Origin of the sequence: Variovorax palleresanus (genome assembly GCF_051144945.1) — a bacterium.
Taxonomy (GTDB): Bacteria; Pseudomonadota; Gammaproteobacteria; order Burkholderiales; family Burkholderiaceae_C; genus Variovorax; species Variovorax paradoxus_S.
The window spans coordinates 3,009,934-3,067,604 of record NZ_JBJNVP010000002.1 but is presented as its reverse complement, the minus strand read 5'-3'; the positions used below and the strand labels follow the sequence as shown (position 1 = coordinate 3,067,604).

Genomic DNA, 57,671 nt, shown 5'->3' with positions numbered 1-57,671 from the left:
GCGCGCTGCTCGTCGTTGAGCGTAGAGAGCGCCGCGGCCAGGCGCTCGGCCTGGGTGGCACCGGCGGCGGAAAAAACAGGGAGCGCAGCGGTCTGCATGGCCGCAACTTTACTGTATGTCCATCCAGATCGGCAGCCTCCCGTCACATGGCCGATGACATAATCGCGCCTCGCTGCAACTGGAGACCGCACCTTGGAAACCGCCCCGTCTCGGCAGCTTTCAACTCCCCTCTGACGCCTTGCCTGCGCGGGACCGGGAATTGAAAGCGCCCCTTCCCTCGCCCCATCGCCTCAGCCATTTCACGGGAGTGAGCCCATGCTCAATATCTTTACGCTCGCCAACGGCCGCCTCGTCCAGGAAGAGATCGAAGCGCTCGAGGAGCTTTCCAAGTTCCAGCCGATCTGGGTCGACCTCGAATCGCCCACCCTCGAAGAGAAGCGCTGGATCAAGCAGTACTACGGCCTTTCGATTCCCGAGGACGCGATGGACGAGGACATCGAGGAGTCGGCGCGCTTCTATGAAGAAGACAACGGCGAACTGCACATCCGCTCCGACTTCCTGATCGACGACGACGAAGACCCGCGGTCGGTGCGCGTGGCGTTCATCCTGAACCAGCACAACACCGAACTGCGCAGCCGCGGCGTGCTGTTCTCGATCCACGACGAAGACGTGCCCGTGTTCCGCCTGCTGCGCATGCGCGCACGCCGCGCGCCGGGACTCATCGAGGACGCGAAGGAAGTGCTGCTCAAGCTGTTCGACGCCGACGCCGAATACTCGGCCGACACGCTCGAGAACATCTACGACGAACTCGAAGTGGCCGGCAAGAAGGTGCTCGAAGGCAACGTCAGCGACGAGCTGGCCGGCGAAGTTCTGGCGGCGATCGCGCGCCAGGAAGACTTGAACGGCCGCATCCGCCGCAACGTGATGGACACGCGCCGCGCGGTGAGCTTCATGATGCGCAGCCGCATGCTCAACGCCGAGCAGTTCGAGGAGGCGCGGCAGATCCTGCGCGACATCGAATCGCTCGACAACCACACGGCCTTCCTGTTCGACAAGATCAACTTCCTGATGGATGCGACCGTCGGTTTCATCAACATCAACCAGAACAAGACCATCAAGATCTTCTCGGTGGCCAGCGTGGCGCTGCTGCCGCCCACGCTGATCGCGAGCATCTACGGCATGAACTTCAAGTTCATGCCCGAGCTCGACTGGTCGCTGGGCTATCCGTATGCGCTGGCATTGATGGCGGCCAGCGCGCTGGTGCCGATGTGGTACTTCCGCCGGCGCGGCTGGCTCAAGTAGCAGCGGGCGTTACCGAGGAAGAAGGCAGCGTGGCCAGCCACGCATCGACCAGCGCAAGGCTGTAGCGGCTCGCCACCTCGACAACGAAGCGCGCGAAGTCGCCATGCGCGGCGTCGTCGGCGCGGTCCGAAATCGTCCGCATTGCTGCGAACGGCACGCCATAGTCGTGGCACGCCTGCGCCATGGCGGCTCCTTCCATCTCGACCGCGAGCGCGTCGGGCAGGTCGCGCCGCAGCGCCTCGCTCTCGGCGCTGGTCGACACGAAGCGGTCGCCGCTCACCAGCAGGCCGCGGTGCACCTTGGGCGCTTGAATGCCGAACTCGTCGACGGCCTGCTGGCCGATCAACGCCACCGGGTCGCGCAGCACACCGGCCGCCACCTCCGCCAGCGCATTGCCAATGGCCGCGTCGGCCGCGAAGCGCGCCATGCCCGAGAGCGGCACCTCGTACTTCGGAAAGATCGGCGAGGCGTCGAGGTCGTGCTGCAGCAGTTCCGACGCGACCACCACGTCGCCCACGTTCACGCCCGGCGCAAGCCCGCCGGCAACGCCCGTGAACACGATGGCCCGCACGCCGAAGCGCTCGAGCAGCACCGTGGCCGTGACCGCAGCGGCCACCTTGCCAATGCGCGACAGCACCGCGACCACCGGCTGGCCGTGCAGATGGCCGACCCAGAAGTCGCGGCCCGCGACGCGCACGCGCTGCTCGTCCGGCATCTGCGCGAGGAGCGCGCTGAGCTCCTCGTGCATTGCAGCGACGATGGCAAACGGTGCATCGCTCATCGGCTACTTGATGTCGACGCCATAGAAGGTGTGGCGGCCGAAGGGACTGAGCTTGAAGTCGACGACTTCCTTGCGCACCGGCTTCAGCTGCACCGCATGCGCGATGGTGAACCACGGCGCCTGTTCCTTGAAGATGACCTGCGCCTTCTTGTAGAGCGCATCGCGGTCGGCCTGCTTGGTTGCGCTCTTGGCCTTCAGCACCAGGTCTTCATACGGCTGGTAGCAGAACTTGGAGATGTTGCTGCCGCTCGCCGACTTGGCCGAGGCGCAGCCCAGCAGCGTGTAGAGGAAATTGTCCGGGTCGCCGTTGTCGCCGGTCCAGCCCAGCATGCCCATCTGGTGCTCGCCGGCCTGCAGGCGCTTGCGGTATTCGCCCCACTCGAAGCTCTTGATCTCGGCCTTGACGTTGATCTTGGCGAGATCGGCCTGCATCAATTCGGCAATGCGCTTGGCGTTCGGGTTGTAGGGCCGCTGCACCGGCATGGCCCACAGGTCGGTCGAGAAGCCATCGGGAAAACCGGCCTGCGCCAGCAGCTTCTTCGCGGCCTCGGGATCGTAGGGGTCGTCCTTGACCGCGTCGTTGTAGGACCACAGCGTGGGCGGGATCGGGTTCTTCGCGGCCACGCCGGTCGACAGGTACACGCCGTCGATGATCGCCTTCTTGTTGATCGCCATGTTGATGGCCTTGCGCACGCGCACGTCGTCAAAGGGCTTCTTGGTGGTGTTGTACGAGAGGTAGCCCACGTTGAGGCCGGGCTGCTCGAGCACCTGCACGTTCGGGTCCTTGCGGATCGCATCGAGGTCGGCCGGGTTCGGGTACGGCATGACGTGGCATTCGCCCTTCTGCAGCTTGGCCCAGCGCACCGAGGCATCGGGCGTGATCGCGAACACGAGGTCGTCGATCTTCGCCTTGCCGCCCCAGTACTGCGGGAAGGCCTTGAAGCGGATGACCGCATCCTTCTGGTATTGCACGAGGTAGAACGGTCCGGTGCCGACCGGGTCCTGGTCGACCTTCTCCGGCGTGCCGGCCTTCAGCATGGCGATGGCGTATTCCTTCGACTGGATGCCGGCGTACTGCATCGCGAGGTTGGCCAGGAACGGCGCCTCGGCCTGGTTGAGCACGATCTTCACCGTGTACTCGTCGACGCGGTCGACCGACTTCAAGAGCTTGGGCATGCCCATGTCGTTGAAGTAGGAGTGGTTCTGGCTCGTGACCTTGAAGAAGGGGTCGCTCTCCTTCCACTGCCGTTCGAGCATGAAGATGAAGTCGTCGGCGTTGAAGTCGCGCGTGGGCTTGAAAGTCTTGCTGGTGCTGTGCCACTTGACGCCCTTGCGCAGGTGGAAGGTGTACTGCGTGCCATCGGCCGAGATGTCCCATTTTTCTGCCAGGCCGGGCACGACCTTGGTGCCGCCGCGCTCGAACTCGACGATGGTGTTGTAGACCTGCGTGGTCACGTCGAACGAGGTGCCGGTGGTGTTCACGCCCGGATAGAAGTTCTCGGGGCTGCCCTCCGAACAGTAGACCAGCGTCTTGGCGGACACGGCGCCGGAGGCGAGGGTGAGCACGGCAAGTGCCGTCGGCGCGAGCAGCGCGGCAAGCTTTGGCAAGCGGCGCGAAATGGATGGCTGGGTCTTCATGGCAACTCCTTGGGACACGGGTTGAAGTGAACTAGGTTTTCATCGCCAGAGGCGCGACGAACGGCGGAGACAACGGCAAGTCGGCGCGCACCGGCGCAGCGCCTTCGAGAAACTTCTCGGCGTAGTGGCAGGCCACCAGCCGCTCGTCGAGCGCGCGCAGCAAGGGCCGCTCTTCGCGGCAGCGCTCTGTCACGTGCGGGCAGCGCGTGCTGAAGACGCAGCCGGGCGGCGGATTCAGCGGCGATGGCAGCTCGCCCTTGAGCACGATGCGCTGGCTGCTGAGCCCGGGCGTGGACGCCAGCAGCGCCTGCGTGTAGGGATGCAGCGGCCGCGCGAAGATGCGCGCCTTCGGGCCCTGCTCCACCGCATGGCCGAGGTACATCACCAGCACGTCGTGCGCGATGTGCCGCACCACGCCCAGGTCGTGCGAAATGAAGAGGTAGGCCAGGCCGAGTTCGGCCTGCAGGTCGGCCAGCAGGTTCAGCACCTGCGCCTGGATCGACACGTCGAGCGCCGACACCGGCTCGTCGGCTACCAGGAGGCGCGGCTCCAGCATGAGCGCGCGCGCAATGGCAATGCGCTGGCGCTGCCCGCCCGAGAACATGTGCGGATAGCGGTTGGCGTACTCGGGCCGCAGGCCCACGCGCGCGAGCATCTCGCGCGCCTTGGCAGCGCGCTCGGTCTTGCCGAGCGTGGTGTTGATGGCCAGCGGATCTTCGAGCACGGTGGAGATCTTCTTGCGCGGATTGAGCGAGCCATAGGGGTTCTGGAACACCAGCTGAACGGCCTGACGCAGCTCGCGCCGGCGCTCGGCGGGCGGGTCCACCGCATCGTGGCCGACCAGCGTGAGCTGCCCGGCCGTCGGCTTCTCGATCAGCGCGACCATGCGCGCGAGCGTGGACTTGCCGCAACCCGATTCGCCGACCACCGCCAGCGTGCGGCCGCGCTCGATGCGAAACGAGATATCGCCCACCGCGCGCAGCTGCGCAGGCGCGCGGAACATGCCGCGCCGTACGGCGTAGGTGCGCTGCAGGTTGCGCGCATCGACGACCACATCGCCCAGTGCGGCGCTCACGGCAGCACCTCCATGGCTTGCGACCGCGGCCGGTCTGCCTCGATGGCGGCCAGCCGCCCCGGCTCGCCGAGCGGAAAATGGCAGCGCACTTCGGCGCCCGGTTGAGACGCGACCGCACGCAGCGCCGGCCGCACGTTGCAGGCCTTCGTCGTCACGTAGCTGCAGCGCGGCGCGAACAGGCAACCGGTGGGCCGGTCGTGCACGCCGGGCACCACGCCCGCGATGGTGGCAAGCCGCCCCTCGGGCGCCGCGCGCTCGGGCAACGCGGCCAGCAGGGCCTCGGTATAGGGGTGTTGCGGATTCGCGAAGAGCCGGTCGACGCGCTGCTGCTCCATCACCTGGCCCGCATACATGACGGCAATGCGCTGCGCCATTTCGCTCACCACGCCCATGTTGTGCGTGATGAGCACCAGCGCCATGCCGCGCTCTTTCTGCAGGTCGCGCAGCAGGTCGAGGATCTGTGCCTGGATCGTCACGTCGAGCGCGGTGGTCGGCTCGTCGGCGATCAAGAGGCGCGGATTGCAGGCAATGGCCATCGCGATCATCACGCGCTGGTTCATGCCGCCCGAAAGCTGGTGCGGGTAGCTGCCAAGGCGCGACGACGCGGCGGGTATGCCGACCTGTTCGAGCAGTTCGGTCGCGCGCTTCTTTGCCGTGCGCCGGTCCAGGTGCAGATGCAGCCGCAGCGTTTCCATCAGCTGGAAGCCGATGGTGAAGCAGGGGTTGAGGCTGGTGGTCGGCTCCTGGAAGATCATCGCGACCTCCTTGCCGACCAGCGCGCGGCGGGCCTTGTCGGAAATGCCGAGCAGCTCCTTGCCCGCAAAGCGCATGTGGTCCGCGCGCACCCGGCCCGGAAAGCCGACGAGGCCCATCAGCGCCATCATGGTCACGCTCTTGCCCGAGCCCGATTCGCCGACGATGCCAAGGACCTCGCCCTCCTCGAGCGTGAGGCTCACGCCGTCGACGGCATGCAGCACGCCGCCTTGCGTGGGGAACTCCACATGCAGGTCCTTGATGTCCAGCAGCATGTTCATCTCTTGAGCTTCGGGTCGAGCGCGTCGCGCAGGCCGTCGCCCAGCAGGTTGAAGGCCAGCACGGCCGCGAGGATGGCCAGGCCCGGGAAGGTGACGACCCACCAGGCGCGCAGCACGAACTCGCGCGCATCGGCCAGCATCGTTCCCCATTCGGGTGACGGCGGCTGCGCGCCGAGGCCCAGGAAGCCGAGCGCGGCCGCATCGAGAATGGCCGTGGAGATGCCGAGCGAGGCCTGCACGATGAGCGGTGCCGCGCAGTTGGGCAGCACCTCGCTGAACATCAGGCGCAGCGTGCCGGCGCCGCTCACGCGTGCCGCCGTGACGTAGTCGCGCGACACTTCGGCGATAACGGCCGCGCGGGTGATGCGCACGTAGTGCGGCAGCACCACGATCGCCACGGCGAGCATCGCGTTGACCAGCCCCGGCCCGAGGATGGCCACGATCACGATGGCCAGCAGCAGGCTCGGCAGCGTGAGCACGATGTCCATCAGCCGCATGATCGCGATCTCCAGCACGCCGCGAAAGAACCCCGCAATCAGGCCGAGCACGATGCCCGTCACCACCGAGAGCGCCACCACGGCAACGCCGATCGACAGCGAGAGCCGCGCGCCGTGCATGAGGCGCGAAAGAATGTCGCGCCCGATGGCGTCGGTGCCCAGCAGGTAGCTCATTGAGCCGCCCTGCTGCCAGGCCGGCGGCTGCAGGAAGACGGCGCTGTTGGTTTCGTTCGGCGCATGCGGCGCAATCCACGGCGCGAACAGCGCCACGAGCAGCAGCACCACGATGGTGGCGAGTCCGATGACCGCGCCGCGGTTGGCGGAGAAGGAGGTCCAGAACTCGCGCCAGGGCCCGGGCGGCGCCTTGCTCGCACCGGACGGGGACATGATGTCGGTCGAGGCCATGTTCAGCGCCGGATCCTGGGGTTGATGACGCCGTAGGTCACATCGACCAGCAGGTTGACCAGCATCACGATGCCGCCCAGCAGCAGCATGCCGCCCTGCAGCACAGGGTAGTCGCGCCGGCCGATCGCTTCGATGAGCCACTTGCCGACGCCGGGCCAGGAGAAGATGGTTTCGGTGAGGATGGCGCCCGTGAAGAGCACGCCCACCTGGAGGCCGATCACCGTGACCACGGGGATCAGCGCGTTGCGCAATGCATGCAGCGCCACCACGCGAAAGCGCGAGAGGCCCTTGGCGCGCGCGGTGCGAATGTAGTCTTCGCCCAGGACCTCGAGCATGGCCGAACGCGTCATGCGTGCGATGACCGCCAGCGGCACGGTGCCGAGCACGATGGCCGGAAGAATCAGGTGGTGCAGGGCCGACCAGAAGGCATCGGTGTCGCCCGCGCGCAGTGCGTCGATCAGCAGGAAGCCGGTCTCGGGCTCGACGAAATATTGCACCGCAATGCGGCCCGACACCGGCGTCCAGCCCAGCTGCACCGAGAAGAACAGGATCAGCAGCAGCCCCCACCAGAAGATCGGCATCGAATAGCCGGTGAGCGAGGTGGCCATCACGCCATGGTCGAAGATGGAATTGCGCCGCACCGCCGCAAGAATGCCGGCCGGAAGCCCCAGCACCAGCGCAAAGACAATCGCGCACACGCCGAGCTCGACGGTGGCGGGAAACAGCGCGAGAAACTCGCTTGCGACCGATTCCTGCGTGATGATCGATTTGCCCAGATCGCCATGCAGCACACGGCCGATGTAGATGCCGTATTGCACGATCACCGGCTTGTCGAAGCCATAGGCCGTGCGCAGCTGGGCGTGGCGCGCGGGGTCGATCCCGCGCTCGCCGGCCATGGTTTCAATCGGGTCGCCCGGCACCAGCCGGATGAGAAAGAAGGCGAGCAGCGTCATGCCGATGAAGGTCGGCACCAGCAAGCTCACCCGAGTGAGTAGGAAGCGAAGCATCGACCCGCAATATGCAAGATCGATGCCGCGGCCCTACCCGGGCCGAACCCTTACTTTCTGGCTTCCCGCAGTTCGCGCCGCAGGATCTTGCCGACCGGCGTCTTCGGCAGCTCGGTGCGGAACTCGACGGTTCGGGGCTGCTTGTAACCCGTAAGGTTCGCTCTGCAGTATTCGCGCACCTGCGCTTCGGTCAGCGACTCGTCCTTCTTGACGAGCACGAGCTTGACGGCTTCGCCCGTCTTGTCGTCGCTCACGCCCACGGCCGCGCATTCGAGCACGCCCGGAATCTGCGCCACCACGTCTTCGATCTCGTTCGGGTACACGTTGAAGCCCGAGACCAGGATCATGTCCTTCTTGCGGTCGACCACCTTGAAGTAGCCGCGTTCGTCGACCACGCCGATGTCGCCGCTCTTGAAGTACCCGTCCGGCGTCATGACCTTGGCGGTTTCGTCGGGGCGCTGCCAGTAGCCGGCCATCACCTGCGGGCCCTTGATCGCGATTTCGCCGGGCTGGCCCGGCGGCACTTCGCGGCCATCGTCGTCGAGCAGCTTGAGCCAGGTGCTCGGCAGCGGCAGGCCGATGGTGGCGGTGTAGGCCTTGCTGTTGGTCGGGTTGCAGGTGGCCGAGGGCGAGGTCTCGGAAAGGCCGTAGCCCTCGCAGATCGGGCAGCCGGTTTTCTCGAGCCAGAGCTTGGCGACCGCGGCCTGCACGGCCATGCCGCCGCCGACCGAGACCTTGAGGTTCTTCCAGTTGACGGTGTTGAAGTCAGGATGGTTGGCCAGGCCGTTGAACAGCGTGTTGACCGCGGGAAAGCTGTGGATCGTGTGCTTGGAGAGCTCCTTGAGCACACCCGCCAGGTCGCGCGGATTCGGGATCAGGATCAGCTTGCCGCCCGTGCGCATGCTCAGCATCATGCCCACCGTGAAGGCGAAGATGTGATAAAGCGGCAGCGCGCAAACGCCCGTGGGCTGCTCGCCGGCCGGCACCTGCGCCATGACGGGCTCGTTCCAGGCTTCGGACTGCAGCACGTTGGCGATCACGTTGCGGTGCAGCAGCACCGCGCCCTTCGAAACGCCGGTGGTGCCGCCGGTGTACTGCAGCACGGCCACGTCGTCAGGGCCGATGACCGGCACCTGCAGGGTGCGGCCCGCGCCCTGGTCGAGCGCATCGTTGAAGCGCACCGCACCCGGCAGGCTGAAGTGCGGCACCAGCTTCTTCACGTTGCGAACCACGTAGTTGACGAGCGCGCCTTTCAGGAAACCGAGCCGGTCGCCCATGGCCGCGAGCACGATGTGCTTGATGGGCGTGGCTGCGATGCACTGCTGCAGCGTGGTGCCGAAGTTCTCCATGATGACGATGGCCTTCGCCCCCGAGTCCTTGAGCTGGTGCTCGAGTTCGCGCGGCGTGTACAGCGGGTTCACGTTCACCAGGATCAGGCCGGCGCGCAGGATGGCCGCCACCGCGATCGGGTACTGCGGGCAGTTGGGCATCATCACGGCCACGCGATCGCCCTTGACCAGGCCCAGCCCTTGCAGGTAGGCCCCGAAAGCCTTGCTCAGCTTGTCGGTTTCCCTGTAGCTCATGTCCTTGCCCATGAAGCTGTAGGCGGTGCGGTCGGCGTACTTGGTAAAGCTCTCTTCCATGAGTGCCACCAGCGACGGGTATTGCGAAGGGTCGATATCGGCAGGCATGCCTTGCGGGTAGCTGCTGAGCCAGGGACGATCGGTCATGGATGTGTCTCCTCCAAATCGAGTTATCTGAAAACGAAAACGGCGCACTTGATGGCGCCGCGATGATCTGGCCCGCACTGCGCGGGCGCGGACCTTCTGCCTATTCGATGGCCTTGCCCATATCTTCCACTACTTTTTTCGCATCGCCAAAGACCATCATGGTCTTGTCCATGTAGAAGAGCTCGTTGTCCAGGCCGGCATAGCCCGCCGCCATGGAGCGTTTGTTCACGATCACCGTCTTGGCCTTGTAGGCTTCCAGGATCGGCATGCCGTAGATCGGCGTGCCCTTTTGCAGCGCGGCCGGGTTCACCACGTCGTTGGCGCCCAGGATGATCGCCACGTCCGCCTGCGCGAACTCGCCGTTGATGTCTTCCATCTCGAACACCTGGTCGTAGGGCACCTCGGCCTCGGCCAGCAGCACGTTCATGTGGCCCGGCATGCGGCCCGCCACCGGGTGGATCGCGTACTTCACCGTCACCCCCTTGTGGGTGAGCTTCTCGGCCAGTTCGTTCACCGCATGTTGCGCACGCGCCACCGCCAGGCCGTAGCCCGGCACGATGATCACGGTCTCGGCGTTGGACAGCATGTAGGCCGCATCGTCGGCGCTGCCGCTCTTGACCGGCCGCTGCTCCTTGGCGCCGCCGGCCGCGCTGACCGCCTCGCCGCCGAAGCCGCCCAGGATCACGTTGAAGAACGAGCGGTTCATGGCCTTGCACATGATGTAGCTCAGGATCGCGCCCGAAGAGCCCACCAGCGAACCGGCCACGATCAGCATCGCGTTGTTCAGGCTGAAACCGATGCCCGCGGCCGCCCAGCCGGAGTAGCTGTTGAGCATCGACACCACCACCGGCATGTCGGCGCCGCCGATCGGGATGATGATGAGCACGCCCATCACGAAGGCCAGCGCCAGCATCGCGAAGAAGGCCGGCCAGCTTTCGGTGAACATGAACACCAGCCCGAGGCCGACCATGGCCAGGCCGAGCACGAGGTTCAGCATGTGCTGGCCCGCGAACTGCACCGGCGCCCCCTGGAACAGCCGGAACTTGTAGGTGCCCGAGAGCTTGCCGAAGGCGATCACCGAGCCGCTGAAGGTGATGGCGCCGATGGCCGCGCCCAGGAACAGCTCGAGCCGGTTGCCGGTGGGAATGGGCGCGCCCTTGGCGATGCCTTCGAGCATGGCCGCGGGTTCGACCACGGCCGCGACCGCGATGAACACCGCCGCCAGGCCGATCATGCTGTGGAAGAAGGCCACCAGCTCGGGCATCTTGGTCATCTCGACCGTCTTGGCGCGGTAGGCGCCATAGCCGCCGCCCACCACCAGCCCCAGCAGCACCCAGGCCAGGCCCATGAGGTGGCCGCCGGCCAGGTTGTAGATCAGCGCGCCGGTGGTCACCACCGCGATGGCCATGCCGGCCATGCCGAACATGTTGCCGCGGATGGACGTGGTGGGATGGGACAGGCCCTTCAAGGCCTGGATGAAGCAGACGCTGGCAACCAGGTAGAGCAGCGTGACGACGTTCATGCTCATTGGGCGGCTCCCGCTTCAGCCTTGGGTGCGGCCTTTTTCTCTTTTTTCTTGAACATCTCGAGCATGCGCCGCGTGACGAGGAAGCCGCCGAAGATGTTCACCGCCGCGAGCGCAACCGCGAGCACGCCCATGGTCTTGCCCAGAGCGGTTTCGGTGAGCGCGGCCGCCAGCATGGCGCCCACGATCACGATGGCCGAGATGGCGTTGGTCACGGCCATCAGCGGCGTGTGCAGCGCGGGCGTGACGGTCCACACCACGTGGTAGCCCACGTAGATGGCCAGCACGAAGATGATCAGGTTGATGACGGTGTGGGAAACGGGATCCATGGGTTCTTCTCCTCGCGTGAGTGCCGGGGGGTGGCGGCTTATTTCTTCGTGACCTGGCCGTCGTGCGCGACGCGGCAGGCGGCGACGATGTCGTCCTCGAGGTCGATCTTGAGCCCGCCCTCCTTGGTGACGATGAGCTTGAGGAAGTCGAGCACGTTGCGCGCATAGAGCGCCGACGCGTCGGCCGCCACCAGCGCCGCAAGATTGGTCTCGCCCACGATGGTCACGCCGTGCTTCACCACGGTCTTGTCGGCTTCCGACAAGGGGCAGTTGCCGCCCTTCATCTCTCCGTTCACGTCGGGCCCCTTGCCGGCCGCGATGTCGACGATCACCGAACCGGGCTTCATCGACTTGACCATGTCCTCGGTGATGAGGGTGGGTGCGGCGCGCCCCGGGATGAGTGCGGTGCTGATGACGATGTCGGCCAGCGCCACGCGCTTGGCCACCTCGACCTGCTGGCGCGCGAGCCAGCTGGCGGGCATGGGCTTGGCGTAGCCGCCGACGCCGACCGCGGCTTCTTTTTCTTCGTCGGTGTCGTAGGACACCTCGATGAACTTGCCGCCGAGCGATTCGATCTGCTCCTTCACGCTCGGGCGCACGTCGGAAGCTTCGATGACGGCGCCCAGGCGCTTGGCGGTGGCAATGGCCTGCAGGCCCGCCACGCCGACGCCCAGGATGACGACGCGCGCCGCCTTCACGGTGCCGGCGGCGGTCATCAGCATGGGGAAGAAGCGCTGGTACTTGTCGGCCGCGATCATCACGGCCTTGTAACCGGCGATGTTGGCCTGCGATGAGAGCACATCCATGCTCTGGGCGCGGGTGGTGCGCGGCGCGGCTTCGAGCGCGAAGGCCGTGAGGCCGGCACCGGCCAGGCGCTGCAGGCCGGCCGCATCGAACGGGTTGAGCATGCCGATGACCACGGTGCCCGGCTTCATGAGCGCGGTTTCCGCCTCGCCGGGCGTGCGCACCTTGAGCACCATGTCGGCCCCGAAGGCGCCTGCCCCGTCGACGATCTCGGCACCGGCGGCCTGGTAGGCGGCATCGGTGACGCTGGCCGCAATCCCCGCCCCCGACTGCACGCGAACCGCGTGCCCCGTGGCGACAAGTTTCTTCACCGTCTCGGGCGTAACGGCCACACGGGTTTCGCCGGCCGTCGTCTCGGCAGGCACGCCTATCAGCATAGAGATCTCCTCAGGGCAAGGGCAATACGGAACGCGGGCAGAGCTTACAGCAAGATTACAGATGCCACTGTCGCCTAAATCTGCATGCCGATTCGCCTCCTGATGACCGCCGTCATTGCATTTATAGCTACATAAATGCTAGCGGGCGCCGAAACCCGGACCGAATCCCGCCGCGCGCGGCGCCCCATGCATTCGCCGGACCGCAGCGCATCGAGCCGCGCAAGAATGTCAATTATTTTTCATTTGTCGCCAAGTGCGCTTAATTTCTCCGAATATCGCCGATATCGTGCATTTGTTGCATGCACGCCGACCTTCCCGGGCAAGTAGATCGATAGACTTCCTTTTATTCGGCGGCCCGCAGAGGCTGTCAACATGAAGGGGCACGGAATTGCGTATTGCGGTACTTGATCACGAGGCCGATCAGGCTCTCTGCCAGGCCATGGCGGGTTTTGGACACGAATGCCACCCCTACACCGAAGGGCGAATCCTGTTGCAGGACTTGCGCCGGCAAACCTTCGATCTCCTCATCCTGGATTGGCGCCTGCCCGACATCCCGGGCATCGACGTGGTGAGGTCGGTACGCAACGAACTCAGGAGTCGCTTGCCGATTCTTTTCGTCACCGACCAGCACGACGATGCCGACGCGGTCGACGGGCTCAACGCCGGCGCCGACGACTTCATGACCAATCCCGTTCGGGCCAGCGAGCTCGAGGCCCGCGTCAATGCGTTGCTGCGCCGCTCCTATCCGTCTCAGCACGATGCGGAGCTCGTGTTCGGCGACTACCACTTCTACCCGCAGGCGCGCACCCTCAAGGTCAGGGGCGTCAAGGTCGAACTGAAGAACCGCGAGTACGAACTGGCCCTGTTCCTGTTCCAGAACCTCGGCCGCATGCTCTCGCGCGAGCACCTGCACGAAGCCGTGTGGGGCGCCGGCGTGGAAGCCCTTTCGCGGTCGCTGGACACTCACGTGTCCCGCCTTCGAACCAAGCTGGGCTTGCGCCCCGAGAACGGATTTCTGCTGCTGGCCATCTATGGGCTGGGTTACCGGCTGGAAGCCGTCGAGGCCAATACGCTGGCGGAATGCCTTTCGCGCTAGACGCAAGACAGCAATAGTGCGGCGCAGCCGGCTGCGTCGTCCGGCACAGCCGGACAGACGCGACTGACACCCGGGGAATCTATGGAGCGATACTGTCTCCAATCGCTCTCTCCCCACTTGCCCGCGCGACATATGACGAAATTCCGCTGGAAACCCAACGTCACCGTGGCAGCGGTGATCGAGCAGGACGGCAAGTTCCTGCTGGTCGAGGAGCTGACGGCCCAGGGCCTCAAGCTCAACACGCCGGCGGGACACCTCGACCCTGGTGAATCGCCCATCGAAGGGTGTGCCCGCGAAACGCTCGAGGAAACCGCCCACGCCTTCACGCCCACCGCGCTGATCGGCATCTACATGGCGCGTTCGAGCCATCGGACGGGCCGGAACGAAGACGATGTGATCTACATGCGCTTTGCCTTTGCCGGTATTCTTGGCCCACAGGAAACCGGGCGCGCCCTCGACGAAGGCATCGTCCGCACCGTCTGGATGAGCGCCGACGAAATCCGCGCCAGCGTGCCGCGGCACCGCAGTCCGCTGCTGCTGGAGTCCGTCGAAGACCATCTGGCCGGACGGCGCTACCCGCTCGATCTGATCCACGTCCACGATTCGGTGCGCTGACGGCTGCCGCGCACCGGTTTCAGGCGGTCAGACGATGACTCCGCCGCCGAGGCAGCGCTCGCCGTCATAAAGCACGGCCGATTGTCCCGGCGTGACCGCCCACTGGGGCTCGCCGAAGCGAAGGCCGAAGACCCCCGCGGCATAGGCCTCGTCTTCCATCTCGTCCATCTGGCAGGCCGCATCGGCCTGCCGGTAGCGCGCCTTGGATCCGTAGCCGCCCGGTGCGGGCGCCTCGCCCGAGACCCAGCTCGCGTCCCCTGCCGTCAGCGCGGACGACAGCAGCCAGGGGTGGTCATGCCCTTGCACCACCCGCAGCGTGTTTTTCTCGACGTCCTTGCGCGCCACGAACCATGGCGAATGGTCGCCCGAGCCGCGCTGGGCGCCCTTCTCCTTGACGCCGCCAATGCCCAGCCCCTGCCGCTGGCCCAGCGTGTAGAAGCTCAGGCCCTGGTGTTCGCCGAGCTTGCGGCCGCGGTCGTCCCTGATCGGCCCCGGCTCCTTCGAGATGTAGCGGTTGAGGAACTCGCGGAACGGCCGCTCGCCGATGAAGCAGATGCCGGTCGAATCTTTCTTCTTGGCGTTGGGCAGGCCGATTTCTTCCGCGATGCGGCGCACCTCGGTCTTGTGCAGCTCGCCCACGGGGAACAGCGTCTTCGACAGCTGCGCCTGGTTCAGCCGGTGCAGGAAGTAGCTCTGGTCCTTGGACGGATCGAGCCCCTTGAGCAGTTCGTGCTTGCCGGTGGCTTCGTTCAGCCGCACGCGGGCGTAGTGGCCGGTCGCGATCTTCTCGGCGCCCAGGCGCATGGCGTGGTCGAGAAAGGCCTTGAACTTGATCTCGGCATTGCACAGCACGTCGGGGTTGGGCGTGCGGCCGGCCTTGTACTCGCGCAGGAACTCGGCGAACACGCGGTCCTTGTAGTCGGCCGCGAAATTGACGTGCTCGATCTCGATGCCCAGCACGTCGGCCACGCTGGCGGCGTCCACGAAGTCGATGTTCGACGAGCAGTACTCGCTGTCGTCGTCGTCTTCCCAGTTCTTCATGAAGATGCCGACCACTTCGTGCCCCTGCTGCTTGAGCAGGTGCGCCGTCACGGCGGAATCCACCCCGCCGCTCAGTCCCACCACGATCCGTTGCTTTGCTGCCATACGCCCACCAATAAGCCCGCCATTGTCCCAGCCCCGCGCCAGGCCCGGCGGCGTGGGGGAATCAGCCCTGCCCGCGCAGCCCGGCCAGCAGCTCGTAGGAGCGCAGCCGCGCCACGTGGTCGAACACCTGCGAGGTGATCATCAGCTCGTCGGCACCGGTGCGCTCGATGAAGGCCTGCACGCCTTCGCGCACCTTGGCGGGTGAACCCACGGCCGAGCAGGACAGCACCGAGTCGAGCAGCGCGTTTTCCGCCGGGCCCACCTTCTGCCGATAGTTTTCGACGGGCGGCGGCAAGCGCCCCGGCCGTCCGCTGCGCAGGTTCACGAAGGCCTGCTGCCATGACGTGGCGCGAAATTCGGCCTCTTCGTCGGTGTCGGCCACGAACACGTTGAAGCCCAGCATCACGTGCGGTTTCTGCAGTTGCGCCGACGGCTTGAAGGTCTCGCGGTAGATCTGGATGGCCTGCATGAGCTGCTGCGGCGCGAAGTGCGAGGCAAAGGCGTAGGGCAAGCCCAGGTGCGCGGCCAGCTGCGCGCCGAAGGTGCTCGATCCGAGAATCCACACCGGCACCTCGAGCCCCGCGCCAGGCACCGCGCGCACGGGCTGCTGCGGCGTCTTGGACATGAAATCCATCAGCTCGACCACGTCCTGCGGAAACTGGTCGGCATCGGATTCGAGATTGCGGCGCAGGGCGCGCGCGGTGCGCTGGTCGGAGCCGGGCGCGCGGCCCAGGCCAAGATCGATGCGCCCCGGGTACAGCGACTCCAGCGTGCCGAACTGCTCCGCGATCACCAGCGGCGAATGGTTGGGCAGCATCACGCCGCCCGCGCCGATGCGGATCGTCGACGTGCCAGCGCCAACGTAGGCGAGAAGCACCGCGGTGGCCGCGCTGGCAATGCCCGGCATGCCGTGATGCTCGGCCAGCCAGTAGCGCCGGTAGCCCAGCTTCTCTCCGTGCTGCGCGAGCGAGAGCGAGTTGCGGAACGACTGCGCGGCGTCGCTGCCTTCGGTGATGGGCGAGAGATCGAGGATCGAGAACGGAATCATGGGCCGGATGATGGCGTGATCCGGCCATCCCTGCTCGTGCAGGCTATTCCGCGCTCTGGTAGACAGCTTCCACTGTTGCAAAGTCGCGCGCCTGCTGCTGGATGCTCACCTCGAAAGGCGCGCTCTCGCCGGGGGCGATGGCCGGCAGGTTCTCCACCATCTTGAAGCCGGTGAGCCGGCCCTCGCGGTCGCGCAGGCTGACCCATACGCGGGCCTTGCGCACGATGCCAGTGCCGGGGTTCTTCACGCTGCCCTTGATGTCCACCGCCTTGTAGGAAAAGCGCTGGCTGAAGTTGAGCAGCACGCTGCCCGTGGTGGCTCGGGTGCTGTCTATGGTGACCTCCAGCGGCGTGCGCGGGCCGGGCAGCGCCGCGCGCCGCATCGGTTTCCATTCGACGCGGGTCTGCGTGATGCGGTCGGCGCGCGACGGATCGATCTGCACCGGAAAGCGCTCGCCCGGATACAGGTACGCCGGGCCGCCGAGCACGGTCGTGCCGTCGAGCTTGCTGCCGTCGAAGCGCGAGACCACCGCCGCGGGGGCGATGGCGATCTGGTCCTTGCTGCGATTCACGAGCTCGGTCATGTAGGTGCGCTGGCGAATCGTGTTGAGCCCCGGGATCAGCGGCAGCAGCTCCAGCTGGGCCGGGTCGAAGCGCTCGCTCTCGTCGGCCAGCAGGTCTTCGGTGCCCATGCGCAGCTCGGGATTGAAAACCTCCGGCGCGCCCACGGCACGGATCACGCGGTCGGGGCTCTGCACCGCCACGCGCGCGCCATCGGCCTCGAGCGTGCTGTAGCCGATGCGGTAGTCCCACGCGGCCACCGCCGCGCTGCGGCCGAAACGGCGAATGCCGATGTCCATCGACGTGCGTGCGCCGGGCTTCAGTTCGCTCGCCTGCGCGTAGCCGTGGCCGATGCCGATCACGTTTCCCGCGTCGTCGTACAGCGTCACCAGGGCTTCGATGCCGGCCAGCGTGGCGCCGTTGTCCTTTCCATTGGCGATGCGCCCGACCAGCCGGGCCGCGTCCGTGCCCTGCTGCACCAGCCGCACGCGCTCGAAGACCAGCCGCGCCCCCTCCGCCGAGCGGTACGGCGCCGAGAGACGCTGCACCTGCAGCTCCTGGCGGGTTGCGGTTGTTGCTCTTGGCAGATCGATCAGCACCGGTGCGCTCTCGCCCGGCTGGAGCACGCCGATGGGCAATGACTCGCTGCGTTCTTCGAGCCGGGTATCGCCGTCGTAGAACACCGCCTTGATGTTGGCGCGCTCCAGCGGCTTGCCGGTTTCGTTGCGCGCCACCACCAGCAGCCTGGCCTGCGCCGAGCCGCCGCTGCCCACCAGCACCTGGCGCGGTTCGCCGAGCCGGAGCCCGTCGACCGGGATCGTGCGATCGGCCACCGAAGCCCTTGCGGGCTGCGCTCGGGGCCGCTCGTCGCGCGCGGAGATCAGGCTCGCCACCATGGCCACCAGCCCCACGCCGAGCACCGCCGCCACGGCGATGCCCGCATTGCGCATGACCATCTTCTGCTTCAGCGCCTGCTCTTGCGCGAGGCGCTCTCCCGCCGCGTTCTTCACCTGGTCGAGCACGCGGTCGAGCCGGTCGGACACGTTGTCCTCCACCAGCGTCACCGACCCGCAGTGCTGGCAGGCGTACTGGTTCAGGCCGGTGCGTTTCAGCGCGTTGCTGCCGCACTCGCCGCACTTGAGCGTCTGGAGGTCGATGGTCATGAAGCGGTTTCCGTGTTCTTCTTGTTATCCGCGGCGGCCAGCCACGCGGCAAGCCCGTCGCGGCGCAGGCACTCGGCAAGTGCGAGCTGCAACTGCGCGCCTTCGTGCAGGTCTTGCTCGGTGGTTTCGTAATGCACCTGGTAGAGCGCCTCACCCTCGGCCTCGCCCATGCCGTGCAGCGCGGCCACGCGGCTGGCAAGGTCGGAGGTCTCCTGCGGCTTGAGGCGCGTGAAGGCCTGGCGCAGGTCGGGCAGGTGCGCCACGAAGGCTTCGGCGTCCCAGCCTTGCACCAGGCCGTCGAGGCCTTCGAGCAGCGCGGGCAGGCGCAGCAGCAGCTCGGGCGCGGCGGCCATCACCCCATTGAGAAAACGCACCGCTTCGCGCGGCTCTGCGCCCGCGCCGAATCGCTGCCGCACCACGGTGTCGAGCGCATGCTCGTCCCAGTGCCCGTCGAGGTACAGCAGGGCCGAAGCGGCGCCCGCCACGGCGGGGGCGGTCAGCGCGCCGGTCGCGAAGCGCTCGAGCTGCGCACGCAGCAGGTCAAGGTCGACGGCATTGCCGTCGGCTTCTTCCAGCTCGCTCTGCAGCGAGGCCAACAGACGCCCGAGCTCGCGCAGCGAGAGCAGTTGCTTCACCGCACCGGCCTCACCCTCTTCGGGGCACTCGCCCACATCGGGCAGCAGGAAGAGCGCCGCGGGCCATACCCGTTCCAGCAGGCTGCGCAGTTGCGGATGCTGCTGCACGCCCAGCGGCTCTCGCGCACGCCACAGCGTGACGAGCCGATGCCCGCAGTCGACCACCGAGCCGAGCGCGGCATCTTCGTCGAGGTGCGTGGAAAGCATCGAAAGCAGTTGAGGCAGGCGCGACTGCAGCCCGACCAGGCAGGCGCGCAGCAACAGCGTCACCGCCGCGCTCGCGCTGCGTCCACGGCCCTGGTCGGAGAGCGCGATTTCTTCCTTGCGCAACTTGGCCATGCACACGGCCTCCACGCTCGCGCCGTCGGCTGCGAGCTCGATCAGCCGCGCCTCCACCAGCGGCGACCAGGCGGCACGCCACTCTTCGAACAGCAGGTGCAGGCGGCTGTTGCCAAGAAAATCCGGCCCCGCGAGCCAGGTACCGAGCCCCGCATCGAGGTACGCCATGGCATGGAAGAAGCGGCTGCGCTCGCGGTGCGAAGGCTTGCGATAAAGGTCCAGCCGCGCCACGCGTGCGGTGCTGTCGTCCAGCCGCACGCCGGCCTGGCGCGCGAGCCGCCGCGCATCCTCGATCAGCGGCGGCGAGCCGGCCGATGGCGGCACGTCGCCCATGCGCGTGCCGCTCAGGAAATTGCGCAGGTCGGCCGTGAAGCCGCGCGTGCCTTCGTCGATCGCACCCTTGATGAAGCAGGAGCGGATCGCATCGAGCAGGTCCTGGCGGCCCGGCCCCGCATTGCCGCGCAGCGCCGCGAGCCGCATGGCCTGCGCGGCGGCGGCCTGCACCAGCGCGGTGGACACCGCATCGACCTGGTCCTGCGTGCGGGTCCGGCGCGCGAAGCGGGTCAGGCTGTCGAGCGTCACCGCGGTGAACGGATCGGCGTCTCCGGCTTCGAGGCGTTCCCACACCTGCTGGTAGTAGCCGGGCGAGGGCATGCCCGAGGCATAGCCGTTGAGCGCGTCGAGCCGCTCGAAGCTGTAGCGGATCAGCCAGGCATCGGCCGGCGCATCCTTGCCGGCGGGTGCCTTCGAGGGTTTGGCCTTCTGCCACTGGTCGACGAGTTCGAGCGTGTGGAAGCCGCCGGTGACGACCACGATCGGCCCCTCGACCTCGTTGCGCCAGCGGCGAATGTGCGCCGCCATGTGGCGCTCGCGCGGCAGGCTCAGTTCGGCCTCGAGCACCTCGGGCTCGTAGTCGAGCCGCGCCACGGCGCACCAGCTGAACACATCGGAGAAGAAGGCGCGCCAGTCGCCGAGCGCGGCCGTGGTGCGCAGTTCGAAGAGCCGGTCCCACAGCTCCTGGTGGTCGGCGCAGCCGAGCTGCGAGACCATCGCGTTCAGGTAGCGGCTGTGTGCGAAGTGGCGTTCTTCCATCAAGCTGCGCGCGGCATCGCGTGCGTCGCCCTCATCGCTCTCGTCGTCATCGCGGTGCCAGGCCTTGTCGCTCCAGGGAAGATCGATCAGCCCGAGCCGCGCGCCGAGCGCCGCGCCTTCGCGCACGGCGATCCACTCGGGGCTGTAGTCGCAGAACGGAAAGAAGGATGTGCGCGATTCGGTGCGCGTTTTCTCTTCCGCATCGGCGTCGTCGACCGGCACCTGGCGCGTGCTCTGGCACAGCCAGGCGACAGGGGCCTTGGTCTGTTCATGCAGCAGCAGCGGCATCAGCGCAGCCAGGTCGTCCGGCCCCTCGATCAGCACGGCCGCCGGCTTGATCTCGCGCAGCAGCCCGCGCAATGCGAAGGCGCAGGCCGGGCTGTGATGCCGCACCGGCACGAAGAACACGCCCTCCTCGCCGAACAGCCGGCCGCGCGAGGCCTCCAGCGCGGCGGGAAGCGCCTGAGCCGGCTCTATTGCCACAGCGCGCGCGCCGCGTCGTGAAAGGTCTTCCATTGCGCGTCGCGCTTGCCGCGCTCGCGCACCACGGTGTCGAAGTAGTGGCGCACGCGCTTCACGTCGTCGGTGCTGTCCTTCAGCACCACGCCCTGCAGCTGGCCCGCGATCTCGCGGGCGGTGAGCTTGCCGTCGTTGAAATGGCGCGCCTGCAGGGCCGCCGCGTAGGCCACGTTCACGGCCTCGGCGGTGGACATCACGGCATCGAGGCCCTTGATGGCCGTACCGTCCTGCGTCTGGCCCGCGCGCAGCTCCTGGAAGGTGGTGACCAGCAGCGCCACCACGTCGCGCGGCACATCGACCGGCGACTCGCCGCCGCCGTCCAGTTCGCGCTGCAGCTGCGCCATCACCAGTTCGACCTCGAAGGCATGGTCGCGGATCGGCTTCACCGTTTCGAAGTTGAAGCGGCGCTTGAGTGCCGACGACATCTCGTGCACGCCGCGGTCGCGCAGGTTGGCGGTCGCGATGATGTTGAAGCCGCGCTGGGCGTACAGCCGCGCGTCGTCGCCCAGCTCGGGAATCATGAGCTGCTTGTCGCTCATCAGCGAGATCAACACGTCCTGGATCTCGGGCGGGCAGCGCGTGATTTCCTCGAAGCGCACCAGCTTGCCCGCGCGCATCGCCTGGTAGAGCGGCGACGGCACCAGCGCGCGCTGGCTCGGCCCTTCGGCCAGCAGCAACGCGTAGTTCCAGCTGTATTTGATGTGGTCTTCGGTGGTGCCGGCCGTGCCCTGCACCGTGAGACCCGAATCGCCGCTGATCGCGGCCGCGAGCAGTTCCGAGAGCAACGACTTCGCGGTGCCCGGCTCGCCCACGAGCATCAGCCCCTGATGGCCCATGAGCGTGACGATGGCACGGTCCACCAACGGATCGTCGCCGTAGAACTTGCGGCTCACCCGCAGTTTCTCGTCGCCGAGGATGAAGCGCCGCACCGCGCGCGGCGAGAGCTTCCATCCGGTGGGCCGCGCATCGGCGTCGGCCGCGTGCAGGCGCGCGAGTTCGTCCGCATAGCGTGCCTCGGGGGCCAGGCGCACGGCCTGGGTAGCGGGGGAGGAAGACGGTGAAGTGCCGGTGCTCATGGTGTTGTTGCTGCTGGTTTTTCGCTGCGGGTCAGCCCTTGGCGATCGTAGCCGCTGGTGTGGCGGCGAGTGAGGCCTGCAGCGCCTCGCGCAGCGCATGGGCGGTGGCCAGCAGTCGGGAACGCAGCCAGAAGTCGATGGCATCGATGCGGCGCGGCGGCTGCCAGGCCCCGGCGCTCACACCGACGGGCTTCGCTTGCGCCATTGGCCGAGGTCGGCCTCGATGCGCTCGTTGATGTTGCCGCTCCAGCGCGCCTCGAAGCCGGCCGCGCGCAGCAACTCGACGATGCGGTGGCCGACCACCACGGTGTTGGCCTCGCGCTGCTCGATCTGCGCAATCATGCCGCCGCTGAACGCCAGATGCAGCCGGCCGGTGCGTACCGCCGCGTCGAGGTCCTGCGAGTGATAGAAGCAGCAGCCGCGGATGCCGGAAGCAAGACGCCCGGCAGCGCGCCACTGCTCGCGCACATCGTCATGGCCGTCGGACAGCGTGTTGCCGGCGTGGTGCAGCGCGATGATCTTTTCGCCGCGCAGCTGGGCGAACACGGCTTCGAGCCGGTCGTACTCCGTTTGCGCTGGCCACCCGGCCTCGGCGGTGCGCTTGGCGGCGCAGATGCGCCCGGCTTCGGCCTTTACCCAGGCCCGGTCCTCGCTCGTGAGCTCGTCGGGGTCGAGGTACTCATCGGTGATCATCCACTCGACATCGGCATCGGAATAGAAGCCGCCCCACACGAGATCGTGGATGCGTCCGCGCGTATCTTCAGGGTCGAGTGTGAGAGCCATGCGTGTAGGGTTGCCGCCTCAGCGGCAACGAATCATGCTTTCTTTTCCGTGGCAGGAGCGCCCGCCTGATTTTCGCGTGTCCGCACCGCAACGGCACAGTAAGACGAAAGCATGAAGCCGGCCTACCATGGCATCTTCTTTTCCCAGTCCGCGTCGAATCCGGCGCAGGCCTGGGCAATGGCCAGGTAGTCTGCATAGGCCTCGGCCAGGAGCACCGGCGGCACGCCCGAGAGCGGCAGCGCCCGGTCGCCGTAGCCGCGGGTCTTCATGTCCTCGAAGCCCAGGGTCTTGAGCGCGGCGGGCACGTTTTCTTCCGGCAGGGTGTTGCCGGAAAAGTCGATGGCCACGCGCACGCCGGCCGACGAGAACTCCTTGGTGTACTGGTAGAAGAAGCCGCCGTCCTCGGCCTGCGCACGCTGGTAACCGAGCTTGGCGAAGCTGCCGCGCAGCGTGAAGGTGTCGCTGATCCAGCCAAGTCGGTCCTTGATCTCGCTCACCGGATGGCCCTTGTCGTCGGTGAAGGCAACGGCCGGCGGCTTGCGTGTCATCTGCGCGAAGAGCGGCGCGAGCTTGTAGTCCTTGAAGTGCTTGTTCCAGGCGGTCGCCGTGGCCTCGTCGACCAGCGAGGCATGGCCCAGACGCAGCTGGCTGTCGGCCGCGAGCTCGACCTCGTCGTCCTGGGTGTCGATCAGGCTGCCGTCCTCGGTGGGGCGGAAGCTGCCGCGAACCACGCCTTCCGCGTCCAGTTCGAGCCACACCAGCCGCTGTATCAGCCGCCCGGCAATCGGGTGCCGGTGCAGGTATTCGCGCCACTCGGCCTGGGGCCAGACGCGGCCGGTGCACATGGCCTCGAACAGGCGCGCGGTCTGCAGGTCGATGACCTGCTTGAGCTCTTTCTTGCTGGTCGAGAATTGCGCCTTCGCGTCCTTGATGAGCGCGGGGTCGTCGTTCTGGCGCGGCTCGGGCAGCGCCTTGACGACCTTGCCCTCGGGGTTGCGCAGTTCGGGCTTCATCGCGGCGTCGAGCACCACGGTGAAGACACGGTCGCCGTACGCGAGTTCGAGCTTGCCGGTGTCGTCCAGGCCCGCGGTGGGAATGGTGCGGTCGGCCAGCTGGTCTTGCGTCCAGCCGTTGCGGTCGGCAATTTGCTGCACCAGCGCGCGCGCCTTCTCCTGGACCGAGGCGGTGCGGTAGCGGCGCGAGATGCCCAGCAGCAGCTGGATCACCACCGGGTCGTTGCCCGGCGCCACGCCTTCGAGCATGGCTTCGATCTGCGAGCGGCGCTGGTAGTGGTCGCGCATGTACTGCTGCAGCAGCGTGACCACCTCGTGGCCCGGCGCGTGCGCGGTGAGGGCCAGGATGCCCTTCTCGCCGATGGCGCTGCCGAGGTATTCGCTCATCTTTTCGCGCTTGCATTCCTCGAAGACCTGCTCCTGCGTCTTCTGGAAGTCGGTCTCGTAGTACTGCTTGTGCTCGGCCTTGGCGTTCTGGTAGCGCTGCTGGTTGCCCTGGTAGCGCTGCGGCGCGTTGGCGTTGGCGTGCGCGATGCCTTCGTCGAGCGAGGGGTGGCGTGTGTCCTGCGCGATGAATTGGCGCAGCACCAGGCTGCCGATGGCCTGGCGGCTGACCGCATCGAGCAAGCCGAGGTAGCGCGTGAGCAGCGCATTGCCGCCCGGCTCCTTGAGCTTGCAGGCGAGCACCACCCACCAGCGCATGATCTCGGGCTCGACCGCGCTGCCGTCCTGCCATTTGCAGGCGGGCAGCGCATCGAGCGAGAACCACGCGAGGCCGGCCGGCGGCTTGGCCTTCAGGCCCTTCTTCGCCTCGGCCAGCAGGATCGCGGGCGCGAGGCGCGGCGAGATGTCGTCGCCCAGCGCTTCGAGCGCCGTGAGATAGGCGGCGCGCACGGTCTCGCGCGTTTCCTTCTCCAGGCCCTTGGTGATGGCGGGCACGGCCTCGGCGTATTTGAGTTCGGCCAGCCAGTTGGCAGCCTCGATGCGCACCTCGCTCTTGGTGGCGTCGAGCGACTCGACCACGCGCCGGCCGATGTCCGGCAGCATCGACAGCGCCTTTTGCGCGGCGGCGCGGTGCGTCTTGCCTTCGCCGAGGGCCAGTTCCATCACGCGCGGCAGCCAGCGCGCCTGCACGGTCGGGAAGATGGCCAGCGTGCGCAGCGTGGCGTTCAGGTCGAGCTGGGTCTGGCGGCCTTCGCGCTTGGGCGGGGCGACGAGGCCCAGGCCTTCGTCGATGTACTCGGGGTGTTCCGCGAAAAAAGGCCACACGCGGTCGGCCGGCAACACCTCGACCGCCGAGGCCTGGTTCCAGTACTGGAAAAGCGCGGTGTGGGCCACGTCGTCGATCGGCATGCCGGAACGCTTCAGCAGCTCGGCCAGCGCGCGCAGGTCGACCGAGCCCACGGGTTGGCGGCCGAGCCACTTGTGGAAGCCGTCGTCGAACCAGAAGCTGGTCCAGTGGCGCGACACGGCCAGCCAGCGGATCAGGTGCGGCATGCCAAAGCCCGGCAGCGCCTGCAGGCGGTTGCCGAAACTCACGACCTGCTGAAGCTGGCTGTTCTTCACGCGGTTCTGGTCGTGCTTGCTGCCCTGGCCGTTGAGCACTCGCACGGCCACGCGCATGTCCTCGTCGGTGAGCTTCTTGTGGCCGGCATAGCTGTCCTGGCGCCACTTGTACTTGTACGTTTGCTTGGAGGCCTTGTTCTCCTCGATCTCGGCCTCGGCCGCGATGCGGCTCTTCTCGAGCAGTTCGATGCGGTTGGCGATGAGCAGTTGCACGGCCTCTTCGCCGAGCGGCAGGTCTTCGAACGGCTGCCAGGCCGGCGGCTCGGGCAGTTCGAGCTCGCCCGCATCGCCGGCCGCGTCGAGCCGCGACATGGCCGAGCGGATGGCCTGCTGCACGGCCTTGCTGGTCTCGGTTTCGGCGGCCGCGGCAAGCAGGGCGCGAGCGGCGTCGCCGGGCAGGCGCGCGAGCAGCTCGGCCGCTTGCGTGCGCTGAATGGTGTCGCCGTCTTTCAGCAACTGCCCCAGCAGTTCGAGCCGCTGCGCCTCGGCAATGCCTTCAAGGTGCGGCGTAGCCTCGGCGCGCACCGTCTTGCTGCCATCGATGGCCAGGCGAACGAACAGCGGCGCGAAGTCGTTCAGCAGCGTCTTGTCCTTGCCGATGCGCTTGGCCAGCAGCACGCGGCCCGCAGCCGAGAGCTGGGCGGGCAGCGCCTCGGTGACTTCACGGTGGCTGCGCATGTAGTCGGCCACGGCGGAGGCTTCGACGAGACCGTCGAGCCGGTCGTGGTACCAGCTGTCGAGGCCCTTGCGCTCGAAGACTTCCTGCAGGGCGAGCTTCGCATCGAGCCCTTCATGCGCGAGCAGGGCTGCAATGAGATGCACGTTCCATGCGGGACGGTGCTTGGCAAGGTCGCGGTCGCTGGTGTTGGAGCCGCCCTTGTTGAAGCTCGCGAACACCGCGTCGTTGACGAGGTACTGGAGCCAGTCGGGCACGGCCGCGCCCGGGTGCTCGAGCGACTGGCCGCCATCGGCCGCCGCGAGCAGCTTGCCCAGCCGCACCAGCGCATTGAGCGGCGGCGTCTCGGCGCTCACGCTGGCGTAGAAGCGGCCGCGCTGCTCGAGGCTCTGGTTGCCGATCTTCTCCAACGGCTTGTTCTGGTGGTTGCTGAAGCCCCAGCGCAGGCGGCCGGGATCGCCGAGCAGCGTGCCGGGTTCGAAGGCGCGGGCCGCCTGCAGGTCGAGCAGCACGGTTTCCTGCGTGCCTTCGACCAGGAATGCGGTGGCCTTGGCCGGCAGTTCCTTGCCTGCTTTCTCGAAACATGCGACGGCCTGCTCCAGCAGACTCGCTTGCTCGCGCGTGAGGCCTCCCTCGGCCCTGGGGCTGGCGCCGCCCGTGACGGCGCCCAAGATCTTGTCCAGAAATCCCATGCGTTCTCCTCAAAGCAACCGACGATTTTGGCAGTTGGCGATGACGCTTTGACCACCGCCCGCCCTGTGGAAACAACCGAAGCCAAAGGTTCTAAGCCAGCTGCACTTCCTTGAGTTCCGAGAGCCCGTCGAGCTCGCCGAGCAGCTGGCAGAGAAAGCCCAGCTTCAGCAGCGGCACCGCGGCCGGCGCGGCCAGGTGCGCGCGCAGGGCATTCGACAACACCTCGAGGCCGACCGAGCCGGCGCGGTCGAGCACGTCATGCAGGCGTTGCCGTTGCGGCGCCGTCAACGCCATGCGGCCGGTCGCGGCCTGCGTCTCGGCCACGTCGATCACCGGCGCGAGCAGGCGCGCCGACAGCGTGGGCGCGGCCACGGGCGCCGCCTGCCGCTGCTGGCGTGCCTCGAACAAGCGCAGGATGCGGTTGGCCAGCGAGGTGGTGCGCGCGGCCTCCTGGGCGAAGTCGAGCGACACCGCCTGCAGCTTCTTCTTCGCATCGCTGCTCAGCACGGCGATGGGCATCAGCTCGGTGTTCGCGGCGGAGCGCTCGATGCGCACCAGCACCGCATGCACCGGCGCGCGGCGCGCGGTGAAGCGGTCGAGGCTGTCGACGCGCTGCCGGTGCTCGGGCCCGACCGGAATGCCCAGCCGCAGCCACTGGCCCGCATCGTCCTGCACCAGCCAGTCGAGCCGCTGCTGCGCTTCATCGAGCACGGGCGGGCGGGTACCGGCGGGGCGCAGCAGCACCGCATCGAAGGGCTCGGCCGCAAGGCCGGTGGCGGCGCGCAGGCGCTCGCCGAGTTCGGACCAGTTGCCGCAGCCGATGGCCTGCAGCCGCGGATCGTCGGCCGTCCATGCGGGCAAGGGCTGGGCGCGCGTGGCGCCACCGAGCGCCAGGCGGCCGTCTTCGGCGAGGCGAGGTTGTTCGAGCCGCAGAGCGGCTTCGCACACGCTTTGCGCGGCGCCCGCGCCCGACCACAGCGCGTTCACAGACCATGCGCCGCTGCGCGTGAAGGCGGTGTCGCTGCCATCGGGCCGCGCCAGCGAAGCCTGCAGCACGCGCGCGCCGGCCAGGTCCCAGAAGGCCACGGTGAGCCCACGCGCGCCGCCGCGCGTCTGCCACCAGTGGGCGCCGAGCGGCAGCAGCTCGAGCGCGGAGGACTCGTCGAAATCGCGGCGCAGCCGGCCGCGCAAGGCCACGGCAAGATCGCCTTCGGCCCGCGCGAGCGCCGCGCACAGCGCATGGATGCGCGCCATGAGCGCGAAGGCATCGCGCTCTTCGGCGCGGTGGTCGCGGCGCACCAGCAGATCGACCGTGCCGCCGAGGTTGCGCAGCAAGGCCGCGAGACGCGGCAGGCCCTCGCCGCGCGCGGACATGTTGAGCGCCAGCAAGCGCGCCGAGGTCAGTTCGCTCACATGCGAGAGGCCGCCCGTCAACAGCTCCTGCAGCATCGATTCGACTTGCAGCAGGAAGGCCCGCTCGCGGTCGCCGAGGCGCGCGGTGTCTTCGACCGGCGCGGGCCGCGCGCCTTCAGGCCATGCGAAGGGCTGGCCGTGCGCGCTGCGCAGCGCGGCGATGGCGATCAGGTGCACAGCCTTGCGCTCGGCGGCCGGCACCTCGGACACCATGCCCGCGTAGCCCGCGCCCGCCACCCAGCGGCACGAGGCGCCGAGCTCGGGCAGGTCCATGACGAGCGCCCCGCCCTGCACCCGCCATTCGACGACGCTGCTGACGGCGGCCGCGGCACGGCGCACGGCGGCCACGCCCGCGGCCTTGAAGAGCGCGGCGGCGTCGAGCGCGAGGATTTCCGCGAGCGGGTCAGGAGCGGCGGGCGTTGGCTTTTCTTCCTCCCGGGTTGCGGACGCCCCGGCCGCATCGCCCGATGCCACCGGCTCCAGCGCACGCAGCCACAGGGCCGCGCCGAGGATGTGCTTGCAGATGCCCGGCGCCTGGCAGTCGCAGCGCGCCTGCTGCGGGCCGCGCGCATCGAGCTGCACCCGCTGGCTATCGGCCATCACCACACCACGGTCGGCGCCCTCTTCTGCCCATCCGACCTTGCCCGCCTCCACGTCCTTTGCGGCGCGCCGCAGCAGGCCGGGGTTCGCGAGCGTGGCCAGCGTGTCGTCGTCGTAGGCGCGGTAGCCGTCGTGCCAGGCCATCAGTTCATGACCTCGGCGAGCCAGTGCGCAAAATGCGTGGGCGTGAGGGCCGCCACGTGCATGCCCTTGTCGGCCAGCCGCTGCGCCATCTGCCGGTCGTACACCGGGTTGGCCGACTCGTCGAGCGCGGCCAGGCCGAGCAGCCTGACGCGTGCCTGCGCCATGCGCTGCACGGCAGCCAGCAACGGACCGGGCGCGGCGCCTTCCATGAAGTCGCTGATGAGCGCGAACACCGTGCGCTGCGGGTTGCCGACCAGCGACTCGCAGTACGCCACCGCGCGGCCGATGTCGGTGCCGCCGCCGAGCTGCACCGTGAGCAGCACCTCGACCGGGTCGTGCGCCATGTGCGTGAGGTCGACCACCGCGGTGTCGAACACCACGAGCTTCACGCGCACCGCGGGCAGCGAACTCATGATGCCGGCGATGACGGCGCTGTAGATCACCGAATCCATCATCGAGCCGCTCTGGTCCACGCACAGCACCACATCCCAGGGCAGGTTGCGCTTCACGCGCGCGTTGAAGCGCGGGTGCTCGATGACGAGCTGCTTGCGCTCGACGTCGTAGTGCTTCAGGTTGGCCGCGATGGTGGCGCGCGCATCGAAGTTCTGCGCGCTCTTGATGTGCGAGCGCCGCATGCGGTTGCGCCGGCCGACGAGCGCGTTGATGAAGTCGTTCTTGAGCTTGCGGGTGATCTCGTCGACGGTCTTCTGGATCACCTCGCGCACCGCATCGCGCATCTGGCCCGACAACCGCCCACGCATGCCGAGCAGTGCCTTGGCAAGCCCGGGCGTGGCGTCGAGCGAGCGCAGCACGGCCGGGTCGGCGAGCAGATCGGTGAGCTGGTAGCGGTCGATGGCCTGCGTCTGCATGCGCTCGAACACCTCTTGCGGAAAGAGCTTGCGCGAACGGTTGAGCCAGTCGACAGCGCGCAGCTGGCTGGGATCGAGCGAGCCCGGGCCGCCGCTGGATCTGGCGAGGCCGCGGCCTTCGTATTCGCGGCCGTAGAGATATTCGAGGGCCTGGTCGAGCTTCCAGTCGCCGGACGAAAACTGCGTTTGCGCCAGGGGTTGCGCCGCATAGCGGCCGAGGATCAGGCGCCAGCGGCGCAGGGTTTCTTCGGACGACATGCGCAATGCGTTCGCAAGGACAGGGGTGGAAGGAACAGGTCGATGGAGAGGGGCGAAGGCAGCTTATCAGACGGCCGCGCATGGCATGCTCGGCGCCTTTCCCGCCTCTTCTTCATGACCCGGCTTCATCCGTCCGTCGCATTGATCGCCCATCTGTCCGGACACTCGCCGGGCTATGGCTTTGTCTCATCCGACGGCCGCTACCAGGCCGCGGAAGTCGGCGGCGGCACCTTGATCGTCGACCTGCAGGAGCGGCGGCACCACCGGGCGACCGGCGTGTACCCGCGCGGTTTCGAAGGCACCACGCTGGAAGTGGAAGGCGAGGAAACAGCCACGGCCTACCTGCCCGCCTGGACCGATTTCCAGCGGATTTCCCTCGACAACGCGCCGGCGGATTTCTGGTCGCCATGGCCCGACCCGCGGATGGCCGGCGCGGCTCCGCTGGCCGAGGTGCAGCCAGCCGAATGGACCTCGGGCGCACCGGCCGTCACGGAACGCGTGCGCCGGTCGGCCGGCGACTGGATCGCATGGCTGGTCGCGCTGGCCGTGCTGGCTTTCTTCGCGCTCTTCGGGTTCAACGCCATCACCTGGGCGCTGGCCGGCGGATGGAAGTGGCTCTGGCTGGCGGTGGGCCTGCCGGTGTTTGGCATCTTCTCGGTATTGACGGTGGTCTTCGTCGTGACGACGCTGCGCGAGCGCCGCCGGGTGCGCATCGCGCTGCAAGACCTGTCGCTGGAGCGCGGCGAAGGCTTTCGGGTCGGCGAACCGCTCGAACTGCGGCTGCTGGGGACCGTGCCCGCACCGCAGGCCGGCGAGCGCACGGCCGCGCCGGAACGTATCGGCGCGCGGCTGATGCGGCAATCGGTCCGCAGCGACCCCGAGGGCGGCTGGACATGGGTGGACGAATGCTGCGACGAAACCGTGATGACCTGCGATCACACCGCACGCGCAGGCCGGGTGCGCTTTGCCGGCGAGCTTTGCGCGCACGCCGCACTGGGCGATGCGAGCCAGGACGCATCGGCGCAGTGGTCGGTCGAGCTGCACGACCCGGCGGAGGGGGACGGCGTGCCCTTCTTCGTCGCGCGCCTCCGATTGCTGCCTGCACGGGCAATGGACAAATAAAAGGCCGGCCCCGCTTTCGCAGGGCCGGCCTTCTTGAGGGTTGGCGCTCGCAGAGCGCCAGGGCCGATCGGATTACAGCGGCAGTGCGTCACCGCGAGCTGCAGCGCGGGCTGCGGCACGCACCGTGGCGCGGTCCACCGTGCCGGCCACGATGGGGGCGACGTGAGCCGAAGCGCCTTCGGCGTACGGGTCGGCGGAGCGGGCAGCGGCCACGGCATCGGCGCGGACCGCATCACGGCTGGTCGACGAAACGAACACTTGGGCCGGGCCTGCATTGGCGCCGGTGGCATAGGGGTTGGCGCTGTGCGCGGCAACCACGGCTTGGCTGGCCACTTCAGCGCGGCTGGCGGCAGCCGTCAGTGAGTGCACGCCTTCGTAGGTTTCAGCGTGGGCGGCGCCGGCAACGGCCATGAGAGCAACAGCAACGGCGGAGAGGATCTTCGAGACGGTCATTTTGATTTCCTTCAATTCAGTTCAGTTTTGACTTTGGATGATTTCGAACCGGTCTTGGGTGGGTCACCGTCCCTCTTGGGGGGCGGCCACCTCGCTCGGGGCCCTGTTCACCCAGATCGGCTTGGGGGCCGGTCTGTGAGATGAATTGTGCGCCGCCATCTAAGTAAAAACCCTCATCAAAAAGAACCGCGGCGTTCACGGAATGGAAACAATCTCCCGTTCCTGCACCGCGCAAACGCCGCCCTTGCCGCGGTCGCCGCGAATGAAGGCCGCCGCGCCTCAGCGACGCACGCCCGCAAAAAGCCCGTTGATCTCGCCGGCCGGGATCATCTCGGCGGCCATGGTGCGAAAGCCGGCGCCGTTGCTGTTGTTGCCGCCGCTGTCGAACGCTTCAGCGGCAATGCGGCCGAGCACGCCGAGCGCTGCCTGCAGGGGCCCGCAGCCCAGGCTGATGCGCCGCGCGCCGGCACTGGCGAGAACCTCGACCGATGGCGCCTTGGCGTGGCCGGCATACACGTTCAGGGGCAGCGGCACCGCGGCCGCAAGGCCGGCGATCTCCTCCAGGCTTGCCATGCCCGGCACGAAGATGCCGTCGGCGCCCGCCGACGCGTAGAGCCGCGCGCGCCGCAGCGTGTCTTGGTAGCGCGCCGCGGGATCGTCGTTGGCGACGAAGTAGGTGTCGGTGCGCGCATTGATGAACAGCCGCGCATCCGTCTTGCGCAGTGCCTGGATGCGCTCGCAAAGGATTTCGGGCGGCGCGAGATCGCGCGTGCCAGGCAGCGTGCCGTCTTCGATGTTGATGCCCGCCACGCCCATGTCGACCAGCGAGCGCACGACATCGCACACGGCCTGGGTGCTGTCGCCAAAACCGCGTTCGATGTCGACGGTGACCGGAACGCCCGCCACGCGGCAGATGCGCGCACAGGCCGCGAGCAGTTCGTCCAACGGCATGCGCTCGCCATCCGCATAGCCCATCGACCAGGCGATGCCGGCGCTGGTCGTGCCGATGGCTTGCGCGCCCGCGCGCTCGACGATGCGCGCGCTGACCGCGTCCCAGGCGTTCACCAGCACCAAGGGGCGCGGGCCGGCGTGCAGCCGATGGAAGAGTTCTGCATGTTGCTGTTGTCGTGTTTCGATAGATGTCATAGGCGTGACCTGGATACGTTGCGGAACGAGAAGACAAGCCAAGCGTAAAGGCGCCCCGCCTCCAGCACTTGGAAAAAACTGCTGTCCGCATGCGCTCCGGCTACAGTAGCTGCCCCAAACCGGTCATCCAGCCCTTCGGCCCGGCGCCAAGCGAGGCTGGACACCGCATACCCAACACAAGGAACATCCGCCATGGGCGCACAGTGGAAAGCAAAACACAAGGACCTGGCCGCCAATGCCAAGGGCCGCCTGTTCGGAAAACTGGCCAAGGAAATCATGGTCGCCGCGCGCAGCGGTGCCGATCCGGCCTCGAATGCGCGCCTGCGGCTGGTCGTGGAGCAGGCCCGCAAGGTCTCGATGCCCAAGGACACCCTGGACCGCGCCATCAAGAAAGGCGCCGGGCTCACCGGCGAGGCGGTGCACTTCGAACACGTGATCTACGAAGGTTTTGCGCCGCACCAGGTGCCTGTGATGGTCGAATGCCTGACGGACAACGTAAACCGCACCGCGCCTGAAATGCGCGTTCTGTTCCGCAAGGGCCAACTGGGCACCTCGGGCTCGGTGTCATGGGATTTCGACCACGTCGGCATGATCGAAGCCGAGCCCTCGCGCCCGGATGCCGACGCCGAAGTGGCGGCCATCGAGGCGGGCGCGCAAGACTTCGAGCCGGCCAGCGAAAGCGGCGCCACCGTGTTCCTGACCGACCCCACCGACCTGGACCTCGTGAGCCGCGCGCTGCCGGCCCAGGGCTTCACGGTGCTGTCGGCCAAGCTGGGCTACAAGCCGAAGAACCCGGTCGACCCGGCCAGCCTGAGCGCCGAGCACCTGGAAGAAGTCGAAGTCTTCCTGGCCGCCATCGACGCCAACGACGACGTGCAGAACGTGTTCGTGGGCCTCGCGGGCTGAGCCGCGAGCCTATGCCCGCGCCGCCTGCCCCTCGCGCTTGAGCGGCAACCACAGCGTGAACAGCGTGCCCGCCGGCCCCGAGCGCCACGAGACCGCGCCACTGATGGCCTGCGCCCGCCGCAGCTGGTTCTGCATGCCCCGCCCGCCGGCGGCGCCCATGGCCTTGTCGACATCGAAGCCCTGGCCGTTGTCCTCGATGGTCACGCGCACACCGGACGCCTCCGCCACGGTGCCCACCCGGATCTCGGTGGCACGGGTATGGCGCAGCACGTTGGCGATGCTCTCCTGGACGATGCGCAGGATCTGCAGCGCGCTCGTGGGGTCGAGCCAGTCCAGTGCCGGAAGCTCCTGCACGTTCCAGCGCAAGGCGACACCCGAACTCTCCAGACGCGGCCCGAGCCGATAGCGCAGCGTCGCGAGCAGCAGCAGCAGGTCGTCTTCGAGGGGCTCCATCGAATCGATGGTCAGCTTCAGGTCGTCGAGACAGCCCTTGAGCAACTGCGAAACGCTGTCGCCGCTCATGCCGCCGCCCTCCACCGAGCGGATGGCGCTGATCAGCGAGGAGCCGAGCCCGTCGTGCATGTCCTGCATCAGGCGCTGGCGCTCGTCGCTGATGGTCTGCAGCCTTTCGACCTCGCGCAGCCGCTGGTGGCTGAGCTCGAGCTCGGCCTCGCGGGCCTGCAAACGCTGCGCCAGGCTGGCGTTGACGCGCTCCACCTCTGCAATGGCGCTGACGTAGCGCCGGTACATCAGCACCCCGAAGACGCTGAAGGTGGCCGCATTGGTGTAGGCGCCAAGGTACCAGCCTTCGGGGCTGATGAAGTTGTTCTGCAGCAGCCAGTCGGACACGCCCAGCAGCACGCACACGCCGATGCCGACCGCCACCAGCCGCCCTTCGCTGGATCGGCGCCAGGCGCTGACGCCGCCGACCAGCGCCACGGCCACGCCCATCGATGCCGCGCCGATGTAGATCAACGGCGTCACCTGCGGCGTGTTTCTCAATATGGCCAGGCCCGGCAGCGTCAAAAGGCCGATCAACGCCGTCCAGCCCACCACCGCGAAGCTCAGCCACCTGAGCGGACGGCCATGCAACTGCCGCAGCGCGAAATGCACCACCGCCACCAGCCAGAACAGGGAGTTGACCGTCAGCCAGGCGAACCAGTCGTTGGCAACCGGAACGTCGACATAGAAATGCAGGCCCCGAAGGAAGGACGTGGTCGCGAGGTTGAAGAACAGCAGGTAGCCCGTCTCATGGCTGCGCCTGAACCACACGAAGAGCGAGAACACGCCCACGGCCATGAAGGCCGTACTGAGCATGGCCGGCAGGTCCTGCTGGAGCCACTGGCGCATTCGATAGCGCCCTTCGAGCGCGTCGGCAGGCCCCAGCCAGAGCGATGAAACCGCCACCTGCGCGCCTCGCGTGTGCTCCATCCGAAGGAGGATCTCGCGCAGCGGCTCGCCGTCGGGCGCCTTGTTCAGCAAGATCCACAACGGCGTGCGGGTGCTGTTCCACAACGGACCCCGCACCTGGGCGCGATGAACCAACCGCCCGTTGGCATAGACGGCAATGGTGCCGTCCGTCTTGATCCGCGCGCCATACAACGCGAGCGGCGCCGAAGTGCCGGGCAAGTCGCGCGGCGAAAGCCGCAGCCAGGTGATGCGGGTCGGGCCCGCCGATGCGCTGCCGCCGGCCTGGCGCAGCAGGGCGATGGGCGGAGCCAGGGGCAGCTCGACGGCTTGCCAGGTGGCCGGCAAGGCATCGCTTTGCACGGCGAGCGGCAGTTCGCGGAAGCCCGGTGCCTCTTCCACCTGCCAGTCGGCATGCGTCATGTGGATGGCCGAGGGCTCTTCTCCGACGCCGGGCGCGGCAAAGAAGGCCACCATGGCCACCAGCAGCGCCACGGAAACAAGAAGCACCCCGCTCGCCCAGAAAGAAGCCGGGCGATAGCTGGAGAAGTGTTCGAGCAGCCGCGCGTGCAGCCGACGCGCGAATGTGGAACTCATTGGCGCGCGGCCTGCATCCGGTTCAGGAAAACGCCAGCGGGAGCGGGAATGTCCTCGGCGAGCCGCACGGCTGAAGCAGCGATGGAACAGCTTCAGCCATGGGTCGATTCAACTCAGAACGGAATATCGTCGTCCATGTCGTCGAAGCCCGACGACGATTTGGCCGGTGCCTGGCGCGGCGCGGCGGCCGGAGCGCGGGGTGCCGCGGCCGGTGCACGAGGAGCGTAGCCGCCACCACCACCGCCGCCACCCGCGCCTTGCGAGTAACCACCGCCTCCGCCACCACCTTGCGAGTAGCCGCCGTCGTCCTCGGGACCGCCCGAGGGGCCGCCCTGGCCCTGGCGGCTGCCCAGCATCTGCATCTGGTCGGCGCGGATTTCGGTGGTGTACTTTTCGATGCCGTCCTTGTCGGTCCACTTGCGCGTGCGCAGGCTGCCTTCGACATACACCTGCGAGCCCTTGCGCAGGTACTGGCCGGCGATTTCGGCCAGCCGGCCGTTGAAAACGATGCGGTGCCATTCGGTGGCTTCGCGCATTTCGCCGCTTTGCTTGTCTTTCCAGCGATCGGTGGTGGCCACGGTGACGTTTGCGACCTGATCGCCGCTTGGGAAGGTACGCATTTCGGGATCGCGACCCAAGTTGCCCACGACGATGACTTTATTGACCGATGCCATATGCACTGCCCCTGATATGTAGATGAAGGAGGAGGAAGAGAACCCTAGATTGTGCCCGATGCCGACCCGCCGGGCGGAGCCGGCAGGCACCCGCGAGGCGCCGCCCGTCAAAACCGCCACAACCCGCCCCCTCGCCATGAAAAGGCAGGCGGACTATCATGCTCGGTTGCCCTCGGACGATCGAACCCTTGAAATCCCCCGCCACTGAAGACCCGGAACGCGACGCCTATCTTGGCGCCGTACTCGCGCAGCAGCGCATCAGCATCCGCGGTGCGCGCACGCACAACCTGAAGAACGTCGACCTCGACATTCCGCGCAACAAGCTGGTGGTGATCACCGGCCTGTCGGGCTCGGGCAAGTCGAGCCTGGCCTTCGACACGCTGTATGCCGAAGGGCAGCGGCGCTACGTCGAAAGCCTCTCGGCCTATGCGCGGCAGTTCCTGCAGCTCATGGACAAGCCCGACGTGGACGTGATCGAGGGCCTGTCGCCCGCCATCAGCATCGAGCAGAAGGCCACCAGCCACAACCCGCGCTCCACCGTGGGCACGGTGACCGAGATCCACGACTACCTGCGCCTTCTGTATGCGCGCGCCGGCACGCCCTACTGCCCCGACCATCACCTGCCGCTGCAGGCACAGACGGTGTCGCAGATGGTCGACGCCACGCTCGCCATCCCCGACGAGCCGCGCCTCATGATCCTCGCGCCCGTGGCGCGCGAGAAGAAGGGCGAGTTCCTCGAGCTCTTCGCCGAGATGCAGGCGGCCGGCTACGTGCGCTTCCGCGTCGACGGGCAAACGTACGAATACAACGACCTGCCCAAGCTCAAGAAGACCGAGAAGCACGACATCGACGTGGTGATCGACCGGCTGCGCGCGCGGCCCGACATGCAGCAGCGCTTGGCCGAAAGCTTCGAGGCCGCGCTGCGGCTCGCCGAAGGCCGGGCCATCGCGCTCGAGCTGGGCGCCGAAGGTGCGGCCGACAAGGAGCACCTGTTCAACGCCAAGTTCGCCTGCCCGATCTGCCACTACTCGCTGTCGGAGTTGGAGCCGCGCCTGTTCTCGTTCAACTCGCCCGTGGGCGCCTGCCCGAGCTGCGACGGCCTCGGCCACCGCGAGGTGTTCGACCCGGCGCGCGTGGTGGCCTTTCCCACCCTCTCGCTCGCGAGCGGCGCCATCAAGGGCTGGGACCGCCGCAACGGCTACTACTTCAGCATGATCGAGAGCGTTGCGAAGCACTACAAGTTCGACGTCGACGCGCCCTTCGAATCATTGCCCGCCTCGGTGCAGCAGGTGCTGCTGCAGGGCTCGGCGGCCGAAGAGATCAAGTTCAACTACACCATGGAGTCGGGCAACTTCGCGGGCAAGAAGCTCACGAAGAAGCATCCCTTCGAGGGCATCATCCCGAACATGGCGCGGCGCTACCGCGAGACCGATTCGGTGATGGTGCGCGAAGACCTCGCGCGCTTTCGCAACCTGCAGCCGTGCCCCGATTGCGGCGGCTCGCGCCTCCGGCCCGAAGCGCGCAACGTGTTCCTGGTGGACGAGTCGGCTCGCCCGGCCGACGGCGGCGAGCCTCCGCGCATGGCGATCTTCGAGCTCAGCCACCTCACCTTGCGCGATTCGCTCGCCTGGTTCCAGACGCTCAAGCTGCGCGGCGCCAAGGCCGACATCGCCGACAAGGTGGTGCGCGAGATCGGCCTCCGGCTCAAGTTCCTGAACGACGTGGGCCTGAACTACCTGAGCCTGGACCGCAGCGCCGAAACCCTCTCGGGCGGCGAGGCGCAGCGCATCCGGCTGGCGTCGCAGATCGGCTCGGGCCTCACCGGCGTGATGTACGTGCTCGACGAGCCCAGCATCGGCCTGCACCAGCGCGACAACGACCGTCTCATCGGCACGCTGAAGCACCTGCGCGACATCGGCAACAGCGTGATCGTGGTCGAGCATGACGAGGACATGATCCACGCCGCCGACCACGTGATCGACATGGGCCCCGGCGCGGGCATCCACGGCGGCCGCGTGATGGCGCAGGGCAGCTATGCCCAGGTGGCGGCCAACCCCGATTCGCTGACCGGCCAGTACCTTTCGGGCGCGAAGAAGATCGAAGTGCCCAAGCGCCGCACCGCCTGGCTGCCTGTGGTGAAGAAGCCCGCCTTCAACGAAGGCAAGAAGGCCTCGCGTTTTCCGCAGAGCCCCGCGGCCGAACGGCGCGCCGCGCGCGAAGCGGCCCACCTGGCCTCGCAGACCGACCTGCAGGAAATCCGCGTGGTGGGCGCCACCGGCAACAACCTGAAGAACGTGAGCGTGGCCTTTCCGGTCGGCCTCCTGACCTGCGTCACGGGCGTCTCGGGCTCGGGCAAGTCGACGCTGGTGAACGACACGCTCTACACCGCCGTGGCGCGCACGCTCTACCGCGCGCACGAGGAACCGGCGGCGCACGAATCGGTCGAGGGCATCGAGTATTTCGACAAGGTCATCAACGTCGACCAGAGCCCCATCGGCCGCACGCCGCGCAGCAACCCGGCCACCTACACGGGCCTCTTTACGCCGATCCGCGAGCTGATGGCCGAGACCAACACCGCGCGCGAGCGCGGCTACGGCCCGGGACGCTTCAGCTTCAACGTGGCCGGCGGACGCTGCGAGGCCTGCCAGGGCGACGGCGTGGTGAAGGTCGAGATGCACTTCCTGCCCGACGTGTACGTGCCCTGCGAGGTGTGCCACGGCCAGCGCTACAACCGCGAGACGCTCGAGGTGCTGTACAAGGGCAAGAACATCGCCCAGATCCTCGAGATGACGGTCGAGACCGCGCACGAATTTTTGAAGGCCGTGCCGACCATCGAGCGCAAGCTCCGCACGCTGCTCGACGTGGGCCTCTCCTACATCAAGCTCGGCCAGTCGGCCACCACGCTGTCGGGCGGCGAGGCGCAGCGCGTGAAGCTCGCGCTGGAGCTCAGCAAGCGCGACACCGGACGCACGCTCTACATCCTCGACGAGCCGACCACGGGCCTGCACTTTGCCGACATCGAACTGCTGCTGAAGGTGCTGCACCAGCTGCGCGACGCGGGCAACACCATCGTCGTGATCGAGCACAACCTGGACGTCATCAAGACGGCCGACTGGCTCATCGACATGGGCCCCGAGGGCGGCGCCGGCGGCGGCACGGTGGTGGGCGAAGGCACGCCGGAAGACATCGCGGCCAACGAGGCGAGCCACACGGGGCGCTACCTCAAGCGGCTGCTGTAGCCGGCCCGCCTTCTGCACGAATGCGCGGGCCGCGCCACAATCGCGGCCCATGCCTTCCTTTACGCCGCGCCAGTTCGTCCTGCTCGTTCTCCTGACCCTTGCATGGGGTCTCAACTGGCCCGTGATGAAGCTCGGCGTGGCGGACTATCCGCCGCTGGCCTTCCGCGCGCTCTCGATCTGGCTCGGCGTGCCGGTGCTGGGCCTCGCGCTGGTGATCATGAAGGTGCCGTTCCGCGTGCCGCGCCGCGCATGGCCCGAGCTGGTGTGGCTGGGCGCCACCAACATGTTCATCTGGCACGCCTGCATCATCCTTGCGGTGAAGGCGCTTTCGGGCGGGCGCGCGGCCATCCTGGGCTACACGATGCCGGTGTTCTCCGCCGTCATCGGCGCGGTGCTGTTCTCGGCCGTGCTCACGCGGCGCTCCTGGATCGGCGTGGGCGCTTGCGCCATCGGCGTCGGGTTGCTGCTGTGGCACGAGCTCACCGACCTCGCGGGCCGGCCCGGCTATGTGGCGCTCGCATTGGTGGCGGCTGCGACATGGGCGCTGGGCACGCAGCTGCTGCGCCGCTCGCGCATCGGGCTTGCGACGCTCACGCTCTCGTTCTGGATGACGGCGATGACAGCCGTGGTGATGACGGTGCTCACGCTGCTGTTCGAGCGCGGCCAGTGGCGGTGGCCGGGCTCGGTGACCTGGGGCTCGATCCTCTACAACGCGGTGCTGATCTTCGGCTTTGCGCACGCCGCCTGGTTCTACCTGGCGCGCGGGCTGCCGCCGGTGGCTTCGACCTTGAGCGTGATGTTCATTCCCGTGCTCGGCGTGTTCAGCGGCGCCGTGTGGCTCGGCGAAGTCGTGCACTGGCAGGACTGGGTGGCGGTCGCGCTGATGATGGTGGCCATCGCCTCCGTGCTGTGGCCTTCGCGTAGCAGCTCCGCCAAGGCCTGAAGAAGAAAAGCTCAGGTCGTCGTCTGCACGTGCAGGCGGCTGGTCTTGCAGCGGTGCAGCGCGCGGTAGTGCTCCAGCGGCCGGCCGTTGGCGCCGTAGGCAATCGACTCGATGCGCAGCAGCGGCTCGGGCTGCGGCAGGTCGAGCAGCTTGCAGGTTTCGGCATCGGGCAGCACGGCGTCGATCCAGCGTTCGGCGCGCACCAGGCGCAGGCCGTATTGCCGGCGCAGCACGTCGTAGAGCGAGCGGTCTTCCAGCCGCGCGCGGTGCAGGCCCGGCGCCAGGTCGGCCGGCACCACGGTCTCGACCAGCAGGCGCAGCTCGCCGTCGACACTGCGCAGGCGCTTGAGCGCCACCACCTGCTGCGTGTCGTCGGCCAGGCCTAGCGATGCGGCCTCGTGCTCGGTGGGGGTGCGCAACTCCTGGGTGATGATCTGCGTGCGCACCGAGCGGCCCTTGCGTTCCATTTCGTCGGAGAAGCCCAGCACGGTGGAAACGAAATCCTCGTCGCGTTCGCGTGCCGAGACGAAGGCGCCACGGCCCTTGATCTTGTAGATGAGGTTGTTGCGCACCAGGTCGGCCAGGGCTTCCCGCACCACGATGCGCGAGATGCCGAACTGTTCGCCGAGCTCCGCCTCGGAGGGCAGCTTGGCGCCGATGGGCAGCGCGCCCTGCAGTATCTGCAGGCGAATGGCATCGCGGAACTGGGCCCACAGCGGTGATTCGGAATTGCGGTCGAGCACGGTCGACATCTCGTTGGGACTGTTCACTTTTTAAGCCTGGCCAAGGACTGAGCTGGCCATCAATGATGCATTGAAAGAGGGTTCCTCGCCGGCCGCCGCCGGCTGGAGCCGGACGCCGTGCCGGTCCCGCAGCGCGGTGGCGCAGGCGCAGAGTTCGTTGTGCGCACGCACCGCGTCCCAGCCCAGCGCCTCGGCCGCCACTGCCGCAATTTCGGACAGCGCGGCATCGGTCACGAGGCCGCGAATGGCCAGCAGCGTGCGGCGGACCACGAGGTCGTCGAGATGCACCACGCCGGTTTCGAGGCACAGGTACGAGAGCTCGGCGGCCGAATAGTCCGGCGCGTGTTGCAGGGGCACGTCGCCCGAGGCCGCGAGGCGCTGCGCGAGCGGCAATGCCTTGGAGCCGTAGCGGCCCAGCAAGGCCAGCGCGCGTGCACGGCTCATGCCGGAGGCGGCGGCCATCTTGTCGGCAAAGCGCTCGGTCGCCGCCGCATCGGCCGGCAGCTCGGCGCCGCCGCCGATGGGCAGCAGCTCTGTCGATGCGGTGCGCGAGCGGCCCAGCAGCTGCAGCACTTCGTTGGTAGCCTCTTCGGCCAGCGAGCGAAAGGTGGTCCACTTGCCGCCGACGAGTCCGACGATGGCAATGTCCCGCGTGGCGTTCGGCGGATCGACCACCACCGAATGGTCGCGCGAAATCTGGCCCGGCTTGTCGGCATCCGAACGCGCGAGCGGCCGCACGCCGACATAGGTGTAGACCACGTCGCCGCGCCCGAAGGCCATGTTCGGGAAGACCTCGCGCAGCACGTCGATCAGATAGTCGACCTCGGCCGGCTCGGTGACGATCTGATCCGGGTCTTCGACCGGGATGTCGGTGGAGCCAACCAGCACGCGGTCGAGAAACGGATAGACGATGCAGACGCGGCCGTCGACCGCCTCGAAGTAGGCCATGCGGCCATCGAGCGCATCGCGCAGCGCGGGATGGTCGAGCACTAGGTGCGATCCCTTGGTGCCCATCACGCGCGGGCCCGCGCCGCCGAGCACCGCAGCGCTGCGGTCGAGCCAGGCGCCGGTGGCGTTCACCACGGTGTCTGCCGTGACGCGAACGAGCATGCCGGTGATTTCGTCGCGCAGCGTGAGGATGTTGCCGGCGCAGCCCATCACGCGGCAGTAGTTCGCGGCCGCCGAGCGCGGCTGGTCGCGGCAGCCATCGCCTATCAGTTCGAGGATGAGCCACTCGGGATGGCTGATCCAGGCATCGAAGAAGGTGGCGGTCCAGCGGATGGCCGCGCGGAACAGGCCGCGGTCCGCCGACGGCACGCGGCTGATGCGGTGGCCAGGCATCACGCGCTGGCGGCGGCCCAGCAGGTCGTAGAGCCGCAAGCCCAGCGCCACGGCCAGCAGGCCGCGCGTGCGCTGCGGCGGCGTGCGGCCGAAGAACTTGAGCGCGCTGCTCATCAGGCCGCCGAAGAAATTCGCAAGCGGCACCACCGTCTTGAGTGGGCGCACCAGGTGCGGCGCGTTGCGCAGCAGCAGGTTGCGCTCGCGCGTGGCCTCGGCCACGAGCGAGAAGCTGCCGTTCTCCAGGTAGCGCAGGCCGCCGTGGATCATGCGCGAGGGCGCGCTGCTGGCGCCGGCGCCGAAGTCGCCCTTGTCGACGATGAGGCAATCGACGCGCTGCAGCGAAAGATCGCGGAACACGCCGACGCCGTTGATGCCGGCGCCCACGATGACGGTCGAGAAATGGCGCCCCGCCAGCGAAGCCGGACGCACGAAGGGAAGTTGCCAGGCGCTCATAGAAAAACCTCCGCGCTGCGCGCTGCGGTGCGAGCGCCTTCGGGCGGCCGGGCGGCGCTCATTTCACGTCGCCCGCGATGTGGGTGAATACAAGTGACATGCTGTCGATCAGTTCGTTGAAACCGGCGTTGAAATCTGCATGGGCGCTGGCGTCCCGTGCGTCGGGTTCGATCACCTCGCAGGGTGCGAGCAGGGCACTGCCCGGCGCTGCGTCATCGAAGCCCTGCGACATGGCGGCGTAGAGCGCGGCGCCGCGCGCGCCGGTCTCGTCGTCGGCGCAGCGCTCGACCGGGCGCCCGAGAAAGGCCGCCAGCAGGCGCACGAGGCGCGCATCGCCCGCGCCGCCGCCGAGCACCGTCGTCTCGCTCACCGCGAGGCCGGCTGCGGCAAGGCGCGCCATGTGCCGCGCATGCAGCGCCGCCACAGCATCGACCACGGCGCGCGCCATGTCGGCGCGCGTGTGGTGGCTCTTGAGCCCCACGAAGCCCGCGGTCACGCCGCCACCGCCGTTGACGAAAGGCAGGAAGCGCAGGCCGCTGGCGCCCAGCGGCACCGTCATGGCCAGGTCGACCACCGCGCGCGCATCGGGCAGCGCGAGCACGCCGGCCAGCCACGCGATGTTGGCCATCGAGGACGGGCTGTTCTCCATGTAGAGCCGTTCGTGCGTGCGGCCAAAATTCACGATGGAGGCGACGGCCGGCTTGGGCTCCATCACAGGCCCGATGACCGCGTTCACGCACCAGGTGCCGAACACCGACACCGCGCGGCCACGCCCTTCCGCGCAGATCGCGGTCATCGATGCAAGCAGGTCGATCGCGCCCATCGCCACCGGAATGCCGGCAGGCAATCCGCACAGCGCGGCCTCGGAAGGCCGCAGCGTTCCGATCACGCTGCCGCTGGGCACGATCGGACCGAAAGCATGCGGCCCAAGCTCGGCAAGGCCCGACGCGTCGAAGGCCGCCTGCGACCAGGTGCCGGTGGCGAGAGACACCAGGCCGGCGGTGCTCGCATCGCTGGCATCGGTGGCGATCTCGCCGGTCAGAAGAAAGCCGAGGTAGTCCTTGGCGAACAGCAGGCGGCGCAGTTCGCCGCGCTGCACGGCATCGGCGCCCAGCAGCTCGGCCGTAATGACCGTGGGCTGCCCGGGCCAGGGACTGCAGCCCACCTCTTCGAACAGCCTGGCGCCGTGGCTCGCCGCCAGGGCGCGCGCACGGGCATCGGCGCGCTGGTCGGTCGAGGCGACGGCACGGCCGCCCACGAGCTGGTCATTGGCGTCTAGCGCGTAGAGGCCGGCGCCGTGCCCGGTGCAGGCCATGGCACGAACCTCGGCCGTGCGCGGGCCCAGCTGGTTGGCAACATCGCGCAGCACGTGGGTCAGCGCGGCGCGGATCGCCGTCGCTCCCACTTCGCAGCCGCCACCGGGCAGGCGGTCGTGCGGCAGGGGCATGCGGGACAAGGCAATGGTGCGGCCGCTGCCGGCTTCGAGGGCCAGCGCCTTCAGGCTGCTCGAGCCCATGTCGACGCCGATCAATATGTTTGGCTTCATGTCATAACAGCTTCGGCGAGTTGAAAGCAGCTCGCCAGTAGCGTTTCCCCTAGTTATCGCGGCAAACAACCCGCGATTACATTCTACCTGTCATAACAACTGTCGTGACAATGAGGTCCCGAAGATCTGCCCGCAAAGCAGGTCGCAAGCTCTGCCAGTCAACGCGAGGAGACACAAGATGAGGCGAAATTTCCTGAAGTCCGCTGCAGCCGCCGGTATCGGCCTGGCCGGCACCAGCGCATTTGCGCAGTCCACCCCCACGGCCGCCGCCACCGGATTGCGCGGCAACGCCAGCGACGTCTACGTGATGAACGTGATGGTGTCTGGCGTCGAATACTGGTTTCCGGTCTACGAAATGATGAAGCAACTCGGCCGCACGCTGGGGGTGCGCACGCGCTACACCGGCACGCCCGAGTACGACGTCAACAAACAGCTGGCCTCGTTCGAGCAGGAGCTGGCGCGCAAGCCCGCGGGCATCCTGCTGCACCCGATGAACCCCGACCCGTTCATCGAGCCGATCAACCGGGCAGTGGCCATGGGCATTCCGGTCGTGACCTTCGCGGCCGATTCGCCCAACTCGAAGCGCGCCTCCTTCGTCACCTCGGACAACGACCGCGAGGGCACGCAGGCGGCCGACGCGATTGCCGCGGCGCTGGGCGGCAAGGGCGAATACGCCGTCCTCGAGAACCCCGGCCAGGACAACCACGACCGGCGCATCGCGGCCTTCGTCAACCGCATGAAGACCAAGCACGCGGGCATGAAGCTGGTCGGCCGCGCCGCCAGCAACCAGGACCCGAGCAAGGCCTACCAGGCGGTGCTGAGCCTGGCGCAGGCCAACCCGAACCTGGGCGCGCTGTTCATGCCCGAAGCCAACTCGGCCCTGGGTGCCGCGCAGGCCAAGATCGAATCGAAGAAGAACATCCGCGTGATGTGCTGCGACGTGAACGCCAAGATCCTGGACATGATCAAGGCCGGCGACGTGTTCGGCGCCATCAACCCCAACCAGGGCATGCAGGGCTACATGGGCATGATGATGCTGTTTCTGGCCAAGAACCCCTCGCTCATCGACCCGATGAACGACGCCAAGCGCAACGGCACCAATCCCATGTCGGTGCCCTTCCTGGACAACGGCCTGTCGGTGGTCAGCAAGGCCAACGCCGACGACTTCTACTGGGACAAGTATCTCGCCCGCCGCGGCACCAAGGGAATCGGCGAGTGAGCACCTTGCTCGAACTTCGCGGCATCAGCAAGCGCTTCGGCGCTTCGCGCGCGCTCTCGGGCGTGGACTTCTCGCTGCATGCTGGCGAGATCCACGCCCTGTGCGGCGAGAACGGCGCGGGCAAGTCGACGCTGATGAACATCATCGACGGCATCCATCGCCCCGACGAAGGCGACATCGTGCTGAACGGCGAGAAAGTGGTCATCGACGGCCCGGCGCACGCCATGCGCCTGGGCATCGGCCTGGTGCACCAGGAGATCGCGCTGTGCGCCGACGCCACCGTGGCCGAGAACATCTTCATGCCGGAGATCAACGCCGGCAAAGAGGCCTGGATGAACTACGCCAGCCTGAACGCGCGCGCCGCCAAGGTGCTGGCGCGGCTGGGGCAGGACATCGACCCGAGCGCGCCCGTGCGCGAGCTGAGCATCTCGAGCCAGCAGCTGGTGGAGATTGCCAAGGCGCTCACGCTGGACTGCAAGGTGCTGATCCTCGACGAGCCCACGGCCGCGCTGACCGACAACGAATCGGCCGCCCTCTTCCGCGTGCTGCACGACCTGAAGGCGCAGGGCATCGGCATCATCTACATCAGCCACCGCATGGCGGAGATCTTCACGCACGGCGACCGGGTCACCGTGCTGCGCGATGGCCGCAACGTGCACTGCGGCCCGCTGGCCGGCATGACCGCCGACGAGCTGGTTCGCCGCATGGTGGGACGCGAGCTTGGCAACTACTACCCACCCAAGCAAGAGCCCGCCGAATCGGCCGGCCCGGTGCTCGAGGTGAGCGACATCGCCGATGGCGAGCGCGTGCACGGCATCTCGTTTGCGCTGAAGCGCGGCGAGATCCTCGGCATTGCCGGGCTCATGGGCGCCGGCCGCAGCGAACTGGCCGAGACCATGTGCGGCCTGCGCGCCGCCACGCGCGGCACGGTGCGCCTGCACGGCAAGGCGCTTTCTATTCGCAAGTACAGCGATGCGCTGCGCGAGGGCATCGCCTATCTCAGCGAAGACCGCAAGGCTGCGGGCGTGTATCTCGACCTGCCGATCGCACAGAACATCTCGTCGATGGCGCTGCGGCGCGTGAGCTCCGGCTGGGGCCTGCTGCAGCGCTCGGCCGAACACCGCCTGGCGCGCGAACTGGGCGCCAAGCTCAACCTCAAGTCGGACGGCGTGGCCATCGAGGTGTCGAGCCTGTCGGGCGGCAACCAGCAGAAGGTGGCCATTGCCAAGCTGCTGGCCACCAACCCCAAGGTGCTGCTGATGGACGAGCCCACGCGCGGTGTCGACGTGGGTGCCAAGTCCGAGATCCATCACATCCTGCGCGAGCTCGCGAACCAGGGTGTGGGCGTGATCGTGATCTCTTCGGAGCTGCCCGAGATCATCGGCCTGTGCGACCGCGCGCTGGTGATCCGCGACGGCCGGCTGGCCGGCGAATTGAATTCCAACGAAATGACGGAGGAAGCCCTGCTGCGGCTGGCCTCCGGACTCTGCGAACAGGAAACAGCATGAACTACCCGGCAGAACTCGATGCGGGCCATCCACCGCGCCAGTCAGGCGGCGGCCCCGTGAAGCCCGCCAACAAGCTCACGAGCATGCGGGAAGCCGGGCTGCTTCTCATCATCGCGGTGCTGTGCGTGGCGATGAGCTTCGCGTCGCCCTACTTCCTCACCTGGGACAACATCCGCGCGATGCTGCTGTCCTTCTCCATCGAAGGCATCGTGGTGGTGGGCATGACCATTCTGCTGATCGTCGGCGGCATCGATCTTTCGGTGGGCTCGGTGGTCTGCTTCGCGATGGTGGTAACGGGCAAGCTCTTTCTGATGGGCGTGGACCCGTGGCTCGCGAGCCTGGTGGCCATCGGCGCGAGCGGGCTCGTCGGCGCGATGATCGGCGGCTGCGTCACGCGCATCGGCCTGAACCACTTCATTGCCTCGCTGGCCTTCATGGTGATCGTGCGCGGGCTCTGCCTTGCGCTCACGCAGGGCACGCCGCAGTCGCTGTTCTCGCTGCCGGCCGAATTCAAGTTCATCGGGCAGGGCACGCTGTTCGGCATTCCAGCGGTGATCCTGATCTTCGTGGCGATCGTCATCGTGAGCGACTTCGTGCTGCGCCGATCGACCTTGCTGCGGCGCGTGTTCTACACCGGCAGCAACGAGAAGGCCGCGCTGTATTCGGGCATTCGCGTGGGCCGCGTCAAGTTCTGGGTCACGGTGCTGTGCTCGGCTTCGGCGGGCTTGGCCGGCGTGATCTACACGGCCCGCTTCGGCGCGGCCACGCCCACCTTCGGCATGGGCATGGAACTCAACGTGATTGCCGCCGCGGTGATCGGCGGCGCGAGCCTCAAGGGCGGCTCCGGCACGGTGCTGGGCGCGGTGCTGGGCCTGGCACTGCTGTCGGTGGTGACCAGCTCGCTGATCCTGCTGGACGTATCGCCCTACTGGCAGGACGTGATCAAGGGCCTGATCCTGCTCGCGGCCGTGACCATCGACCACCTCCTGAACACGAGAAAGACAACGCGATGATGATGATGAAGAAGACAACGCTGGGCCCGTCGGGCATCGAATGCTCGGCCATCGGCCTGGGCACCTGGGCCATGGGCGGATGGATGTGGGGCGGCGGCGACAACGCGGCGGCCGTGGAGGCCATCCAGGCCTCGCTGGACGCGGGCGTGAACCTGATCGACACCGCACCGGCCTACGGCCTCGGCCGCTCCGAAAGCATCGTGGGCACCGCACTCAAGGGGCGCCGCCAGGAAGCCGTGATTGCCACCAAATGCGGCCTGGTCTGGCACACCCGGCAAGGCACGCACTTCTTCGAAGAAGACGGTCACCCGGTGCACCGCTTCCTAGGCCGTGAATCGATCTTCCATGAATGCGAAGAGAGCCTCAAGCGCCTGCAGACCGACTACATCGATCTCTACATCACGCACTGGCAGGACAGCACCACGCCCGTGGCCGAGACCATGGACGCGCTGCTCGAGCTCAAGAAGCAGGGAAAGATCCGCGCCATCGGCGTGAGCAACGTCAGCCCCGAAACGCTCACCGAATACCTGCGCTACGGCCCTGTCGATGCGGCGCAGGAGCGCTACAGCCTGATCGACCGCGAGATCGAAGAGACTCTGGCTCCCCTGTGCAGCGAATACAAGGTGGCGGTGCTGGGCTATTCGTCGCTGGCGCTGGGCCTGCTCGCCGGTCCGATCGATCCCGGACGCGAATTCAAGGGCGACGACCAGCGCGCGGCCAACCCGCGCTTCAGCGAAGCCAACCGCTCCAGGCTCAAGGGTTTCTTCGAAGAGCTCGACCCGCTGCGCACGCAGCTGGGTTGCTCGTTCGGTCAACTGATGATCGCGTGGACCATCGCCAGCGGCACCGTCTCGGTGGCGCTGTGCGGCGCGCGCGTGCGCCAGCAGGCGATCGAGAACGCCGGCGCCGGTGCCGTCCAGCTGGGAGACGACGCCCTGCGGCTGATCGACGCCGCGGCAAAGCGCCATCTCGGCAATCTCGCCTGACACCCCTGTCATTTCCGATCCCAACAAGGAGTTCTTTCCAAATGTCGAAGGACAAAGACGCGCGGCTCAACCGGCTGCTGAACAACGGCCGCTGCCTGGACATTGCGCTCGACCACGGGGTGTGCAACGAGCCCTCGTTCCTCAACGGGCTGGAAGACATGCCCGAGGTCATCGACAAGCTCGTGCCCGCCGGCCCCGATGCCATCCAGCTCAACTACGGCCAGGCCGACCTGCTGCAGCAGCGCCCTGGCCGCGACAAGCCCGCGCTCGTGATGCGCATCGACATGGGCAACCCCTACAACGCCACCGCGCATCGCGTGATGTGGGCCGTGCTGCAGAACGAGCACGACCCGGTGTTGCCCGCCGTGCAGCGCGACGCGGCCTGCGTCGTCGTGAATCTTTTCATGCTGCCGAACGAGCCCGATCTGTTCCGCCAGTGCGTGCAGAACATCGCGCGCGTGCGCGCCGACTGCGACCGCTATGGCATGCCGCTGATGATCGAGCCGCTGGTGATGCAATCGCCCACCCCCGGCAGCCGCTACCAGGTCGACGGCGACGCCGAAAAAATCGTCACGCTGGTGCGCCTCGCGCGCGAGATGGGCGCCGACATCGTCAAGGCCGATCCGACCAGCGACCCCACCGACTTCCACCGCGTGGTGCAGGCCGCGCGCTGCCCCGTGCTCGTGCGCGGCGGGGGGCGCGAAGACCTGCAGCAGGTGTTCGCGCGTTCGCGCGTGCTGATGGACCAGGGCGCCGTCGGCATGGTGTACGGGCGCAACGTCTACCAGCACGCGAATCCTTCGGCGGTGGTGAGTGCGCTGATGGCCATGATCCACCGCGGTGCGAGTGCCGAGGCGGCCTGGGCTCTCTACGAATCGAGCGGCGCCAACTAAGACAAAGAAAAGCGCCGGCGCAAGAACACAACAAGAAGTCAGCACGGCAGGCGATGGACCCGTCGCCTGCCGGGGTGCGTCCTGCGCGCGCATCGGAGAACGGTCGAGGAATGGGTTGCCCTGCGAACTTCTAACAACCTGGAGGCGACGATGAAGATCCGGTATTTCCTGATGGCGTTCCTGGCCCCGCTCGTCACATTGCTGACGCATGCGGCGATCACCGGGGTCAGTCCGATGACGACCCTGAGCAACATGGCGACGGCGGTTTCCGAAGCCGTCGCGGACCCGCTCCCGCTGCAGGGGCCGGGCCTGGGCAACCTCACCTACACCTCGGCGGAACTGTTCAAGCCGGTGTCGATGATCACCAGCGCCGCGCACCCGCTCGATCCGGCGCACAGCAGCGCCTACGAGTCGCGCGAGGTACCCGCCACTTACCCGGGCCGCAAGGACTACGGCATGAACGCGGGCATCATGGTCAACGGCTACTTCCTCACCTCCTTCGCGCCGGACAGCGGCCTCGGCCCGGGCGGCTTCCTGCTGTACGACGTGTCGAACCCGCGCCAGATCCAGCTCGTCAAGAAGATCTACGAGCCCGAAGGCCGCACCCAGGAGTTCCGCGAAACGCACTCCTTCGGCACCGCGAAGATCGGCGGCAAGACCTACGTGGTGCTGCCGAGCATCAACGGCGTCGAGTTCTGGGACTTCACCGACATCAACGACATCAAGCAGGTGAAGAAGCTGGCACTGCCCGGCGTCAACGCCGGCGACTACGAGAACGTGGCCTGGCAGCTTTGGTGGCAGGCGCCCTACCTGTATGTGGCATCGGCGGGCCGGGGCATGTTCATCGTCGATGCGAGGGACCCCGCGAACGCCGTGGTTGCGAACCGCGGCGCCGGCAAGCCCAACCCTGTGCCCACCGGCGAACTCGGCGGCTTTCGCGTCGGCCCGATCTTCACGATGGGCAACCACATGGTGTTGACCGCCATGGAAAGCAACGGCGGTTTCGCGAGCCTGGACATCTCCGACCCGCTCAACCCCAAGGTGCTCGATTCCATCGTGGGCACCACGCCGTTCTACTACGCGACCTGCTTCGACGGCAAAAGCGTGCATACCTCCGCGCGCAACAGCGGCGCCAAGATGTACAGCTACGACCTGAGCGACCGTTCGCGCTTCGTGGCCGAGGACAACCGGCTGGTCATCGACGAACAGCTGTACTGCGCCACGCAGGACAACTACGTGATCCAGGGCGCCCAGACCCGCATCCACAAGGTCGACGTGAGCAATCCGCTGAACCACGTGGAGGTGGGCCGCGGCAGCATCCTGCGTGAGGACGATCCGAACTTCTCGCATTCGGACAACGGCCAGGTCGCGATGTTCGGCAATCTCGTCTTCGTGGGCAACGACCACGGCTCGGGCAGCGGCTTCATCGTGCATGCGGTGGACCCCGACACCACCAAGCCGGAAGTGAAGCAGGTCTCGCCCGCCAATGGCGCGAAGCAGCAGGCGCTGACGTCCCGCATCGGCCTGGGCATGACGGACAGCATCCGGCCCGAGAGCGTGAACTCCAACACCTTCATCGTGCGCCCGGTGGGCGGCAACACGCTGGCGGGCACCTACAGCGTGCAGTTGGGCATCGTCAACTTCCACCCCGAGCAGCCGCTGCTGCCGGGCACGAGCTATGAAGTGTTCCTGCCCGCCAACGGCGTGAAGGACTATGCGGGCAACGCCATCGGCGTGGACTACAAGTCGACCTTCAACACCGGCAACGCGACCGACATCAACCTGATGCACTACTGGACGCTGGCCGGCAACCTCTCCGACCAGATCGGCAACAACAACGGCACGCCGGCGTCGGGCGACGCGTTCGAGAGCATCGGCATGAACTTCGCGAACCGCACCGCCGGTGTGCCGCTGAAGAACGATTCCGTGGCCACCGTGCTCGGCGGCACCGCATCGATGAGTTTCTACATGAAGACCACGCAGGCGGGCGGGGCGAACTCGTGGACCGCGCCCGGCATCTTCGGGCGCGACCAGTCGGGCGGCGCGGACGATGTGTTCTGGGGCTGGCTCGACAACAGCGGGCGCATCAAGCTGTCGGTGGGCAACCATGCCGGCACCACCTCCACGGCGGCAGTGAACGACGGCAACTGGCACCACGTGGTGTTGACGCGCGACGCGGCCTCCGGCGCGCAGGCGGTGTACGTCGACGGCGTGAAGACCACCTCCGCCGGCCTCACGGGCAACAAGGGCCTCACAAACAAGTTCAGCGTGCTGGGGCAGATCCAGGGCAACGCGGCGCTCTTCAAGGGCACGCTGGCGGAAGTGCGCGTCTACGGCCGCGTGCTCTCCGACACCGAGGTGAGCACGCTGCGCGGGCAGACCATCATCGGCGACCCCGGCATCGGCGGCGGGCCGAAGATCGTCAACGGCCAACTGGTGTTCAACCCGGCCACGCTGGGCAGCAGCGGCGCGCAGTTCCGCTGGAACTTCGGCGATGGCACGCAGACGGCCTACGCGAGCCAGCCGAACTACACCTACACCTACACGCGCCCCGGCCACTACACGGTGACGCTGACGGTGAAGGACGCGAACGGCCGCGAGACCTTCTACACCTACATCGTCACGGTGATCGCCCCGGTCACGGCGCGGGCGCCCACGCACACCACCAACATCGCGGGCGATGCGAACTCGGTGTACGCGGTGAATCCCGACAGCGGCACGGTCGCCGCCATCGACGCCCAGACCCTGGCCAAGCGCTGGGAAACGCGCGTCGGCGACGAGCCGAAGACGCTGGCCGTGGGCCCCGACGGCCGCATCTGGGTCACGGTGCAGGGCGAGGACAAGCTGGTGGCGCTCAGCGCGGCCGACGGCAGCCTCTCGGCCACCGTGCCGCTCGCCTACGGCAGCGGCCCCTACGGCGTGGCCTTCACGCCCGACGGCGCCAAGGGCCTGCTGACGCTGGAGAGCAAGGCGGTGCTGATGAGCTTCGACCCGAGCAACGGCGCCACCACCGGCGCGGTCGCGCTCGAAGGCAACCTGCGCGGCATCGCGGTGAGCTCCGACGCACAGGTGGCCTACGTCACGCGCTTCAAGTCGAAGATGACCGGCGGCCAGCTGCACAAGGTGAACCTGCAGAGCATGAGCGCCATGACCACCATCGCGCTGCCGGTGGACACCACCACGGTGGACACCGAGAGCCGTGCGCGCGGCGTGGCCAACTACCTGAGCCAGGTGGTGATCTCGCCGGACGGCGCGCGGGCGGTGCTGCCTTCGAAGAAGGACAACATCGTGCGCGGCAAGTTCAGGGACGGCAACAACCTGGCGCACGACCAGACGGTGCGCTCCATCCTCTCGCAGGTCAACCTGCAGACGGCCGCGGAAGTGTTCGCCGAGCAGATCGACTTCGACGACCGCGCACCGGCACGCGCCGCGCTGTTCTCGCCGTCGGGCGACTACCTCTTCGTCGCGCAGATGGAAGGCAACCGCGTGGCCATCGTCGATCCGTACAGCCGCGCGGTGCGGGGCGAGATCAACGCCAGCAGCGCGCCTCACGGCCTGTACCTGGACGCGGTGCGCAAGCGCCTGTTCGTCAACAACTTCCTCGCGCGCTCGGTGTCGGTGCATGACGTGGCCTCGGTGCTGTCATCGGAATCGGCGGCGCCGATCTTCCTGCAGAACGTGGTGACGGTCGCGCAGGAGCCGATGGCGGCCGCGGCGCTGCGCGGCAAACAGGTGTTCTACAACGCGTCGGACCGGCGCATGAGCAAGGACAACTACCTCTCCTGCGCGAGCTGCCACGCCGACGGCGGCGACGACGGCATGGTGTGGGACTTCACCCAGCGCGGCGAGGGGCTGCGGCGCACCATCAGCCTCATGGGCCGCCGCGGCCTGGGGCACGGCAAGCTGCACTGGACGGCCAACTTCGACGAAGTGCAGGACTTCGAGAACGACATCCGCAACGAGTTCGGCGGCACCGGCTTCCTGACGAATGCGGACTTCGCGGCCACGTCCGACCCACTGGGCACGCCCAAGGCCGGCAAGAACGCGCAGCTCGACGACATGGCGGCCTACCTCAGCTCGCTGAACAAGTACATGCGCAGCCCGGCGCGTGCAGCGGACGGCAGCCTGAGCGTCGATGCGGCGCGGGGCCAGGCGCTGTTCACCTCGGCGCAGTGCGTGACCTGCCACTCGGGCGGCACCTTGCGCGACGGCATCCGGCACGACGTGGGCACGATCCAGGCCTCTTCGGGCAAGGGCATGAACCAACCGCTGGCGGGTGTGGGCTTCGACACGCCGACGCTGTCGGGCACCTGGAATACCACGGCCTTCTTCCACAACGGACAGGCCGCGACGCTGCAGGACGTGCTCACCAGCGGCCACGGCAACGCCAACAGCCTGCCCGCGGCCGACCAGGTGGCGATCCGCGAGTACGTGCGGTCGCAGGACACGGCCCCGGCCGTCGTCACGCGCGTCCGCTCGGACCTGAATCCGACGATGTGCGTGAACATCAAGGGCGTGTCCACCGCCAGCGGCGCGACGGCGGTGCAATGGCCGTGCGGCAATGCAAGCAACGAGAAGTTCACGGTGAACAGCCTCACCGGCGGCTATGTGCAGTTCGTGGCCGAGCACAGCGGCCTGTGCCTGGCGCAGAACGGCACCGCGACGACGAATGCACCGGTGGTGCAGCTGGCCTGCACGGCGGGCAACACGACCCAATGGAGCCTGGTGGGCGGATCGATCCGCAACCGCGCCTCGGGTTCCTGCCTCGACGTACCCAACGGTTCCACCACGCAGGACACCGCATTGATCACGTGGACCTGCAACGGCGGCAACAACCAGAACTGGACGCAGCTTCCGTAGCGCCCGCGATGCTTCGCGAGAGCCGGCCGTTTTCACGGCCGGCTTTTTTCGTGCCGCCCATGACCTCCCACGTCATGGACCGCATGCACCCGCTCTGGGAAAGTACCTCCATCGATCAAACATCAACCACCAGGAGAAAACACCATGACCGGCTTCAACATCCTTCCCCTCGCAGTCGCCCTGCTCATAGGCGTTGCCGCCCTCGGCTCCTGCCTGGGCATTGGGCTGGTCGGCCAGAAGTTTCTCGAGAGCACGGCGCGCCAGCCCGAGCTGGTCGACACGCTGCAGACCAAGTTCTTCCTGGTGGCGGGCGTGACCGACGGCGCATTCATCATCGCGACGGGCATCGGCCTCTGGTTTGCCACTGCAAATCCGTTCGGCTGAGCCAGCGCGGGCCCTTGGAAAAAGGGCTCCCGCGCACCAGGAAGTGACACGAGGCATTGGCACCATTCGTGCTAGCACCGTTGACACCAAATTGTTTATGGTTAAAGTATTTAGCTATCAACGGTTTGATGTCTTCGGTGCTGCATGGCGCGGCACCGGGGCGTCGTTTCACCCTTTCTTTGCCCGGAGAATCCATGAGCCATCCGTCCCCGAAGTCGTCCGCGCTGCCGCGCACCCTGCTTTCGCTGCTGCTCTGTGGCGCAGCCCTTGGTGGCGGGGCATCCGCCATGGCCGCTTCCGTCAAAGTGGGCCTGGCGCTCGACATCTCGGGCCCGTTCGCGGCCTTGGGCGCCGAGGCGCGCGACGGTTTTGCGCTCGGCATCAAGCAGCTGGGCGGCAAGCTCGGTGGACAGGACGTCGAGTTCGTGCAGGCCGACATGGCCGGCAGCCCCGACCAGGCCAAGCAGCTGGTCGACCGCATGATCCAGCGCGACAAGATCGACATCTTCAGCGGCCCCATCGGCTCCAACGTGGCGCTGGCCGTGGGCCCGACGCTGTTCAACGCCAAGGTGCCGTACCTCTCGGCCAATGCCGGCCCGAGCCAGTTCGCAGGTGCCCAATGCAATGCGTACTTCTTCGGCACCGCCTACCAGAACGACCAGTTCCACGAGGCCGCCGGCAAGTTCGCACAAGACCGCGGCTTCAAGAAGACGGTGCTCATTGCGCCCAACTATCCCGCCGGCAAGGACGCGCTCGGCGGCTTCAAGCGCCAGTTCAAGGGCCAGGTGGCCGACGAGCTCTACACCAAGCTCGGCCAGATCGACTACGCCGCCGAACTCGCGCAGCTGCGCGCGGCCAAGCCCGACTCGATCTACTTCTTCCTGCCCGGCGCGATGGGCATCAACTTCATCAAGCAGTTCGTGGGCGCAGGCTTGTCGAAAGACATCACGCTGGTGACCAGCGGCTTCTCGGCCGACGAGGACGTGATCGGTGCCGTGGGCGAGCCGATGCTCGGTTTGTTCAACACCTCGCACTGGGCGCACGACCTGGACAACGCGGCCAACAAGGCTTTCGTGGCCGCGTTCCGCAAGGAATACAACGGCCGCTATCCGTCGGTGTATGCGGCGCAGGCCTATGACGCGCTCCTTGCGATGGATGCCGCCGTGAAGCAGGCCGGCGGCAACGCGCAGAACCGCGAAGCCGTGGTGGCCGCACTGAAGAAGGCCAACTACGCCTCGACGCGCGGCAACTTCAAGTACGCGAACAACCACTATCCGGTCGAGAACTTCTACCTGCGCGTGATCGGCAAGGACGCGCAGGGCAAGGTCACGAACAAGCTGATCAACACCGTACTGACCAACTACGGGGACAGCTACGCCGACAAGTGCCCCCTCAAGTGAGCGGCATCCTCGTTCTCGAGCAGCTGCTCAATGGCCTCGGCTATGGGTTGATGCTGTTCCTGCTGGCGGCGGGGCTCACGCTGGTGTTCGGCATCATGGACGTGCTGAACCTCGCGCATGGCTCGCTCTTCATGTCGGGCGCCTACGTGGCGGCCGAGGCGCACACGCGCACCGGCTCGTTCACGGCGGCCATCGTGATTGCGGTCGCCGTCACGGTAGTGGTGGCGCTGCTGCTCGAAGTGCTGCTGATGCGCCGCCTCTACACACGCGACCATCTGGCGCAGGTGCTCGCCACTTTCGGCGTGATCCTGGTGGCGGACGACATCGTGACGATGGCCTGGGGACCCTCGCCCGTGATGGCGCCGACACCCGCAGCGCTTTCGGGGCCGGTGAACCTGATGGACGGCCTGCCGTACCCGGCGTACCGGCTGGTCATCCTGGTCGGCGGAATGCTGGTGGCGCTCGCTCTGTACCTGCTGGTCAACCACACGCGCATCGGCATGCGAGTGCGCGCGGGCGCCTCCGACCGGCCGATGGCCGAGCTGATGGGCGTGCGCGTGGGCCGCATCTTCAACGGCGTGTTCCTGCTCGGTGCGGCGCTGGCCGCGCTGGCCGGCGCGCTCATGGGGCCGATCGTCGCGGTGCAGGTCGGCATGGGCGAGGCCATCTTGATCCCCGCGCTGGTGGTGCTGGTGATCGGCGGCATCGGTTCGGTGCGCGGCGCCTTCGTGGCCGCACTGCTGGTGGGCGTGGTCGACACCATCGGGCGCGCCTTCGTGCCGATGCTGCTGCGCGCCACGCTGCCGCCCGCCACGGCCGCCGACCTGGGGCCGCTGTTCGCCGAAGTTGCGATGTACGCGCTGATGGTGATTGTTCTGATCTTCCGGCCTTCAGGGCTGTTCTCGGCACGCGCATGAAGTCTTCCTCTCGCTATATCGGTCTCGGGCTGCTCCTGCTGCTGCTCGCGGCCTTTCCGCTGGTCGCGCCCGTGTTCGGGCTCGAGTTCTACATCGGCTTCGTGCGGCGCGTG

General features: G+C 67.5%; 45 protein-coding genes (2 of these 45 only partly in view). 17 read left to right on the top strand and 28 right to left on the bottom strand.

All coding sequences use genetic code 11. The annotated features are described in order from the left end of the window. A protein-coding gene (locus ACJ7Z0_RS18335; RefSeq protein WP_434790975.1) for an ATP-dependent helicase crosses the window boundary here: on the bottom strand, positions 1-98 show its beginning. 1,999 nt of this gene lie to the left of the window's left edge; only the first 98 of its 2,097 coding nucleotides appear in the window; the start codon lies at positions 96-98; its stop codon lies beyond the left edge, outside the window. A gap of 217 nt (positions 99-315) precedes the next feature. On the opposite strand from ACJ7Z0_RS18335, the gene corA reads away from it, so the two are divergent. Next, positions 316-1,302: a magnesium/cobalt transporter CorA gene (gene corA / locus ACJ7Z0_RS18330; RefSeq protein ID WP_055800760.1), complete on the top strand. Its 987-nt coding sequence runs from the start codon at positions 316-318 to the stop codon at positions 1,300-1,302. Here corA and ACJ7Z0_RS18325 read toward each other — a convergent pair. The 10 genes from ACJ7Z0_RS18325 to ACJ7Z0_RS18280 all read right to left on the bottom strand — a co-directional run bounded on the left by ACJ7Z0_RS18325 (position 1,295) and on the right by ACJ7Z0_RS18280 (position 12,504). Then, a complete protein-coding gene (locus tag ACJ7Z0_RS18325) occupies positions 1,295-2,083 on the bottom strand; it encodes a 5'-methylthioadenosine/adenosylhomocysteine nucleosidase (protein ID WP_434790974.1) in 789 nt (262 codons plus the stop codon). The genes corA and ACJ7Z0_RS18325 overlap by 8 nt on opposite strands. Before the next feature lie 3 nt (positions 2,084-2,086). Next, positions 2,087-3,721 (bottom strand): ABC transporter substrate-binding protein, encoded by a 1,635-nt coding sequence (locus tag ACJ7Z0_RS18320; protein WP_434790973.1) that lies wholly within the window; start codon positions 3,719-3,721, stop codon positions 2,087-2,089. Between the two features lie 31 nt (positions 3,722-3,752). Then, positions 3,753-4,796, bottom strand: a complete 1,044-nt coding sequence (locus ACJ7Z0_RS18315; RefSeq protein WP_434790972.1) for a peptide ABC transporter ATP-binding protein — start codon at positions 4,794-4,796, stop codon at positions 3,753-3,755. After that, positions 4,793-5,830, bottom strand: coding sequence for an ABC transporter ATP-binding protein (locus tag ACJ7Z0_RS18310; protein WP_434790971.1), 1,038 nt, complete (start codon positions 5,828-5,830; stop codon positions 4,793-4,795). Before ACJ7Z0_RS18310 ends, ACJ7Z0_RS18315 begins: the two co-directional genes overlap by 4 nt. After that, positions 5,827-6,732, bottom strand: coding sequence for an ABC transporter permease subunit (locus ACJ7Z0_RS18305; RefSeq protein ID WP_434790970.1), 906 nt, complete (start codon positions 6,730-6,732; stop codon positions 5,827-5,829). The genes ACJ7Z0_RS18310 and ACJ7Z0_RS18305 overlap by 4 nt, the downstream gene beginning before the upstream one ends. Before the next feature lie 2 nt (positions 6,733-6,734). Beyond that, entirely contained in the window at positions 6,735-7,739 is a 1,005-nt protein-coding gene (locus ACJ7Z0_RS18300; RefSeq protein ID WP_434790969.1) for an ABC transporter permease subunit, read from the bottom strand. 50 nt (positions 7,740-7,789) lie between these two features. Next, entirely contained in the window at positions 7,790-9,469 is a 1,680-nt protein-coding gene (locus tag ACJ7Z0_RS18295) for a long-chain-fatty-acid--CoA ligase (protein WP_434790968.1), read from the bottom strand. Positions 9,470-9,569: 100 nt separating this feature from the next. After that, positions 9,570-10,997, bottom strand: coding sequence for an NAD(P)(+) transhydrogenase (Re/Si-specific) subunit beta (locus tag ACJ7Z0_RS18290; RefSeq protein WP_434790967.1), 1,428 nt, complete (start codon positions 10,995-10,997; stop codon positions 9,570-9,572). Further along, entirely contained in the window at positions 10,994-11,323 is a 330-nt protein-coding gene (locus tag ACJ7Z0_RS18285; RefSeq protein ID WP_431120800.1) for an NAD(P) transhydrogenase subunit alpha part 2, read from the bottom strand. The genes ACJ7Z0_RS18290 and ACJ7Z0_RS18285 overlap by 4 nt, the downstream gene beginning before the upstream one ends. 38 nt (positions 11,324-11,361) lie before the next feature. Next, complete coding sequence (locus ACJ7Z0_RS18280) at positions 11,362-12,504, bottom strand: Re/Si-specific NAD(P)(+) transhydrogenase subunit alpha (protein WP_434790966.1); 1,143 nt, start codon at positions 12,502-12,504, stop codon at positions 11,362-11,364. A gap of 388 nt (positions 12,505-12,892) precedes the next feature. Between ACJ7Z0_RS18280 and ACJ7Z0_RS18275 the strand changes: the two genes are divergently transcribed. Beyond that, a complete protein-coding gene (locus ACJ7Z0_RS18275) occupies positions 12,893-13,600 on the top strand; it encodes a response regulator transcription factor (RefSeq protein ID WP_434790965.1) in 708 nt (235 codons plus the stop codon). 132 nt (positions 13,601-13,732) lie between these two features. Continuing rightward, positions 13,733-14,215: an NUDIX hydrolase gene (locus ACJ7Z0_RS18270; protein ID WP_431125531.1), complete on the top strand. Its 483-nt coding sequence runs from the start codon at positions 13,733-13,735 to the stop codon at positions 14,213-14,215. A 27-nt stretch (positions 14,216-14,242) separates the two neighbouring features. Here the strand turns inward: ACJ7Z0_RS18270 and mnmA are convergent, their stop codons facing one another. The 10 genes from mnmA to ACJ7Z0_RS18220 form a co-directional block, all read right to left on the bottom strand. Then, on the bottom strand, positions 14,243-15,361 hold the full coding sequence (gene mnmA / locus ACJ7Z0_RS18265; RefSeq protein ID WP_434790964.1) for a tRNA 2-thiouridine(34) synthase MnmA: 1,119 nt from the start codon (positions 15,359-15,361) through the stop codon (positions 14,243-14,245). A 61-nt stretch (positions 15,362-15,422) separates the two neighbouring features. Next, the gene (locus tag ACJ7Z0_RS18260) at positions 15,423-16,409 is read right to left on the bottom strand and encodes an LLM class flavin-dependent oxidoreductase (protein ID WP_434790963.1); all 987 of its coding nucleotides are present in this window, start codon (positions 16,407-16,409) and stop codon (positions 15,423-15,425) included. Between the two features lie 43 nt (positions 16,410-16,452). Further along, positions 16,453-18,132, bottom strand: coding sequence for an FxLYD domain-containing protein (locus tag ACJ7Z0_RS18255; protein WP_434790962.1), 1,680 nt, complete (start codon positions 18,130-18,132; stop codon positions 16,453-16,455). Next, positions 18,129-20,714, bottom strand: a complete 2,586-nt coding sequence (locus ACJ7Z0_RS18250) for a DUF5682 family protein (protein ID WP_434790961.1) — start codon at positions 20,712-20,714, stop codon at positions 18,129-18,131. The genes ACJ7Z0_RS18255 and ACJ7Z0_RS18250 overlap by 4 nt, the downstream gene beginning before the upstream one ends. Next, the gene (locus tag ACJ7Z0_RS18245; protein ID WP_431125541.1) at positions 20,672-21,793 is read right to left on the bottom strand and encodes an ATP-binding protein; all 1,122 of its coding nucleotides are present in this window, start codon (positions 21,791-21,793) and stop codon (positions 20,672-20,674) included. The genes ACJ7Z0_RS18250 and ACJ7Z0_RS18245 overlap by 43 nt, the downstream gene beginning before the upstream one ends. A 31-nt stretch (positions 21,794-21,824) precedes the next feature. Further along, positions 21,825-21,998, bottom strand: a complete 174-nt coding sequence (locus ACJ7Z0_RS18240) for a hypothetical protein (RefSeq protein ID WP_431125543.1) — start codon at positions 21,996-21,998, stop codon at positions 21,825-21,827. Then, positions 21,971-22,576, bottom strand: coding sequence for a DUF6891 domain-containing protein (locus ACJ7Z0_RS18235; RefSeq protein ID WP_431125545.1), 606 nt, complete (start codon positions 22,574-22,576; stop codon positions 21,971-21,973). The genes ACJ7Z0_RS18240 and ACJ7Z0_RS18235 overlap by 28 nt, the downstream gene beginning before the upstream one ends. 122 nt (positions 22,577-22,698) lie before the next feature. Continuing rightward, positions 22,699-26,523 (bottom strand): DUF4132 domain-containing protein, encoded by a 3,825-nt coding sequence (locus tag ACJ7Z0_RS18230; RefSeq protein ID WP_434790960.1) that lies wholly within the window; start codon positions 26,521-26,523, stop codon positions 22,699-22,701. A 91-nt stretch (positions 26,524-26,614) separates the two neighbouring features. Further along, positions 26,615-28,681 (bottom strand): YehQ family protein, encoded by a 2,067-nt coding sequence (locus tag ACJ7Z0_RS18225; RefSeq protein WP_434790959.1) that lies wholly within the window; start codon positions 28,679-28,681, stop codon positions 26,615-26,617. Next, positions 28,681-29,808, bottom strand: coding sequence for a VWA domain-containing protein (locus ACJ7Z0_RS18220; RefSeq protein WP_431125550.1), 1,128 nt, complete (start codon positions 29,806-29,808; stop codon positions 28,681-28,683). Before ACJ7Z0_RS18220 ends, ACJ7Z0_RS18225 begins: the two co-directional genes overlap by 1 nt. A gap of 114 nt (positions 29,809-29,922) precedes the next feature. On the opposite strand from ACJ7Z0_RS18220, the gene ACJ7Z0_RS18215 reads away from it, so the two are divergent. Next, positions 29,923-30,930 carry a hypothetical protein gene (locus ACJ7Z0_RS18215; RefSeq protein WP_434790958.1) on the top strand — a complete coding sequence of 336 codons (1,008 nt, stop codon included), beginning with the start codon at positions 29,923-29,925 and terminating at the stop codon, positions 30,928-30,930. Positions 30,931-31,002: 72 nt separating this feature from the next. Here ACJ7Z0_RS18215 and ACJ7Z0_RS18210 read toward each other — a convergent pair whose 3' ends face one another. Both ACJ7Z0_RS18210 and ACJ7Z0_RS18205 read right to left on the bottom strand, forming a co-directional pair. Further along, on the bottom strand, positions 31,003-31,383 hold the full coding sequence (locus ACJ7Z0_RS18210) for a helicase SNF2 (protein WP_434790957.1): 381 nt from the start codon (positions 31,381-31,383) through the stop codon (positions 31,003-31,005). Between the two features lie 279 nt (positions 31,384-31,662). Next, positions 31,663-32,529: an isocitrate lyase/PEP mutase family protein gene (locus ACJ7Z0_RS18205; RefSeq protein ID WP_434790956.1), complete on the bottom strand. Its 867-nt coding sequence runs from the start codon at positions 32,527-32,529 to the stop codon at positions 31,663-31,665. Between the two features lie 192 nt (positions 32,530-32,721). On the opposite strand from ACJ7Z0_RS18205, the gene ACJ7Z0_RS18200 reads away from it, so the two are divergent. Beyond that, positions 32,722-33,435 carry a YebC/PmpR family DNA-binding transcriptional regulator gene (locus ACJ7Z0_RS18200; protein ID WP_434790955.1) on the top strand — a complete coding sequence of 238 codons (714 nt, stop codon included), beginning with the start codon at positions 32,722-32,724 and terminating at the stop codon, positions 33,433-33,435. A 9-nt stretch (positions 33,436-33,444) separates the two neighbouring features. Here the strand turns inward: ACJ7Z0_RS18200 and ACJ7Z0_RS18195 are convergent, their stop codons facing one another. Beyond that, a complete protein-coding gene (locus ACJ7Z0_RS18195; protein WP_434790954.1) occupies positions 33,445-35,439 on the bottom strand; it encodes a sensor histidine kinase in 1,995 nt (664 codons plus the stop codon). A 113-nt stretch (positions 35,440-35,552) separates the two neighbouring features. Next, a complete protein-coding gene (ssb, locus tag ACJ7Z0_RS18190) occupies positions 35,553-36,113 on the bottom strand; it encodes a single-stranded DNA-binding protein (protein ID WP_434790953.1) in 561 nt (186 codons plus the stop codon). A 158-nt stretch (positions 36,114-36,271) separates the two neighbouring features. Between ssb and uvrA the strand changes: the two genes are divergently transcribed. Continuing rightward, positions 36,272-39,352, top strand: a complete 3,081-nt coding sequence (gene uvrA / locus ACJ7Z0_RS18185; protein WP_434790952.1) for an excinuclease ABC subunit UvrA — start codon at positions 36,272-36,274, stop codon at positions 39,350-39,352. Positions 39,353-39,401: 49 nt separating this feature from the next. Next, positions 39,402-40,295 (top strand): DMT family transporter, encoded by an 894-nt coding sequence (locus ACJ7Z0_RS18180; RefSeq protein WP_434790951.1) that lies wholly within the window; start codon positions 39,402-39,404, stop codon positions 40,293-40,295. An 11-nt stretch (positions 40,296-40,306) separates the two neighbouring features. On the opposite strand, the gene ACJ7Z0_RS18175 is transcribed toward ACJ7Z0_RS18180, so the two are convergent. Genes ACJ7Z0_RS18175 through ACJ7Z0_RS18165 form a run of 3 tightly spaced genes read right to left on the bottom strand, consistent with a single transcriptional unit; the run spans position 40,307 to position 44,378 of the window. Beyond that, a complete protein-coding gene (locus tag ACJ7Z0_RS18175; protein ID WP_434790950.1) occupies positions 40,307-41,065 on the bottom strand; it encodes a GntR family transcriptional regulator in 759 nt (252 codons plus the stop codon). A gap of 3 nt (positions 41,066-41,068) precedes the next feature. Then, positions 41,069-42,832, bottom strand: coding sequence for a glycerol-3-phosphate dehydrogenase/oxidase (locus tag ACJ7Z0_RS18170; RefSeq protein WP_434790949.1), 1,764 nt, complete (start codon positions 42,830-42,832; stop codon positions 41,069-41,071). Between the two features lie 58 nt (positions 42,833-42,890). Beyond that, positions 42,891-44,378, bottom strand: coding sequence for an FGGY family carbohydrate kinase (locus tag ACJ7Z0_RS18165; protein WP_434790948.1), 1,488 nt, complete (start codon positions 44,376-44,378; stop codon positions 42,891-42,893). Positions 44,379-44,556: 178 nt separating this feature from the next. Here ACJ7Z0_RS18165 and ACJ7Z0_RS18160 point away from each other — a divergent pair, with 178 nt between their 5' ends. The 10 genes from ACJ7Z0_RS18160 to ACJ7Z0_RS18115 all read left to right on the top strand — a co-directional run. After that, a complete protein-coding gene (locus tag ACJ7Z0_RS18160; RefSeq protein ID WP_028259126.1) occupies positions 44,557-45,597 on the top strand; it encodes a substrate-binding domain-containing protein in 1,041 nt (346 codons plus the stop codon). Then, the gene (locus ACJ7Z0_RS18155) at positions 45,594-47,105 is read left to right on the top strand and encodes a sugar ABC transporter ATP-binding protein (RefSeq protein WP_434790947.1); all 1,512 of its coding nucleotides are present in this window, start codon (positions 45,594-45,596) and stop codon (positions 47,103-47,105) included. The genes ACJ7Z0_RS18160 and ACJ7Z0_RS18155 overlap by 4 nt, the downstream gene beginning before the upstream one ends. Next, a complete protein-coding gene (locus ACJ7Z0_RS18150; protein WP_434790946.1) occupies positions 47,102-48,118 on the top strand; it encodes an ABC transporter permease in 1,017 nt (338 codons plus the stop codon). The genes ACJ7Z0_RS18155 and ACJ7Z0_RS18150 overlap by 4 nt, the downstream gene beginning before the upstream one ends. Continuing rightward, complete coding sequence (locus ACJ7Z0_RS18145; RefSeq protein ID WP_434792684.1) at positions 48,118-49,104, top strand: aldo/keto reductase; 987 nt, start codon at positions 48,118-48,120, stop codon at positions 49,102-49,104. Before ACJ7Z0_RS18150 ends, ACJ7Z0_RS18145 begins: the two co-directional genes overlap by 1 nt. 41 nt (positions 49,105-49,145) lie before the next feature. Continuing rightward, complete coding sequence (locus tag ACJ7Z0_RS18140) at positions 49,146-49,997, top strand: class I fructose-bisphosphate aldolase (RefSeq protein WP_434790945.1); 852 nt, start codon at positions 49,146-49,148, stop codon at positions 49,995-49,997. 150 nt (positions 49,998-50,147) lie between these two features. Continuing rightward, positions 50,148-54,857: a LamG-like jellyroll fold domain-containing protein gene (locus ACJ7Z0_RS18135; RefSeq protein ID WP_434790944.1), complete on the top strand. Its 4,710-nt coding sequence runs from the start codon at positions 50,148-50,150 to the stop codon at positions 54,855-54,857. A 144-nt stretch (positions 54,858-55,001) separates the two neighbouring features. Continuing rightward, entirely contained in the window at positions 55,002-55,241 is a 240-nt protein-coding gene (gene atpE, locus ACJ7Z0_RS18130) for a F0F1 ATP synthase subunit C (protein WP_012745530.1), read from the top strand. Between the two features lie 194 nt (positions 55,242-55,435). Further along, a complete protein-coding gene (locus tag ACJ7Z0_RS18125; RefSeq protein WP_434790943.1) occupies positions 55,436-56,641 on the top strand; it encodes an ABC transporter substrate-binding protein in 1,206 nt (401 codons plus the stop codon). Continuing rightward, the gene (locus ACJ7Z0_RS18120; protein WP_434790942.1) at positions 56,638-57,558 is read left to right on the top strand and encodes a branched-chain amino acid ABC transporter permease; all 921 of its coding nucleotides are present in this window, start codon (positions 56,638-56,640) and stop codon (positions 57,556-57,558) included. Before ACJ7Z0_RS18125 ends, ACJ7Z0_RS18120 begins: the two co-directional genes overlap by 4 nt. Next, positions 57,555-57,671: the 5' portion of a branched-chain amino acid ABC transporter permease gene (locus ACJ7Z0_RS18115; RefSeq protein WP_434790941.1), read on the top strand. 870 nt of this gene lie beyond the right edge of the window; only the first 117 of its 987 coding nucleotides appear in the window; the start codon lies at positions 57,555-57,557; its stop codon lies off the right edge, out of view. Before ACJ7Z0_RS18120 ends, ACJ7Z0_RS18115 begins: the two co-directional genes overlap by 4 nt.

Bases quoted from the DNA above. Each gene is read 5' to 3' on its own strand.
- corA (WP_055800760.1), top strand. From the start codon at position 316: ATGCTCAATATCTTTACGCTCGCCAACGGCCGCCTCGTCCAGGAAGAG.
- ACJ7Z0_RS18325 (WP_434790974.1), bottom strand. From the start codon at position 2,083: ATGAGCGATGCACCGTTTGCCATCGTCGCTGCAATGCACGAGGAGCTC.
- ACJ7Z0_RS18320 (WP_434790973.1), bottom strand. From the start codon at position 3,721: ATGAAGACCCAGCCATCCATTTCGCGCCGCTTGCCAAAGCTTGCCGCG.
- ACJ7Z0_RS18310 (WP_434790971.1), bottom strand. From the start codon at position 5,830: ATGAACATGCTGCTGGACATCAAGGACCTGCATGTGGAGTTCCCCACG.
- ACJ7Z0_RS18305 (WP_434790970.1), bottom strand. From the start codon at position 6,732: ATGGCCTCGACCGACATCATGTCCCCGTCCGGTGCGAGCAAGGCGCCG.
- ACJ7Z0_RS18300 (WP_434790969.1), bottom strand. From the start codon at position 7,739: ATGCTTCGCTTCCTACTCACTCGGGTGAGCTTGCTGGTGCCGACCTTC.
- ACJ7Z0_RS18295 (WP_434790968.1), bottom strand. From the start codon at position 9,469: ATGACCGATCGTCCCTGGCTCAGCAGCTACCCGCAAGGCATGCCTGCC.
- ACJ7Z0_RS18290 (WP_434790967.1), bottom strand. From the start codon at position 10,997: ATGAGCATGAACGTCGTCACGCTGCTCTACCTGGTTGCCAGCGTCTGC.
- ACJ7Z0_RS18285 (WP_431120800.1), bottom strand. From the start codon at position 11,323: ATGGATCCCGTTTCCCACACCGTCATCAACCTGATCATCTTCGTGCTG.
- ACJ7Z0_RS18280 (WP_434790966.1), bottom strand. From the start codon at position 12,504: ATGCTGATAGGCGTGCCTGCCGAGACGACGGCCGGCGAAACCCGTGTG.
- ACJ7Z0_RS18270 (WP_431125531.1), top strand. From the start codon at position 13,733: ATGACGAAATTCCGCTGGAAACCCAACGTCACCGTGGCAGCGGTGATC.
- mnmA (WP_434790964.1), bottom strand. From the start codon at position 15,361: ATGGCAGCAAAGCAACGGATCGTGGTGGGACTGAGCGGCGGGGTGGAT.
- ACJ7Z0_RS18260 (WP_434790963.1), bottom strand. From the start codon at position 16,409: ATGATTCCGTTCTCGATCCTCGATCTCTCGCCCATCACCGAAGGCAGC.
- ACJ7Z0_RS18255 (WP_434790962.1), bottom strand. From the start codon at position 18,132: ATGACCATCGACCTCCAGACGCTCAAGTGCGGCGAGTGCGGCAGCAAC.
- ACJ7Z0_RS18250 (WP_434790961.1), bottom strand. From the start codon at position 20,714: ATGGAAGACCTTTCACGACGCGGCGCGCGCGCTGTGGCAATAGAGCCG.
- ACJ7Z0_RS18245 (WP_431125541.1), bottom strand. From the start codon at position 21,793: ATGAGCACCGGCACTTCACCGTCTTCCTCCCCCGCTACCCAGGCCGTG.
- ACJ7Z0_RS18240 (WP_431125543.1), bottom strand. From the start codon at position 21,998: ATGGCGCAAGCGAAGCCCGTCGGTGTGAGCGCCGGGGCCTGGCAGCCG.
- ACJ7Z0_RS18235 (WP_431125545.1), bottom strand. From the start codon at position 22,576: ATGGCTCTCACACTCGACCCTGAAGATACGCGCGGACGCATCCACGAT.
- ACJ7Z0_RS18230 (WP_434790960.1), bottom strand. From the start codon at position 26,523: ATGGGATTTCTGGACAAGATCTTGGGCGCCGTCACGGGCGGCGCCAGC.
- ACJ7Z0_RS18225 (WP_434790959.1), bottom strand. From the start codon at position 28,681: ATGGCCTGGCACGACGGCTACCGCGCCTACGACGACGACACGCTGGCC.
- ACJ7Z0_RS18220 (WP_431125550.1), bottom strand. From the start codon at position 29,808: ATGTCGTCCGAAGAAACCCTGCGCCGCTGGCGCCTGATCCTCGGCCGC.
- ACJ7Z0_RS18215 (WP_434790958.1), top strand. From the start codon at position 29,923: ATGACCCGGCTTCATCCGTCCGTCGCATTGATCGCCCATCTGTCCGGA.
- ACJ7Z0_RS18210 (WP_434790957.1), bottom strand. From the start codon at position 31,383: ATGACCGTCTCGAAGATCCTCTCCGCCGTTGCTGTTGCTCTCATGGCC.
- ACJ7Z0_RS18205 (WP_434790956.1), bottom strand. From the start codon at position 32,529: ATGACATCTATCGAAACACGACAACAGCAACATGCAGAACTCTTCCAT.
- ACJ7Z0_RS18200 (WP_434790955.1), top strand. From the start codon at position 32,722: ATGGGCGCACAGTGGAAAGCAAAACACAAGGACCTGGCCGCCAATGCC.
- ACJ7Z0_RS18195 (WP_434790954.1), bottom strand. From the start codon at position 35,439: ATGAGTTCCACATTCGCGCGTCGGCTGCACGCGCGGCTGCTCGAACAC.
- ssb (WP_434790953.1), bottom strand. From the start codon at position 36,113: ATGGCATCGGTCAATAAAGTCATCGTCGTGGGCAACTTGGGTCGCGAT.
- uvrA (WP_434790952.1), top strand. From the start codon at position 36,272: ATGCTCGGTTGCCCTCGGACGATCGAACCCTTGAAATCCCCCGCCACT.
- ACJ7Z0_RS18180 (WP_434790951.1), top strand. From the start codon at position 39,402: ATGCCTTCCTTTACGCCGCGCCAGTTCGTCCTGCTCGTTCTCCTGACC.
- ACJ7Z0_RS18170 (WP_434790949.1), bottom strand. From the start codon at position 42,832: ATGAGCGCCTGGCAACTTCCCTTCGTGCGTCCGGCTTCGCTGGCGGGG.
- ACJ7Z0_RS18165 (WP_434790948.1), bottom strand. From the start codon at position 44,378: ATGAAGCCAAACATATTGATCGGCGTCGACATGGGCTCGAGCAGCCTG.
- ACJ7Z0_RS18160 (WP_028259126.1), top strand. From the start codon at position 44,557: ATGAGGCGAAATTTCCTGAAGTCCGCTGCAGCCGCCGGTATCGGCCTG.
- ACJ7Z0_RS18150 (WP_434790946.1), top strand. From the start codon at position 47,102: ATGAACTACCCGGCAGAACTCGATGCGGGCCATCCACCGCGCCAGTCA.
- ACJ7Z0_RS18145 (WP_434792684.1), top strand. From the start codon at position 48,118: ATGATGATGAAGAAGACAACGCTGGGCCCGTCGGGCATCGAATGCTCG.
- ACJ7Z0_RS18140 (WP_434790945.1), top strand. From the start codon at position 49,146: ATGTCGAAGGACAAAGACGCGCGGCTCAACCGGCTGCTGAACAACGGC.
- ACJ7Z0_RS18135 (WP_434790944.1), top strand. From the start codon at position 50,148: ATGAAGATCCGGTATTTCCTGATGGCGTTCCTGGCCCCGCTCGTCACA.
- atpE (WP_012745530.1), top strand. From the start codon at position 55,002: ATGACCGGCTTCAACATCCTTCCCCTCGCAGTCGCCCTGCTCATAGGC.
- ACJ7Z0_RS18125 (WP_434790943.1), top strand. From the start codon at position 55,436: ATGAGCCATCCGTCCCCGAAGTCGTCCGCGCTGCCGCGCACCCTGCTT.